The sequence below is a fragment of the Winogradskyella sp. ABM4_392 genome, assembly GCF_056160445.1.
In genome coordinates this window covers 403,700-461,370 of the sequence record NZ_JBSWXE010000001.1, presented here as the reverse complement: position 1 = coordinate 461,370, position 57,671 = coordinate 403,700, and the positions used below count along the sequence as shown (strand labels likewise).

Here is a 57,671-nt window from a genome sequence, read left to right as displayed (position 1 = left end):
CCAGCACCTGCACCTTTAGAAACCACCTTTTTTACAGGACAGCCAAAATTGATATCTATTATATCTGGATTAGATTTCTCAACAATATCTATTGTCTGTAGCATGCTTTCCATGTTAGCGCCAAAAATTTGGATACCAACAGGACGCTCCTTCTCATAGATGTCTAATTTCATGACACTTTTAGCCGCATTACGAATAAGACCTTCACTTGATACAAACTCTGTATATACTACGTCTGCACCTTGTTCTTTACACAATGCTCTAAATGGAGGGTCGCTCACATCTTCCATTGGTGCTAATAGCAATGGAAACTCACCTAGCTCTATGTCACCTATTTTTACCAAGTATAAAATTTTGAGGCAAAATTACACCTTTTTATAATATTTGCTATTCAACACCCAAAGTCCATAAAAACCTAAAAGTAACTCTCCAAAAGTTCCTGTAACATAAATAATTGAGGGTATACCATCTAATAGGAGGCTTATTATTCTTCCTGAGCCAAGACCTATCATAAATAACACATTTGACAATAATGCATAACTTAGAAACCTTCTTTTAAATATACCTAGAACCCATAATGTTGAAAACGCCAAATAAATGCCCATAATTGCTTTTGAGAAATTGCGTTCATCTACTGTTTCGTGAGAAATGTCTAAAAAGAACTGAGGAACAAAGCCATAAATGAATGCCGCAGGAATTACAACCAAAGCAGAAATAATTAAGTGGATTTTAGTTACTATATGCTTTTGTTTCATAATTTATATCTAAAATCCACTTATGTATAAACAAGAAGTTTTAAACTTCTTTCTATTTAAGTTTAGTACATCACGTCTGCTTGGCCTTGGGTGAGGCTTAAGTCAGCACCAGCAGCACTTTCTACTATACCGTAAAATGTTGCTTGTAAAACATTATCAGAACTAGCGGTTGTGTTTGAAGTAAAATCATCAAAACCCTGTGTAGACGGAAAATACTCTGTACCATTTATAGTTAATACAAAATTTTGAAAAACATCTGTGCCTGTATCACCTTCAGTAACTTGAAAATAAATTTGATAGTTACCACCTTCGCTAACACCTTCAACAGTAATTATTCCTTCATTTATTGAAACTGTTTGCTGTGTGAAATCTATTGGTAAGGTTCCTGTTGTTACCTTTAACACACCAGAGCTGGCAGCGCCAGAGGAACAATCGCCTAAATCATCTATTATATCTTGCAAACTACCGTCAGGATCACCACATTCTGCTATTTGATTTTCTAAAGCTTCTTTGTACGCTATACATAAATCTTCGTTGGTGTTATCGTCATTGTATGCTGTAGCAGCTTCATTGGTTGCTTCTTCTGCTGTACAATCAGGAGATGAGTTAGCACCTCTTGTCCATACAGAACTAGACACTTGGGTGCTTGTAGAAGTAACTCCTGTTGCTGCATCGGTTTCTGTTGTTGTTTCGTTTTGGCTAAATATTAATGTTTGCCCATTATCAGATATTTCAAATGTTGCTGTTTGTTCACCACTAAGCTCAGCAAAATCCATTCCTTCAAAAGAAAACTCAAAGAAAGATCCGTCTACTGTCATTTCATTTCCATTAACAGAGTAGCTTCCACTGCCAGAAACATTTTCTAGTGTGTAAGGTTCTCCTTCTATATTCATACCATTAGCGATAATATCGGCTACGTAGCTATAACTACCGTTTGTAGTAAAATTGCTTTCGGTAAAATTTAAGGTATAATCTACAGTTGTGCTATAAACTTCTACGTCCGAAGAAATCTCTTGTCCTTGAAAATTAGTAGAAGTGCTTACTTCAACATCAAATTCTACAAGATTCCATTCGCCTAATAAGTCAGAATCCGTTCCGCCTGTTTCGGCATCAAAATCCAAAGGTTCGTTTTCACAAGTAAAGGCAAAGAAAAGTGTAAATAAACAAAGAAGTGATAATAATTTTTTCATTGTAATTGATCTAGATTTGGCTTAAATGTACAATTAAATATTGTTTTTAAGTGAAAAGTCTTGTTGACTGGTTTAAAAATTCACTTTAGTTTCAATTGTTTCGCTTCCTCTTTTAATAGTAATGGCTGCTTCATCACCTTTTTCAAAGACAGATAAAGCTCGCATATAACTCATCATATCTGTAACAGTACTATCCCCAAGTTTTACAACAACATCTCCTTTTTGTAAGCCAGCATTAAAAGCTGGTGTTTCTTCTCGTGTACCGTCTATTCGCATACCTTTTCCATCAAATAAATAGTCTGGCACAACACCCAAACCTACTTTAAAACGAGGAGTTTCTTCACTTTCATTTTTGGTTTTTCTAAAGGCTAATTCGCCGTTATCATCGAGATCTGATATGATATCGAAAATATAATCTGAAATTAGATTCATCCCTTCATAATTCAACTTGTCTGAATCGTCTGCTGGCTTATGATAATCTTCGTGTTGGCCTGTGAAAAAATGTAATACAGGTACATCTATTAAGTAAAAAGAAGTATGATCGCTAGGTCCTACTCCACTTTCATTTTGAACCAATTTAAATCTATCATTATGCGCTTTTATCGTTTGCTTAAAAATCGGTGAAGTACCTACTCCATATACGGCCAAAGTACTATCAGCTTTTAAACGACCAACCATATCCATATTTATCATATAGTTAATAGAATTGGCATCTATTGTTGGATTTTTAGAAAAATAGTTTGAGCCTAGTAAGCCCATTTCCTCGCCAGAAAAGGACATAAATAAATAATTATTTTCATCCTTTATTTCTGCATTGTCATTCTTAACCTTAAGTCTTTCAGCTAAGTTTAACATTATGGCTACACCACTCGCATTATCATCTGCGCCATTGTGCACGGCTTTCTCTTCTCCTCTGTAAAGCGAGCCTTCACCACCATAGCCTAAATGGTCGTAGTGCGCACCAATAATAATTGTCTTCTCTGCATTATTGTTTATAAAACCTATTACATTATTCCCTGTAATTGTGCTGTCTGCATTAGTAGTAAACTCAACTTCTTTGTGAGGGTCTGTTTTTGGTTTAAATGAAAAAGGTTGTAAAAAACCTTCTGTCCCTTTTGCTTCTAGCCCAATTTCATTAAAACGCTTAATTAGGTACTCAGAAGCTTTTTTCTCACCTTCAGTACCTGTTTGACGCCCCTCTAGCTTATCATCAGCTAAAAAATAAACATCTTCTTTTATTTTGTTCTCTGCAACTTTAGGCTCTTTCTTGCAAGCGAACACACTTACTAAAAGAAACAAAAACACTATATTTTTCATCACTAAATCTTATTTTTGCAAAATTAAGTATTAAAGCCCACATATAATAATTATAAACCATGAACAGACTTACTGTTATTCTACTTATTTGTATTTCATTTCTATCTTGTAAAAACGAAGCTAAATCATCTGATACAGATGGATACTCTGGTGCAACAAAGATGAACGAATCTTTAATTTATCCTGAAGAAACCAACTTTAAATCACTTAGGCAAGTTACTTATGGTGGAGATAATGCAGAAGCTTACTGGAGCTTTGATGATAAACAATTGGTGTTTCAGTCTAACAATGTAAAATGGGGAGTTAATTGCGACCAAATGTTTTTGATGAACGCAGACGAAACTTTTACAGATAGTATTGCTCCGCCAATGGTGAGCACAGGAAAAGGACGCACCACTTGCTCTTACTTTTTACCAGATAACAAACATATTATTTACGCTTCTACACACTTGGGTGGTGATGAGTGCCCAGAAGTTCCTAAAAAAGAAAACGGTAAATACATTTGGCCAATCTATGATACTTACGACATTTTTGTTGCCGATTTAGAGGGTAACATTGTAAAGCAATTAACCTTTGAAGATGGTTATGATGCCGAGCCAACGGTTTCTCCAAAAGGTGATAAAATTGTATTTACGTCTACTAGAAGTGGTGACCTAGAGCTGTATACCATGAACATAGACGGTACAGACGTAAAACAAATTACCGACGAGCTTGGTTACGATGGTGGTGCATTCTTTTCTCCAGATGGAAGTAAGCTTATCTTTAGAGCGTCGCGTCCTAAAACGGAAAAAGAACAAAAAGAATATAAAGATTTATTAGCTAAAGGATTGGTAGAGCCTAGCGATATGGAGCTTTTTATCTGTAATGCAGATGGCAGCGATATGAGACAATTAACGGAATTGGGTAATGCCAATTGGAGTCCATTTTTTCATCCTAGTGGTGAGAAAGTTTTATTTTCTTCTAATTTTGAAAGTGAAATAGGTTTTCCTTTTAACCTTTACATGATTGACATCGACGGAAAAAACTTAAGGCGTGTTACCCATGGTAATACTTTTGAAGCTTTCCCTGTATTTTCTAATGATGGTAAGTATTTAATTTTCTCGTCTAACCGAAATAATGGTGGCACCAGAGATACTAATTTATTTATTGCAGAGTGGCAAGATTAGTTTAAATCTTTTAATCTTTCGCGTCCTTCTTCTGAGGTTGTGCGTTCGTTAGTATTGAGCTCGGTGTTTCCAAATTTATAACTGAATCCGACCTTTATAAATCTATTGTCAATATCATCAAGTCTTAGACTTGATTGATTAAGATAGTTGATTGTTGTTTCATAATCTTGCATGTTAAACGGATCATCTATACTCAGAGACAATACTGCTTTGTTTTTTAAAAGTGATTTTGAAACGCTAATTGTAGAAATTAATCTATCCTCAACCGTTTGCAAGCTCTGAAGGTTCTTTCCAACCCACCAAAATGAAGCATTGATATTTAGACTGTTATCTTTAAGAAGGGTGAGGCCAGGTGATATTATAAATAATTGAGACCATTGATTTAATTCAACAAAGCCTTCCCCAAAATTCACTTCTTCATTAATATTATATGTTGAGGATGCTGCATAAATATTAAACCTGTTTGATGGATAATAATTAAACTCTAAATCAAAACCATAGTCTACTCTTTTGTCTATGTTAGTAGGTGTGAAAGCAATTATATTGGTCTCATTGTCTTGTCTTGGCAATTCTTCTATAGGACCTTCATAATTTGTATAATAAAATGAAAAGGTAAAATTCTTCAAAAAGTCTAGGCTAATCTTATAGTCATCTGTGTAAGTTGGCAGTAGATTAGGATTTCCTAAAACTACAGTATTCTCATTAAGAAAAAATGTAAATGGATTTAGATCTGTATAGCTTGGTCTAGAAATACTTCGTTTATAGTTGCCCGAAACACTAACGTCATCTGAAATATTGTGAGTTATACTAGCATTAGGAAACCAATTAAAGTAATCTTGGGTGTTTGTTTCGTTTAGTGTTATGGATTTTCCTTCGATATTGGTTTGCTCTACTCTCAATCCGATATTAAGATCCCATTTATCCCAAGACTTGCTATAATTGGTATAAGCACCAAAAACATTTTCATCGTAATCAAATGCATTTGAATTTTCGGTATTTAATACTTCTTCACCATTTATAATATCAAGACGTGTAATATCACTTTCTGTATTTACGTTAGAAATCTTTAAGCCAGCACTTAAGCTAGATGTGTTTTTAAGCGGTAATGTATAATCTATCCTGCCTGTTAAAATTTGAGTGTCCTGATTTGCAATAGTATGAAATTGTGAATCATTAATTTCTAAGGGCTCATCTTGAAATACATTCTGGTTGCGCGCATAATCATAAATCGTGTAATGCGCATTAAAAGATAAACTAGATTTATCTTTAAAATCGTGCTTATAGATTAAATCTGTCCCTACATTATACTTGTCGTCTCTAGATAAATTATCAGCAGTAAAGCTTGATAAGAAATTATTATCGGCATCAAAAATATTGGTGTTGTTATGAATTTTGTATTTAAAGTAAGGTGTGTATAGTCCTGTACTGGTAAAACTTAAAGTATTACGCTCATCTATAAAATAATCGAAATTGAGATTAAGATTATGTGATTCAGACCATGTGTTTCTATTCACATTAGATTTCCATATCTCATCAATATCACCTGAGTTATCGAGATAATTTATTGTATCATCCTGATCTCTATTTATTTTTTGATTAGTATAACTGTAGTTTAGGTTGATGTTAATGTCATCATTTTTAAAATAGTGGCTTGTACCAGCATTATACCTGGGAAATACGCCTTGTGTGTAATTTGTAAAAACAGTACCTCTATATCCGGTTACAAGATTTTTACTCATTATAATATTTATAACCGAACCGCTATCGGCATCATAACTTGCTGGTGGATTGGTTATAACTTCAACAGACTTTATGCTGTTTGCTGGCGCACTCTCTAAAAGCTGCATTAGTTCATCTGAAGTTAACTGAACTCTTCTTCCATTAATATAAATTGCTGCTGAGGCACTTTTAATATTTATACTTCCCTCACTAACAATAACACCAGGAGTGTTCTTAAGAACACCAAGAGTAGATCCCTCAACTAGCGCAGTGTTTTCAACATTAAAAATTAAGCGATCTGGTTTTCGGGTAATGGTTGGTTTTTTGGCAACAACCGTTACCTCGTCTAAACTCTCAGAAATTTCTTTAAGCATTATCGTTTTTAAATCTAAATCGCCTGTGAGTACAATTTTCTGCTCAAATTCTTCTAAGCCAATAAAACTTATTTTCAAGTAGTATGTGTTTGGACTTAAGTTGACCAAATTAAAATAGCCATTGTCATCTGTAGATGTGCCTATTAGAAATTCTTTTTCTTCGCCCTGTAAAAGGATCACATTTGCCAATTCAATAGGTGAGTTCTCTGCATCAATGACCTTGCCTAAAATGGAAAAATTCTGAGCAAAAGTGTTAAAAGAAAGCACAAAAAGGAATGCGCTTAAATAAGAGCGTAGGTAAACAATCATTAGTTAGGTTTGTAACTGCAATATAAACATTGTTTTTTACTTTATATTATGGTTTTTACACAGTTTATCGACGCTTAATTGTTATTTTTTGTTGTTATAAAGCATCAGAAATCAATTATATTTGCAGACTTAATGTCGCTTTAGAAAAAGAGAAATGAAGAATATTCGCAATTTTTGCATCATTGCACATATAGACCACGGTAAAAGTACACTTGCTGACCGTTTATTAGATTTTACAGGTTCTGTAACTGATAGAGAAAAGCAAGATCAGCTACTAGACAACATGGATTTAGAACGTGAACGTGGTATTACCATAAAATCTCATGCCATCCAAATGGAATACACTTATAAAGGTGAGCAATATATTCTTAACCTTATTGACACACCTGGTCACGTAGATTTTTCATACGAAGTTTCTCGTTCTATTGCGGCATGCGAAGGTGCTTTACTTATTGTTGATGCTGCGCAAAGTATACAGGCACAGACCATTTCTAATTTATATTTAGCTTTAGAAAATGACTTGGAAATCATTCCTATATTGAATAAAATAGATTTACCAAGTGCAAATCCAGAAGAGGTAACAGACGATATTGTAGATTTATTAGGCTGCGATCCCTCTGAGGTTATTCCTGCAAGTGGAAAAACAGGACTTGGTGTAGAAAATATTTTAGAAGCAATTATTGAGCGAATTCCTGCGCCACAAGGTAATCCAGACGAACCTTTACAAGCTCTTATTTTTGATTCAGTTTATAATCCTTTTAGAGGTGTAGAAACATATTTTAGGGTTATTAATGGTTCCATTAAAAAAGGACAAAATATTAAGTTCATAAACACTGGTAAAAACTATTTTGCTGATGAGGTGGGAACTTTAAAGCTAACCCAAGTAAAAAAGCAAGAAATAAAAGCTGGTGATGTTGGTTATTTGATAACGGGAATTAAAGATGCTCGTGAAGTAAAGGTAGGTGATACCATTACTGATGCTAAGGAGCCCACTAAAAATGCAATTTCTGGTTTTGAGGACGTAAAACCTATGGTTTTTGCCGGTATTTATCCTGTAGATACAGAAGATTATGAAGAGCTACGTGCCTCTATGGAAAAACTTCAGCTTAACGATGCTTCTTTGGTGTTTGCGCCAGAGAGTTCTGCTGCTTTAGGTTTTGGATTCCGTTGTGGTTTCCTTGGTATGCTTCATTTAGAAATTATCCAAGAGCGTCTAGAGCGTGAGTTTGACATGACAGTAATTACTACGGTGCCAAACGTAAGTTACCATGCTTTTACTAATAAAAATCCTGATGAAATTGTTATTGTAAACAATCCTTCAGATTTACCAGAACCTTCAACTTTAAATCGTGTGGAGGAGCCATATATCAAAGCTACAATAATTACTAAAGCTGACTTTGTTGGTCCTGTAATGAGTCTTTGTATAGAAAAACGCGGTCAAATTACTAATCAAACGTATTTAACTACTGAACGTGTTGAGTTGAGTTTTGATATGCCTTTAGCTGAAATTGTATTCGATTTTTACGACCGTTTAAAAACTGTGTCTAAAGGTTATGCTTCTTTTGATTATTCGCCAATTGGTATGCGCGCTTCAAAACTTGTAAGAGTAGATATCTTATTAAACGCACAAACCGTTGATGCACTTTCTGCTTTAGTACATGCCGACAATGCCTATACTATTGGTAAAAAAATGACTGAAAAACTAAAAGAGCTTATACCAAGACAACAGTTTGATATTCCTGTTCAGGCTGCGATTGGCGCTAAAATTATTGCGCGTGAAACAATCAAAGCACTTCGTAAAGATGTTACGGCAAAATGTTATGGTGGTGATATTTCGCGTAAACGTAAACTTTTGGAGAAGCAGAAAAAAGGTAAAAAACGTATGCGCCAAGTGGGTAATGTAGAAATACCTCAACAGGCTTTTATGGCTGTTTTAAAATTGAATGATTAACTTAATTCCTTTGAAAAAAGGAATCTCTTTTAAGCTCTATCTCTCAACATAGGCTAAGATTCCTGCCTTCGCAGGAATGAAACAGCAAGCGTTCATGGCTATTTTAAAGCTAAATGACTAATCTGTAATTCCCTTACCAAGATACACCAATAGACTTTTAGCGTCAATCTCTTTTTCTACATCATCATCGATAGAAGGGATAATGTGTATTTCTCCTTTGTTAGTTTTAAGAAATAAAGGAATTTGATCTTTATCAGATTTAATTGTCTCTAAAATAGTGTGGTATGAATCTAAATCTTTTACTGCAACTTCGTGTATTTCTGGATACTCTTCTGTAACCTCCATAAGATTATTGAAGTCATCTGACAATGTAAATACACCATCTTCTGGTGAAATGGAGCTATTCTCTAATTCAGCCTTAGACGCCAATCTAAATGAGCCGTTCTCACCAAACTGAGCACCAAATTTTTCTACTGCATAACGGTTAATGTCTGCATTTCCTGTTAATGCCAATAAATAGCCGATATCATTGAACTCCACATTGTCTTGTAATGTTTCTGAATAAATGTTTTCCGTATGTGCTTCAATACCCATTGCCTGGGCTTCATTTACATTATTTTGGTTACTGTCTACCAAAACAACATGTCTTCCATTATCTATCAAATACTGAGCAACAATACGAGATACTCTAGATGCTCCTATGATTAAAATACCTTCAGATTTAGATAAAAATACTCCTGAAACTCTTGCAAACAAACGCGCCGTAGTTGCATTTAGTAATACTGTTCCCAATACAATCATAAATACCAAAGGAGTGATGTATTCTGCTCCAACAACATCTTCTGCCCTAAGTTTACTTCCAAAAAGAGAGGCAATACCAGCAGCAACAATACCTCTTGGGCCAACCCAACTAATAAACATTTTTTCATTAGTTCTTAGTGTTGATCCTTGAGCGCTTATGAAAACTGCCAGCGGTCTTATTACTAAAACCACAGCTAAGAAAAGAGCTAAAGTTTCCCACCTGTATAATAACATTAAGTCTTGATAATTGATATTTGCAGCTAGGAGTATAAATAAGATAGAAATCAACAATACGCTCAAAGATTCCTTAAAGTACAGTAACTCTTTAATATTGTCTAGTTTACTGTTTCCTATTACCATTCCCATAACCACAACAGCTAATAAACCAGACTCGTGTGCAAATATTTCAGATTCTATAAATACCAAAAGCACAACCGACAGGGAAACCACATTAAGAAGGTAATGCGGAATGAATTTTTTGTTAATAGCAAACACTAAAGCATGGGCAAAAGTAAACCCAAATGTTGTTCCGAATAGAATAATTTTACCAAACTCTACCAATGCGGTTTTTGTAAAACCAACTTCACCTCCAACAAAAATAAACTCAAACACCAATACAGCAACTAATGCGCCTATAGGATCTATAAGTATCCCTTCCCACTTTAAAACTGTAGAGACATCGCGTTTTAAAGGAATATTTCTTAGAATTGGTGTAATTACAGTTGGTCCAGTAACAATGATTAATCCAGAAAACAAGAAGCATAAATCCCAACTGAGGCCAAATAAATAGTGAGCCAAGACCGCAGCACCAAAGAACGTAACTGCAGCACCTACCGTAATCAACTTGGTTATAACAGGCCCAACATTTCTTATTTCGCTTCGTTTTAGTGTTAAACCACCTTCAAAAAGAATAATACTAATGGCCAATGACACAAAATAGAATAATCCTTCGCCAGGAAATAAGCCCTTCTTCTGTTCCTCATTCCAAATAGGTTCAATCCATTTTGTTCCATCTTCGTTTATAAATTCAGCAGCAATAGGTCCAACTAAAAGACCAATAAGTATTAATGGTAAAATAGCTGGAATTTTAAACTTCCAAGCAACCCATTGTGCTAAAATTCCAAGAATAATAATACCAGCTAACTCAACCATAGTGTTGTTTTTAAAATCATTTCGAAAATAGCCTTTTTTTTATAACCGTAAAAATCCTAATAAATTCAAAAGGTTATTCTCTTTTACAAGCTAATTTGGTAAATTGCGAGACTATGAAATTATATCCTATAAACGCTGGTAATTTTAAACTAGATGGAGGTGCTATGTTTGGTGTAGTGCCAAAATCGCTTTGGCAACGCACCAATCCTGCTGACAACAACAATATGATTGATATTGCGGCACGCTGTTTGTTAATTGAAGATGGTAATCGGTTGATATTGATAGACACAGGAATGGGAAATAAACAAAGTGATAAGTTTTATGGTTACTATTATCTTTGGGGAGATGACACTCTAGATAAATCATTAGCTAAACATGGTTTTCATAGAGACGATATTACAGATGTGTTTATGACACACCTACATTTTGACCATTGTGGAGGCAGTATTCAATGGAATAAAGAGCGGACAGGTTATGAGCCTGCTTTCAAAAATGCATATTTTTGGAGCAATGCTGATCATTGGAAATGGGCAACAGAACCCAACAGAAGAGAAAAGGCTTCGTTTTTAAAAGAAAATATTTTACCAATGGAAGACTGTGGGCAATTAAAGTTTACGGCATTGTCAAAAGATGAAATTTTGAAAAACTCTGCTTTGGGTTTCGACATTTTCTTTGCAGATGGTCACACAGATAAGCAAATGATTCCTATGATAAATTACAAAGGAAAAACCATTTGTTTTATGGCAGATTTATTACCTACTGCTGGGCATTTGCCATTGCCTTTTGTAATGGGTTATGACACAAGACCATTGCTAACCTTAGATGAAAAAGAGCTGTTTTTAAATATGGCAGCAGATGAAAACTATTACCTTTTTTTAGAGCACGATGCACATAACGAAATTATTACCGTAAAGCATACGGAAAAAGGTGTAAGACTTAACGAAAATTATACTTGTAAAGAAATATTTAATTAAAACTAAACATCAACAAATGAAATTTAACATTAGACCATTAGCGTACCTATTTGTTTCTTCAGCACTATTTATGGGTTGTGGTGGTACAGCAGATATTTTATCTACACCTGTAGAAAATATTGATACTTCTCCACTGAAAGTTACTGAGTTAACTGAAGCTGAAAAGAAAAATTGGGGACATCTAGATTTAGAAAGGGATACCATTCCTGGCATGGCCGTAGATAGAGCCTATGACGAAATAATTAAAGGCAAAAAGGGTAAGAAAGTAATCGTTGCCGTAATTGATTCTGGTATAGATATAGATCATGAAGACTTAGATGATGTTATCTGGACCAACAAAGGTGAAGTACCAAACAATGGAAAAGATGACGATAAAAATGGTTACATTGATGATGTTCATGGTTGGAATTTCCTAGGTGATGCCTACGACGAGCAATTGGAATATGTACGTATGATTGCTGCCAAAGACACTTCAAACCCAAGATATGATGAGGCTGTAGCACTACAAGCATCAGAATACGAATTATGGACTGGTCGTAAAACACAATACGATCAAATTTACCAAAGAGTAGTTTCTGCTGATGAAACATTAGCTAAGGCTACAGGCAAAAAAGATTACACAAAAGAAGATGTTAACGCAATAGACTCTCAAGATGAAGCTGTACAACAAGCAAAAGGCATGGCTCAGTACATGTACAGCAACGGTTTAGAGTCTATGGCAGATGCTAAAAAAGAAATTAAAAACGCTTTAGAATCTATTAATGAGCGTTTAAACTATAATTTAAACATCAATTTCTCCGGTAGGACAACTAAAGATGATATCAATGATTTATCAGACGTTGGTTATGGAAATGGAAACGTAAAGCATGTAAAAAAATCGGAATCTCATGGTACACACGTTGCAGGTATCATTGCGGCTGAGCGTAACAATGGTTTAGGTGCAAATGGAGTGGCTAATAATGTTGAGATAATGGCATTACGCGTAGTGCCTAATGGAGATGAGTACGACAAAGATGTTGCTTTATCTATTCGCTATGCAGTAGACAATGGTGCAAAGGTTATTAATGGAAGTTTTGGTAAGTCATTTTCCCCTCATAGTAAGTGGGTAAGAGACGCTATTAAGTATGCAGCAGATAATGATGTGGTTTTTGTACACGCAGCTGGTAATGACAGTAATAATATCGATGTAGAACCTAATTTCCCAGATGATAATGTAAATTTTGTGGAAGTAGCAGATAACTACATTAGAGTAGGTTCTTTAACGCAAAACTACGGTTCTAAAATGGTTTCTGGTTTTTCTAACTATGGAAAGAAAAATGTAGATGTATTTGCACCTGGTTCTTCTGTTTATTCTACTACACCAGAAAACGAATATGACTTTAAAGGAGGTACATCTATGGCAGCACCAGGTGTTGCTGGTATTGCCGCTTTAATTCGTTCGCAATATCCTAAACTAACAGCTTCTCAAGTAAAGCAAGTTATTTTAGATTCTGGTTTACCTTTAACAACTAAAGTTGTTGTAGGTGGAGATGCTAACAACGTAAAACCTTTTGCAGATTTATCTAAATCAGGAAAAATTGCTAATGCATACAATGCATTAATCATGGCTTCAAAAATAAAATAAACCCCTTGGAAACTTTTAATGGGTAACTATTCTGGTTTGAAAATTAGAATAGTTACCTTTTAATTTTTAAAATCATTTTGTAATGAAAAAATTGCTTCTAAACCTAACTGTTTTTGCTCTGTTCCTTTCTTGTGGTGCAACCGAAAATCCTATTAAAAACACTTCTAAAACTAGTGAAAGCACCTCATCTCATGGATACTGGCAACAACACGTAGACTATGCAATGGACATTAATATGGACGTTGAGACCTTTCAATATAAGGGCAAGCAAAAGCTAGTTTACACAAACAACTCACCAGATGTACTCAATCGTGTATATTACCATTTGTACTTTAACGCGTTTCAGCCAGGAAGTGAAATGGATGTTAGGTCTAGAACCATAGCTGATCCAGATCCTAGAGTTGGTGATAGAATAAGTAAACTTCAACCTAACGAAATAGGTTATATAAAAGTAAACTCTCTTAAACAAAATGGTAAAGACATCGCTCACGAAACTGTAGGTACAGTGCTTGAGGTGAAACTTAGTCAACCGATTCAACCAGGCGAAAGTGTAACGTTTGATATGGATTTTGACGGCCAGGTACCCTTACAAATTCGTCGTTCTGGTAGAAATAATAAAGAAGGGGTTGCACTGTCTATGACGCAGTGGTATCCTAAATTAGCAGAATATGATGATGAAGGTTGGCACGCAGATCCTTACATAGGTAGAGAGTTTCATGGTGTTTGGGGAGATTTTGATGTAAAATTAACCATAGACAAAGATTACGTCGTTGGTGGTACGGGTTACATTCAAAGTGAAACGAAAGCTAAAAAAGGCAAGAAAACTGTTCATTTTAAAGCGCCAAAAGTTCATGATTTTACTTGGGCAGCAGACCCAGATTTTATTCACGATACGTTTGAAATGGAAAATGGGCCAACGCTACATTTTTACTACAAAAAGGATTTAGAGCCTAAGTACATAGAAAACTGGAAAAAACTTCAACCAGATACTGCAAAATTAATGACTTATTTTAGTGAAAATATAGGTCAGTACCCTTACGATCAGTATTCTGTAATACAAGGAGGAGATGGTGGTATGGAGTATGCTATGTGTACATTAATTACTGGTAGAAGATCTTACGGAAGTTTACTTGGTGTAACTGCGCATGAGCTTGCACATACATGGTTTCAGTTTTTACTGGCAACCAACGAAGCTAAGCACGAGTGGATGGACGAAGGTTTTACCAGCTATATTTCTACTTTAGCAGAAAATGAATTCGGATCTAGTAAAAGTGATAATCCCTTAAGCGGATCTTACAGAGGTTATATTGGACTTGCTAACTCTGGTTATGAGCAACCGATGACAACTCACGCTGACCGTTACGCCTATAATCAAGTATATGGAAGAGTGGCATATAGTAAAGGAGCTGTGTTTATTGCACAATTGGGTTATGTTATTGGAGAAGAAAACCTAAAGAAGACTATAAAAAAGTACTTCGAAGATTTTTCATTTAAGCACCCTAAGCCAATGGACTTTGTACGTACTGCAGAACGTGTTACAGATTTTGAGTTAGACTGGTATCTTATCGATTTTGCTCAAACTACAAATACGGTAGACTACGGAGTTAAATCTGTTGAAGGCAATACAATTACGTTAGAGCGCATTGGTTTAATGCCAATGCCAATAGACCTTTCTGTTACATACACAGATGGTTCTACTGAAGAATTTTACATTCCGCTACAAATGATGCGTGGCGAAAAACCAACCTCAGCAACTATAATAAGTGACTGGGCTTGGGCGATGCCTACTTGTTCATTTAATACAAAGAAAACCGTTAAATCTGTTGAAATTGATGCTTCACAAATGATGGCAGATGTTAATCGTGAAAACAACACTTACTCAGCTGAATAACATATGATTGTATTTTTTGGTTTAAGGTCTGCGCGCATTGAGTCTCGCAAAGTAAATGCTAATACAACTTGCGAACATTGTAATAGTGAAAACTCATTTGTTGCAAGTGTATATGGAAACTATTTTCACATATTTTGGATACCTGTTTTTTCTACTGGGAAGGCTATTGTGGTAGAGTGCAATCACTGTAAAAAAACATATCATTTACAAGATTTATCTCCAGATAATCAAAAAGCAATTCAAAATTCTTTTGTTGAAAACCCTCCAAAAAAAGCCAGATGGCTTAATTTGGGTTGTTTCGTTATTCTGGCTTTTGTGATTTTTATTATTTGCATGGTAATTTATGCAAAAATCTATTCGAGTTTTAATGACGATTATGATGAAGAATACGATACTGATTATCCTGCTTATGAAGAGACAAAAACCGAAGATGCAACAGATGATTATGAATATGTTATAGAGGCACCAGATCCTACTTGGATAAAAGCCTTAAAAAAAGACCTTCTAGAATCAGAACTTTATCCTACAAAAGAAACTGAACCTATAAGTTACGCGCTACAGCAATGCTTAGATACTGAGGCTCTAAAATTAGGTAAAGAGGATGTTGGCTATTACTACAGAATTGAAGATGATGAAATTCTAATACTTCTTCAGCCTTGGAACTTAAGTAAACTAACTGCCCAAGAAAAAAATGCTTTTTATAAAAAAGTTGATAATTGTTTAGACGACGTATTGAAAAACGAAAACTATAAACGCTATATAGGTGTTTACGATCAATATGAATTAAAAATGCAAAAGACACCAAAAGGTATGGTAAAAGATAGTACTGCGAAAAGCTCAGAATTACTTAAAGAGTTTTATGATAAAAATTAACCATTATAACTGCTTTTAGTACCATTTTTCGTTCTTATACATGGCCTTTTTAGCTACGCGCTCTCTGTTATATAATAAGAGGTGATTTTCATCTATTTGCTTGTTTCTGTATCCAAACAGATGAAATATAGATTTTGCTAAAAATCGTGTGACTTTTAGATTGGCTTTTAGGATTCCCTTTTGCTTATCATGCCAGGTAATACCAGGTAAAAAAGTTAATACATGATCTGCTTTTACTATTCTTAGAAGTTCTGATAATTTTAAAAAGAATTTTGGTATTGTTTTAATAATAAAGAATCCATCCTTTCCAGACTTTTGATATAGTGGCATAAAGAGTTTTGCTGAATAATTTGAGTAAATATCTTGACCATCGGAACTAGCTAAAATGGTTCCTTTTTTTATAGATTGAAAGCTTTCAAATCCTTGATGCATCATAAAGTTTTCCTCTGGCTCAATATGGTATTTATAAACAACTTCAAAAATAGAGTCTATAGATTTTGAAGCGCATTCTAATTCATTTTTATACACATTTATCTTATCGCTTTCAGGATTAAGTAAGTTGTTGGTGTGATTCAAAACTAAATAAACAAACGCCTCACAGCTCTTTACAGCTTGTGGATCTGTATGTTGTCCAGATTCAAAACCAAGAGACACATAGCCAAGCGTGTTTAAATAACTTAAAAGTGGTCCCTCTAAATATTCTTCAATACCAAGTACTACAGGTATATTAAAACAGGATGAAAATTTACGATTGATTAGAGCGTCATTAATGGTTATAAACGGCAAGGTTTTGCTAGATGTGGTGTGTAGGTCAATAAAATAAATTGGATTATCTGTGGAAGCTAAAACACCTTTTATAAACTTGAATAAATCTATTTGCTCTTGGAGCTCGTTTTCAGGATTCTTTTCTGCTTCTAGGCGCTCAAGTTGTTTAGTTGTCCACAATCTGTTTAGGTCTAAGTCTATGAATCGCTTGTTGGCTTTAAGCGCTCTTATATTGCCGTAAACACCAAATATTTCTCCTCTGATAAAATTTTTATTCAGATTTGGAATAACAGCATTTAGTGCGCTAACTCCGGCAAATTCATTACCATGAATACCAGCAAAAAATACAACTGTTGCTCCTGGCTGTTTTCCTTTTATATGATGAAAAATGCGGTTTGAAGCTTCCAATGTTTTGATATGTTCTTGTAGGTTAACGTTCATGCTTCAAAAATCACTAGATGTTATAATACCAAGTAGCTCCTTATTTCTAATTACAGGCAAACAATTAATTTTATGTTTTTGCATTAAATCTTTTGCTTTATTTAATGGCGCTTCTTGAGTTATGGTTATTAAGTCAGTAGTCATCACATCCTTAACCCTTAAGTCTAAATCTTTGTCGCCAAGTTTTATTAAATCCGTCCAGGTTAATAATCCTGTGAGCTCTTTTTTCTTGTTTATTACTGGTATATGGTGAATATTTTTCCATTGCATTATGCTACTTACCAACTCTAAACTATCATTTTGGTCTACAAGTAGCATTTTGGTATTCATGTTGTGTTTTACGATTCTGCTGACATCAATTTTTAAATTATCGTCAGGATTAAAGATATCCCATTTATCAACTGTTTTCTCATCAAACTGATGTTTATACATATATGCTGTTATATTCTGAAGCGCTTCAAAATTAGTTTTCGTTTTTTGAAGATTTCTGTAGTTATCTACCATCCATTGTGCACCTGTATGTGATTTTGCTCTAGCTTCAATTACAGATAAATATTTTGAAATATCGTCGGAAGAAATATTTGCTTTCTCTAAGCCTTTTATGGCCATTGGTAAAAGCTCGTTTAAAATAAGTTCTTGGGAAGAAATGAGTTTGTTATTCCACTTAAATTGTGTTTCCATGCCATTGCGAGCCGCTTTAAAGAAGTTGTTTTTAACGTCTTTAAAATCCATCTTTTCGTGAATTTTATTATACGCTTCTGATTGACCTAGCATTAAGCCAACCCAAAACACCATATTGGCAATCTCATCCGTTAGTGTTGGTCCTGCCGGAATATAGCGACACTCTATCCTAAGATGTGGTTTTCCACCACCTACTCCATAACAAACTCGATTCCATTTATATACGGTCCCGTTATGCAACTGTAGCGCTCTAAGTTTTGGTATCTCTCCTTGTTCTAATTTTTCTAAACTATCATCGTGCTCATCTGAGGTTAGCAAACTTCTAAACCGCGAAATATGATCTCTAAAAATATCTGTTACAGTGCCTCTTTCCCAATCGGCACCAAAACTAACGCGCGACTCTTTCTCGTGATGTATAAATGAATTTCTCCTAGTATCAATACTTTGTGTAAACAAGGCAATGCGTGTTTCAGCCCATAACTCTCTACCAAAAAGAATAGGCGAATTTGTACATATACTGAGTACTGGTCCCGCTATAGCTTGTGCCCAATTATACTTATCTACAAACTCATCTGGGTGAATTTGTAAATGGGTTTGAAAACTTGTATTACAAGCCTCTAACATTACACAATCATGAATTAAATTAAGCTCATCAACACCTTTTATGTGAATATTAAAATGTTCGCGTCTAGAAGATTTTAACGAATTATTTAATACGTGATATCTAGGTCTATCCGTCATGTAGTTTTCACCGATATGCTTCAATCTTAAGGTTGGTAAAATACCTGTTAATACAACTTTAGAGTTACTTGCTTTAGCACCCTTTTTTGCTTTAATGAGTAAATCTTCAAGCTGTTGTTGTAGAAGTGAAAAACAATTTTCTTTTAGCAGTAAAGGGTCTGAGTTAATTTCGAGATTGTATTTTCCTATTTCTGTAGTAAAGTGATTGTCGTTAATAGCTTCTAAAACTTCAATATTATTATTGTTGGGAAAAAATTGGTTATTTGTAATACAAAATTCTTGTTCTGCACCAATTCTAATAGGTTCTTTCTCAATCAAATCTTGTTTTAGCATTATATCTAAAGCCTCTAAATCTCTTATAAGATGCCGAATATATAATGCTTTATCCTTGGGGCTTTTAAGTTGTTTTACGTCTAAACGTCCCATAATTATAAAGCTTCATTTGATTAGTATCTTGTAAGTTACTCTAAATAAAATGCTTAAAACATGACTTTTGTCACTTGAATAGCCTAAACCCAATTCCTATATTATGTGTTGGTTGTTGTATGGCATTAAGATTTAGTCGGTAACTAGCAAACCATTTTCCTTTTCGGTTGTATTGAAGTCCAAGACTAAGATTATCAAATTGAGAAATATTTCCGCCTGCTTCTGAGAATATATATAGACCACTTCTGTACGTCTTGGGATATTCAATGGTTTTGGTTACTGAAATTTCTCTAGGGACTTTAAGTTTGTATGATACTTCACTATTTAAAAGCTTACCTTCCACCAAACTATAGCTAAAAATATCTATATCGTCGTTGCTCAGCGTATCTCTGTAAGCTTTAGCTTCTGCAAAATGGTCTGTAACCATTTGTTTACCCGTTTGGTCCTCAATAATTTTTGAAACATTTGTTGTGTCTACATAAACCGTTTTATAGTTGGTCGTTTGAATCTTAAATGTATCTGTTTTGGTTTGCCAAATCGTATCTTTTACCACTGTTACTTTGGGTGATTGTTCTTGGGTTGGCGAACTGCACTTCCGATTAAAAAAGTTTATCAAAACGATTGCTAAAATGATATATAATATAGTTTTCTCTGCTTTCATGATTATTTATTTTTTCTTTTGCTAGTTCTCAATACATTCCGACAATTGTTGGAACACTCGAACTGACGATTAGCTTTAAAAGAAAGCCTCACTCTCTAACTTATTTTGCTTACTAAAATTCAGTTAGAGAGGTTCTTAGGCTTTTAATACTTGTCTGAATTACTATTGTTTATCCTTATCTTTTGAATCTTCTTTGGTTAAAGACTCAATAGTGTCTTTTAAGGGTGTTAACTTTATAAGATTGGCTAATGCTTTAAATGGGTTAATCCCATAAATAGCGTTGTAATTCTCTAGAATAGATTTTATCTCTGCTATAGCTATAAAGCCTGCAATTATCTTTAGAAAAGGCACTTCGTTAACGATGTGTTTTTCTAAAAAGAATGCTGCTAAAATCACCAAATTGTAGATAAAGAATTTAGATATGGTATGTCCAATTCTAGAACTTCTAATAGGCACGCTATTTTTTAATGAGGCGTACGATCCTGTAATAAAGTCTACAACAATTAAAAACACCATGGTGACCATAACACCATTGACTGGTGATAACAACGTAAGTAACCAGAATAAAAATTTTATGGCTTTTTCCATGGTTTTATTAGTTTTTTATAATCCAACACTCTATTTTTTGGGTATGCCTTTATGCATACCATGTTACGTTGGTTTCCTCCTAAGACGTATACATAGCCCTTGGTTTGCTTAATAAAAAAGCCTACGTGACCTTTCCAGCTCTCTGGAGATTCTCTCCAAAAAACCACAATATCACCGATTTCTGGGTTGATGATAGATTCGCCTACAGATAGCCAGCTGCGTGCTGTGAGTTTGCCTGAGTATTCATAACCACAGGTTTTTGCAACCCAATTAACAAAAGCACTACACCAGGCTGTTTCATCTTTTAGTTTTTTACCATCAAAACCTAAATCTGTAAAATATCTTATAATTCTTTGGTTGTCTTTGGAGCCAACAATTTCCTTAACGCCATATTCTGATAGCGCTTTATTAATAATGTTCATCTTACTGTTTGTTTAAAAGATTACTGATTTTGGAATAGAATTATTCCTTAGTTATTAAACATATGTTTAAATTAAAGGTTTAAGCAGACCAAACCTGTACCAAAGGTTACATTAGTTGTTATTATCTTAACCAGAATAGGGTTTAACCTAGGTTTATTAGTTTCTACTTAACACGAAATTTATTGTACAAACGGATAACCGTTGTTAGAAAAGCGAACACAAATATAAACATATTACACATGATAAATAAACATTTTACAAATAAAATATGTTAAATTTTGTAATTTGTTTTATTGATTTTTAGTGTGTTGGTCTGGTGTTTTTAAAATCGTTGGTATGCGATAAGATCCATGTAGTAATTTGATTTTTTTTAAAACTTTTTCCTTAGATATACCGATACAAGATATAAAGAGCAGATTTTTACTTTGGCCTCTATAGAAAGGTGTCGCCACTTGCTCAGTATTATGAAACGCCTTTTTAGCTATGCCAATCACTGGGATCTTCTCTCCCAAGGCTTGCCATAAGTGACCACCCAAACCAAATGATTTGTCATTATCTATATACACATGGCCATCCACTATAATTGCCTCGAGCGCGTTAATATCTACCAGTTTTAGTAATTGAAGAATACAAGGTAACTCGCGTTTATAAAATTGACCTGGTTCATAATCTGCAACAGTATTGATAATATCTGTGATAATACGTTGCGGAACCTCATCTTCCCAATGAAACAATACACCAACAGCTTTGGCATAGGTAGATTTATAATTGACGTCTATAGCAAGTAGCATTCTTATGGAAATAATTGGGTTAAAATAATAAAAGCTACGGATACCCACTTAACTTTTATTTTTACTTGTCTTCTTAACATTCATCGCACACGAGCGTTGGTGAGAGAATGTTTAAGGCTAAATACATATATGCAATAAAATAGCCACAGTGTTTCTGTGGCTATTCCTATTTGTTTTTTATTCGATTTTCTTTTTTGCCTCCTTCATCTGCTTTTTTATCTCTTCGGGAAACCATGGTAATATGGGGTTTTCTTTGAAAGACTGATATATCTCATCTGGGCCAAGAAACTCCTCTGTTAACTCAAGCTTCATGAGTTCTGCCTTAAATGTATCCTTAGTATCAAAATAAGTAAGCGTATGTTTCTCTGTATTGATTAGAAACCATTTTTGGGGCACATCAAATTCAGAGCCACTATTACCCTTTTTATAAGGCTTGTAGCCATAAATATAGATGTTCTGAACTCCGAAATACTGGGTAGGATCAATAATTCCCCCAAGTTCGTTTTCTAAACTTTCAGTGTCTAAACTCCAAACCCCATCTACAATTCTCATTAAACAATACGGTTTAATTAAAGGTAAAACAGAGATGTCTTGTGTGTTTTTATTGAGATAATAAAAACCGTCAACTCCTAAATTCTGATATGTTCTTATGTCTTCCATTTCTTCTTGCGACTTATCCCATTTTTTGCAACACATTAAATTGAACAAAAAAAACAATATAATTATTGGTTTTAAATATTTCATACTTCCTATTTTTTTTTTGTGCAGTTGAAATATACGTTTAAACTTTAATTCTATTTCCTCTTTTGTGTATTCGTCACTCCAATCTTTCTAATCCATTGTGGGCTTCGCTATTTTTATTATCTCTTCAGCTGTGTGTCATAAAACACAAAAAAGCCATAGGTTTCTTATGGCTTTTAATTTGGTCTAAAAATATTCCCTTTCTTTGGATTAACTCTATTTATTAACAAAACCGCTTAGAGTTTTACAGATTGTTTCATGAGAAAACTTTTGGGCTCTAAATCCAAAATTTGCAATTCTCTGGTTCTTTTTAAAAGTTTCAATAGTTGAATGTGATACTATAGTTTTTGAGCCCTAGCTGGCGCTAATCTCAGGCGAGTGCTAGCAAGGGGCAAAAACCATGGCTTATGCTATGGCTTAAAAATGGTACTTGTAGAATATGTATTGTAGAACTTTCTTTTTTTTATGGTTTTGTAGCACCAAAAAACAACTATTTAATCTTGAGGTTTGTTATTGCTTTTTCCTTTATTCCTCAACATAAAATAGCCCATCAACAAAACTAAACCGATAACCAAGAATATCAATGTTGAGTTTAGTACTTTCCGCCTTGTGATTTCTCCTCCCTGAACGGGCAAAAGCTTCCCATTATCCAGTGTTAAGTAATCTAACACAAATAAGTAGATAAACAAATTGTAGGCGAATATCAACAATGATACTATTCCTATGGCCAAAAGAACTGTTTTTACTTTTTTCATATGTTGCAAAAGCCACAGTCGGCTGTGGCTTTTGTGTTTTTAATGCTTTTGGTTTTCTTACCGCTATAAAAAACTAATCATAAAGTCCTTACAGTTCTCATGCTTTTCGCCTTCTGTACTAGCTAGCTTTTCTATAGAATAAAACCTTGCCGACGCTTCTTTTATAATGCTGTCCTTTACTTTTGCCCTATCGTAGAGGTACCGAAGCTCCTTGCACGAAAATCCATTCTTGTATTTTCTCGGTGCCTTTTTGTCTATGATGGGGTCTTCATGGAAGAACTTGATTGCTGTGCCCGTAAATACAGCGTTCTCTTCATTTTCCATATCTAATGACCTCAAAAAACTATAGCAAGTGAACTCTCTAACAGATGATTTTGGGTCTTGGTAGACATAAAAAATATTTAAATTGGGGCTAAACCCTGAAAACAAGTCTTCTTTTTGGGTTGTTGATTCTGATAAGGTGTCCGAAGAGGCTTTAAAAACCTTGCCTAATTCCTCAGGTGTTAATGAAATTTGTATAGACCCTTTTTTCTTTTCAAAAGCAATAATATCTGCCTTGTTATTACAATCTTCACATATCTTAAACTCATAATCGAAGTTGGTCTGTTCTAAACCTGTACAGCCTAAAATAAAGAAACCTAAGAGGATATGGGCTAATGATCTGGTTTTCATACTTTTTAAAAAAATTTATTGTATCAAATATACTATTAATTACTAATTATGTCACAAACTTTATTTTTGGCTTCTTCTATTCTTAAAACTTTAATTTGTGATTTATCCATAAATTCGTCTGCTATACTTAATAGTTCTTTTTTTAGTTTTAAGTTTCTTAAGCCGTATAGGTTTTTCTTTATTACATTTGACCTAAACTGATCATTGTCGTAATGCGCAAAGTCTAAAATATCCATCCCTTCGGTATTTAACTCTATAGTATAACTATTCTCAATGGCGTTCCGGATTCTTCCTTTTGAGCCTGAAGACATAAAGGTTTTGAACAAGTCCCCTAAGTAGCTAGTTAATTGATTGATTGAAACATTTTCTAGCGCAGGAAATTCTTCATTAAAAGCTCTTGGTAATGGTATATCATTAGCAATATCGTCTCCAAGTAAGAACCCTATGGTTTTTTGGTTAAAATCTACATCACTATTATAAGTAGTTCCACTGAGTTTATAATTAACTTTTTGGTCTTTAAACTCTACTCTTTTTTGTTTTAAATCATTAAACGCGTGAATAGGAAAGTTGTTGAGCATGCCGCCATCACCAAATAAGCCTTTGTAGTACAGGTTATAATTATCATCCCTGCCCCTATCAACTTTATAGTCTACATAAATAGGCTTAAACACTATTGGGATATTCATGGATATAGCCACGGCTTCAATAATCGGAAAATCAGGCGTGTGGTATGTTGAAAAGTACAAAGACCTTTGCTGAGAGATATTAACACCTGTAACCACTAAATCTACACCTGTGTATTTAAAAAAATCGTAAAAGGTTAAATTATCAGGCTTTGGTAAATTGATATTCCTTTGTTTTTTAACTTTTTGAATCAAATACTTGTCTATCATCTTTTTAAAAAACTTTCTAACTAATAATCCGGGAAATAGTCCTCGGTGATATAGTAAGCTATTTAAGTATGCTCCTCCAATATTATCATTGTTATTTAATAACCTGCCTCTAGGGTCAGCAAAAAATAATTTCTGTAACACCTGGTTATTTAGCACACCGCTTTTAGGGATAGTGAAATTTTGAATCGCTTCAGCTATATAATTTTCTTTATTAAAATAGTTCCTTAACGTTTCATAATTAAAAACCCGTTTTGTTTTAGTAACGAACCGATTCGACATGTTTGCGTCATCGAGAAATGTTTCTGCACCATTTAACCCAGACAGGCTTAATAGTCCAAAATCTTCAATTACCAAATTATAGGTTTTATGTAATTGTGTCGGGTTGCCCACTTCCAGCTTCTTAATCTCCTCTTCTATTTCTTCAGAACTCATACCCATAGCTAACATAAATGCAGTGATGGCTCCCGCAGAAGCGCCGCTGATTCCCTTTATTTTTCTGTCTTCTAAGTCTTCTTCAATATTTATTATTGAACGTCCTATTTGACCTCTTAGCTTTTCTTCTAATGCTTGAATAGCCCCTAGGTATACCAATCCCTTTCCGCCACCGCCTTCAAAAGACAAGTATTCTATTGTATTTATATCTATTTTCTTATTAGTACTCATTGTGTTTGTTTTTAATCATAAAAGCACACCCTCCCTCAACGAGAGGGTATGCTTAAAAAAATTTACTTAATTGTTTTATAGGTGTTAATTATGTAGCCACTACTACTCCAGAAGCTTCGTGGTCTTCGCAATAACAAGGGAGTCCGTTACCTTCTATAGCTCCGTTTTGTGCTTGTAAAACAGTTAATGCTGTTGGTACTCTTGTTTCCCAAGGATCGCCTTCTACAACGCCTTGTTGCTCTTGTAACTCCTCATCAATAGATAAGTAAAGTTCATCGTCTAAGACAGGGAGCTCTCCTCCGTCCCAGATTTCACCAGTCTCAAAGAAATTCATAATAGCTTTTTCAAATCCCGGTCTTACTGGTACAACAACGCGTGCCATTCCAGATTTTAAGAATGCCTGGAACACATTGTCATTGTCCTCTAAGCCGAAAAGGTCTGACCATTTGTTTTTGTCTGCCCAGAAGTATGGATAGAAGAGGTAGGTCATCAATTTCCAGTCGAACGCTTGCTCCATAAAACTTGTGAGCGCTGCATAGTTACCAAACGCCTCGTTATTTTGTGGAACCATTTCATCATTTGTTAGCTCGTTTACAAAATCTTTACCTATGGAAAGATGGTCCTTCATAAGGTAAATACAGTTCTTTTTAAGCTCTGTTTGCTCAATCTGTCTGTAATACAATGGATTAGAACCGTTAATGGAGAATAGGCTGTTACTGCTCTGTCCAAGTTCTTTAAGAGCAGAATCGTATTGTGCCTTTTTAGCTTCATAAGCAGTTACGATTTTATTAAAGGTCTCTAGCTGCCATTGTTCAAAAGCCTCTTCTTTTAAGTTACATTCTAATATAATATTGAATGCATAGGCACCAGCATCATACTCAACAATAGACACGCTTAGTTCATTTTCAAACTTATTATCTAAATAGAAGTTTCTATGCATGCCATCGTTAATAGTGGTTGTTGAGAAGCTAAATTTATCCTCACCTATTTGAAATTTGAATTTTAACAAGTTGTTGCCTCCTTCGTGAGACGTTACAAGTCTTATCTTCCCTTTGTTGCAGTAATAGTTCTCTGGAATCTGGATGTTCTGGTGAATAAAAGACTTCCAGCTCTGTGACTGTGGCTCTTCTTTAAAGCTCTTGGTTACGGCCATTTCTCCCATTGGAGGAGGTGTGATGGAGACGTTATACTTACCGGCCCAAAATGCATAATTAGAATCGTCGATATCTAAGTGGGTAGCTACGCGATTTAAATTTGGTGTTTCGTCTGGTAGTAACTGTGCTCTTGGATCTACAGGAACTTCTAGACTAGAATCATCAATATTATTTTCGTTAGCTTTTTGCTTTATATAATATGCAGCAGGCTCTGGTATATTGAATTCGTACATAAGGCGTTTGCCATAATTTACAACTCGGTTTTTGTAAACTTTATCTACCCATCTGTAAAGTCCGGCTAAATGATCACTTCCAGAAACATTATCTAGTGAGTGGGTATTTTCTTCTTGAAACTCTTCAATGATTTTTGTAATACGCTCTTCTCTGACCCTATCTACTATACGTTCCAATGCTCTCTCTGTAACTTCTTTTGCATAGCTAACAGCTTGAAAATCTGATTGTTCTGAAGAATTGATAGTCGCGTAATTAGAGTTAACACCCAGGCTTGTATTAGGCCCAGAAGTGGTTAAGGTTACTCCAAGATCAAAGGCAGAATCTTCTAATATAATCTGGGAAGTTTCTTGTTCTATTTCATGACGATCCGTTGAAGTCGTATCCCTTAATTGTTCGGTAGTTCTCTCATTTTCGGTAGTGAACGTGTTTTCGCTTCGCTTTAATATTTTATTTTTTCGCTCTTTAAACTCACCTTTCATTACATTCTCAATGTGAGACACTTCACCAGGTACATAACAACAGACTTCTTGTTCTACTCTTCTAAAATCACCTATCCCTAATCTAGTGACGCCCTGTATTTCTGAAGTTGTGCTTGAATCACCTGTACTGTTAAAATTACCTAAGTTATACCTCGTCTTTGTATCTACAACCTGTACAAACGTCAACTCTTCACCAGAAACGAGGGTAATACTACCCGTTAAAGTATATGTATCGGTATTTACCGGAAAACTAACTCCCATTGGAAACAATTTCATAGTCGTTAGACTTGTCCCAACAGTTACAAAGCCTTGTTGGGTAAAAGAGTCTCCGTTATTAAAATCTATTGTACATTCTACATTTGAAATTTGGGAAGTCTGCAAACCATTTAATAATAGCATAAGAGGTCTCGCCAAACCGCTTGGCATAAGCTCCATAATATTTGGGATATTGTAATCGTATGGAGATGGCGGTTGCTCGGTTCTTAAAACAGACCCTCCAATCTTTATAGCCTTTGGTAATTTGGATGTTTTGGCAAAAATTACTTCACTTTCTTTTTTTGTTTTTTCATTGATAGCTTTTATGACTTCTGAAAACTCATCGTAAGCATCTAATTCTTCGGACTTAAATAACTCTAGGGAGCTCTCTTCTAATTTGCCAGTCATATATGCCTCAGTAATTGCTTCTTCCCTAACAAAGGAGAAATCCGGTATGACCAAATCTGGATAGGTCTTAGCACTAAAGGTTTTCCCTGTCTTAGGATCTGTCTCTTCTACAATTACAGGTGTAGCTTCATCATACAATTTTTGAACATCTGAATTGTATTTATCCAACGCTTCTTTATAGGTCTTTTTGTTGGCTTTAGTGTAAGCTTCCTCAATAGGTCGCAACTCTTTCTTTAATTGCTTGTAAGCATCAATCCTTGCTTTTGCTAAGTCTACTTCGAGCGTATCACTAATGGTGCTTAGCTGGTTTTTTGAGAGCTGCTTTGAGTTACTTGATTTGATAGAAGAACTTGTAAGAATAAGGTTTTGAGGCATTACAACACTTGCATTAGCACGTCTTGTAAATTCTTGTGCCTGGTCTTCAGTAAATGTTATTTCTTCAGAAATCCCTTCAGAGAATTTTAAAAAGGCATTTAGGAATTTATTGGCAATTAACATCTGAATTAAAGCCTCTCTTACATATACAGAGCTCTTATTAATTGTTTGATAAACGAGGTTATCCCACAACACAATTTCCTCTTCTGGTTTTAAAACGCTAAGGTTTTCAGTGTTTTTACTTATATCTGTATATGATAACACATTTTTGTTCCGCGTTAACCAATGTGAAAATTGGTAAAAGCCAGTGTTTAGAGATTTGACCTCTACCCTGTTTTTTAATGGACTGAAGCTTTCAGCAACATTTTTTATGGCTGCAACACGTTCTTCTTCTTTACTTACTTCCTTAATCGCATCTAAAAATTTACTTAGTGGCGTTGGGGAATCTAGCTCTGGATGGAAAACAAAGCCCTTATAGTCTTCATTTTCTTTTTTTTCAATTAATTGTGGATTTCGCAAAGTCACAAACCTGAATAGGTTTTGTTTAATTTCTGTACTCATTTTTTAATTTTAAAGTTTATACATTCATTTAAGTTCTTTACACAGAACTGTTTAATTTTCGCTTCTCCAACAGGTTATGTGTGTACAATCGCCTTAATACAAGGCATAAACTTTAAATATTCCATAATTCAGCTATTACTGATTAATGGAATTTCTACTAAGATTTTAAAGACGTCTTTGGAATAAAATCTAGAAAAAACATTTATATTATTACAAATGTTTGAATTTACTACTAATTTAATTATATTAGCAACAAAATAGAGTACAAATATACATCATTTTACAAATTAAAACAAACATATTTTAAATTATTTTGTAAAAAGTTTTATTTATTTTTCTTATGGAAGCAATAGACGATAAAATAAAAGCAATCATTAATCACTTTAATCTCAATAATTTTGCTTTTTCTAAACGCATAGGTGTTACAGGTACCACTATAGACAGCATTGTTAATGGTCGTCCTCAATCTGACGGATCTCGAAAGAAAACCAAACCTGGTTATGATGTATTGTCATCTATAATTGAAGAGTTTGATATTAATCCTGATTATCTCTTTGGAAAAAGTGATGTGATGCTAAAATCTGAGGTTGCTATAAATCCAACATATTCTGGAATGCCCCAAGTAATTGCAGTAAATCAAACCGGAAATGAAAATGTAATTTATGTACCTGTTAAGGCTAGAGCTGGATATCTAAATGGTTATGGAGATCCAGAATATATTGAAACCTTACCGTCTTTCAATATGCCACATCTTACAAATGGTACATATCGATGTTTTGAGGTTAAAGGTAACTCCATGGTAAGAACATTTTTTGATGGTGATTTGGTCTTTGGTAAATATGTGGAAGATTTAAGAGATATTAAGGATGGTCGTGTCTATGTTATTGTTAGTAAAAATGATGGTATTGTCTTAAAGCGTGTTATTAATAGAATTGCTGAACGTGATAAACTCATTTTAAAAAGTGACAATAAAGATGGTAACTATCCAACTTATACTATAAATACAGAAGAGGTTGTTGAGGTTTGGTATGTTACCATGTATGCTTCTAAACAAATGCCAGAACCAGTAGATATCTATGATCGTTTACATGAATTAGAAAGTAAAGTTGTTGATCTAGAAGGTGTTATTCAACGAAAAAGTCTTAATTAGTTATCTTCATCATTTACCAATGCAATTTAAATACGGAAAAAAAGACAAACTAAAAAGTAAAAAAAGCATTGAGCGATTGTTTAATGAAGGTAAGTCCGTAACAGTTTATCCTTTAAAACTTATTTTTCTACAAACAGAATTTGAAGACAACAGTATTTTAAAAACTGGTGTATCTGTAAGCAAGCGACTTCATAAAACAGCTGTAGCAAGAAATAAAATAAAACGATTACTTAGAGAGGCCTATAGACTTAATAAGCCTTTATATTTTAACAATAGTTCAACATCTTATGCGTTTATGATATTGTATTTTAGTAAGGATGGAACAAATTTTGATGAAATAGATAACAAAATGAAATTGTTATTTGAGAAATTCTTAAATAAAACAAGAAAAGATGAAGAATCTACTACATAAAAAAATAGTAATACCAGCAGTTGCTGTGGTTATCTTTTTAAGCACTACAGCTTTTAAAAATGACTTCTTTGAAATTGCTAAGCAGATTGAAATTTTCACAACAATGTTTAAAGAGTTAAACATGAATTATGTTGATGAAACCAATCCTGGAGATCTTATGGATACTGCTATAAAGAGTATGCTAGATGATTTAGATCCATATACACAGTTTTATAACGAACAAGATGTAGAAGCTTCTAGAATAAATAATGCTGGTGATTATACAGGTATTGGTGCTAAAGTTTTAACGCTAAAAGATAAATTGGTTATTGTAGAACCCTATAAAAACTATGCGGCCGATAAAGCTGGCTTAAAAGCTGGAGACGAGATAATTAAAGTAGATAATGTGGTGGTTTCAGATTTTAAAGATGATGCTGCAAATTTATTGCAAGGTGCTGCTGGTACAGAAGTTAACATTACTTATAAAAGACAAGGCAAAACCAATACGGTTAAAATTATTAGAGAATCATTAGAGATTAAAGCCGTACCACACTACTCAATGATAGATGATAAAACTGGCTACATCGTATTAAGAAAATTTAATGACAAAGCATCTTCAGAAACCTTAGGAGCGCTTAGAGCCTTAAAAAACCAAGGTGCTAAACAACTTATTTTAGATTTAAGAGGAAATCCAGGTGGTTTATTGCACGAGGCTGTAAATGTCACTAATATTTTTGTACCAAAAAATCAATTAGTTGTAACTACAAAATCTAAGGTAAAAAAGTACAATAAAACGTATTACACAAAGCGCGATGCTATTGATACAGAAATACCATTAGTAGTTTTAATAGATGGTCGAAGCGCATCGGCAAGCGAGATTGTTTCTGGTGCTTTACAAGATATGGATAGAGCTGTTGTTGTTGGCACACGTAGCTTTGGTAAAGGTTTAGTACAGCGTCCTAAACCATTAACTTATGGTACACAAATGAAGATTACTATTTCACGTTATTACACACCTTCTGGTCGTTGTATACAAGCTTTAGACTATTGGAATAGAGATGAAAACGGAAAAGCCACTCGTGTTAAAAAGGAAAATTACAATGAATTTAAGACTAAAAACGGAAGACCTGTATATGATGGTGGTGGAGTACAACCAGATATAGAAGTGGAATTTGCTAAACAAACACCAATAACAAAAGCTATTTTAAGCGAAAACTCAGTTTTTAACTTCGCAACAGATTATTACTATCAAAATTCAGTTGAAAATTTAAAAGAGTTTCAACTATCTGATAGCGAATTTAAATCCTTTAAAAGTTACCTAAAAACTACTGGTTTTAATTTTGAAACTAAAACAGAAAAAGCCATTAGTGATGCAATGGAAATTGCTAAAGAAGAGGAATTAGAAGGAGTTATAAATTCAGAATATCATAATTTATCAGCAGCGTTACAAGCTTATAAATCCAATGCTATAGATGCTAATAAAACCCAATTAAAATCTTTATTAACGGACGAAATTATTAAACGTTACTTTTATAGCGAAGGCTTATATACCTATTACACAGCTAATAATACAGAGATTAAAAAAGCTTTAAGTATACTCAATAATCCAAGTCAGTATGCTAATATTTTGAGGTAATATATATACGCTTGCATAGTTACAAAAACACGTATTGCAAAAAATTATTTATATTTAATGTTATATAAATTTTCAAAATACTAGAAAATTTAATTAAAAATGAAGTCCCTAATTATAATCATATGCCTAAGTTTTCAGTTTGCTTTTGCTCAAAAAGAGATAAAGCATCAGGTATATTTTTTGACTGATGAATACGAAATTCCTGAAACTGAAGAAAGCCGACTTCTATTATTCTTATCCGAAATAGAAAATATGGATATTCAAAAGATATCTATCTATGGATTTTGTGACGATAGAGGTAGTGATTCTTATAACATGGTATTATCTCAACAACGCGCAGATGCTATAAAAGAAGTATTTTCTAATAATGAATTTGATGAATCTGTAATTACCAATGTAGATGGTAAAGGTGAAATTTTACTCAATGTTGTTAATGATAATGATCTCTATAAAATTCGTGGTTTAAACCGTAAAGTTGAAATTATCGTACAACCTTATGATCCACCAAGAGAAAAAATTGTTGAAGCACCTAAAAAAGAAACTACTGAAGATTTATTACGAGGAGAATTAAAAGAAGGTGATAAAATTCAATTAGAGAATATCTTATTCCGCACAGGTTATAGTTACCTCACCAAACAATCTAAAGCTAAATTAGATAAGATTGCAGAAATATTAGTAGAACGTACAGATATTTACTTTAATATAGAAGGCCATGTGTGTTGTACCCAAGGCTCACGAGATGCTATAGATAGAAAAACTAAAAAGCGTAATCTCTCATTAGCTAGAGCGAAAACAGTTTACGATTATTTAGCTGATAAAGGTGTTAAACGTTATAGAATGAAGTTTGTAGGTCAAAGACGTAAATTTCCACTTGGAGGCGAACCAGAGTTAGATAGACGTGTGGAAATTGTTGTAACACGAATTATAAAGAAGTCAACAGATTAATTTTTAATCATGTTAACATGCGGAATACCATCTTCTAGGTACTCCTCTCCTACTTCTTTAAACCCTAGATTATTATAAAATCTCTTTAAATAGGTCTGAGCAGAAATTCTTATTTCTGAAGTTTTATAGTTCTTTTTAATAGCTTCTATTGAAGCATTCATAATATCATAGCCAAAACCATATTGTCGCTCTTTTTCTTTTACCACTACTCTACCAATACTAGCTTCATCAAAATAATCACCTGGTTGAAATATACGTGTATAAGCCACTAATTTACTACCTCTGTAACCTAAAACATGTAAAGCTTTTTGGTCCTTTTCGTCAATGTCTTGGTAAACACAATCTTGCTCAACTACAAAAACCTCACTTCTTAGTTGAAGCAAGTCATAAAGCTCTCTTGTATTCAATTGATTGAATGTCTTGGTTTGTATATCTAACATTAGTCTTGTACAATTACTTCTTTTGGATCTTCTTTATTGTATTCTGGTTGAATGGTAACATGATTGATATCAAACTCTTCATGAAGGAGTGCTTCAATCTGTAATAATAGATCATTAAATTCTGTAGTACTAATATCTTCTGTAAGATCTAAATGAGCTTCGAGATGCAACTCATGATCACTAAGATTCCATATATGTACATGGTGTAGTTTATTAACTTTTGGTAATTTATTCACAGTCCGTACAACATCTTTAATATTAATATGTTCTGGTGTAAAAAGCATCAACATCTTGGTTGATGTTTTTAATAAATCATAGCCTACATAAATTAGATATAATGCAATTAACAATGTTAACAAGCTATCAACCCAAAATAATTCGTAATATTTCATTAATAAACCACCTACTAATACAGCTACACTTGCTAACATATCTGTTAATAAGTGTAAATAAGCGGAACGAAGGTTAATATTATTAGAAGATTCTTTTCTTAATAATAATACACTAAAGCCATTAGCAAAAATTGCAATTAACGATAACCATATAACTAAATTAGAATCTATTGACTGTGGATTTTGAAAACGCTCAATAGCTTCCTTTATTAAAATTATAGCGACAATAATCAAAGTAGATGCGTTAATAAAAGCAGCTAGTATCTCTGCACGTTTATAACCAAAAGTTCGGTTAATTGAGGCTTTTTTTTGCGTTAATTTTGCAGCTACATAACTTACTATAAGCGATAGTACATCACTGAAATTATGTAAAGCATCACTAATAAGAGATAAACTACCAGATACTAAACCACCAATTACCTGAGCTACAGTTATAACAATGTTTAAAACTATTGTTATTAATAGCTTTCTACCTTTTAAATCAGAGTGATTATGTGTATGTGAATGACTCATGCCATACCAAAATACGGATTGGTATTAACAAGATAAAGGAATTTTATCAATACGTCTTTTATGACGTCCACCTTCAAACTCGGTATTTAGAAATATATCTACCATTTTTATAGCTTGTGGAATAGATGTATAGCGTGCTGGTATACAAATAATATTTGCATCATTATGTTGACGCGCTAATTCTGTAATTTCAGCTATCCAACAAACACCAGCTCTAACATTTTGATATTTGTTAGCAGTCATAGCAACACCATTTGCAGTACCACAAATTAAAATGCCTCTATCTACATTTCCATTATTAACATCTTTAGCAACAGGATGTACAAAATCTGGATAATCAGCACTATCTGCAGTATCTGTACCATAGTTAGTAATGGTATATCCTTTATTTTCAAGATGTTGTATTATAGCTTGTTTATACTCTGGTCCTGCGTGATCGTTACCGATGGAAATTGTCATGTTAATAAGTGTTTGTTTTGCTCTGCAAAATTACAAATAATAAAATCTGGTTAATACAATTTCTCATTACTTGTTAATAAGTGTTCACAAGTTTTAAAAATAAAAATTAGGATTGTTGCAGAATTTTTTCAAACAAGAATTGAATTCTAAAATCAAAATTTAATATTCATTTTTTTCGAGGAAGTTATTCATACTCCTAACAGACGAAATTAACAGTGTTTTTAAAATAAAATATGAGTCATTTCTATTAACATGAGTTATTAACACTTGTTTACAATAATTTTACTTTTCTTAAAAATCAAGTGGTTACATGTAAATTTAATGTTAACTAAACCGTAATAAAGTGTAAACTTCAACTTATCAAAATAATTCTTCAAAAAGTTATACTAGTAATTAACACCCTATAATAACCATTATTTATTTTTTTAAATTTTAAAAGAAAAATGATAATAGTATATATAAATGTGAATAAGTGAATTTTCATTTATTTAACCTTATCTAAACACTTTTAAATTTTAATAGTGTAGCTTTGTAATAAACTTAATAACTTCACTTCCACCTTTATTAAGTTTTAAATGAAGAATTCCTAACACTTTTAGGAAACGAATATGATTACATAATTAAATGACAAGAAAAAGAAAAAAGAAATCCGGTAAAAACAAGATTTCTAACCTTACAAATACAATTCTAAGTATCCTAAAAAAAGAACGAAACAAATCGTTTAACTATAAACAAATAGCGGCTATTATCGGTGTTAACGATGCTAGTAGCCGTAACCAGATTATTAAAACTTTAGCAAAACTTGCTGCCAAACAAGAAATAGAACAAGTAGATCGTGGTAAGTTTAAAGCAGTTGTAACAGCTGAGTATTATACAGGTATTTTAGATTTAGCTTCTAAAGGAAATGGTTACGTTATTTCAGAAGATTTTGAAGAAGATGTCTTTATAGCATCTAATAATATTAACAAAGCCTTAGATGGTGATGAAGTAGAATTCTATGCTTATAAACGCAGAAAACGAGGTAAAATTGAAGGTGAAATAACCAATATTATTAAGCGTGCTAAAACTGAATATGTAGGTACCATTCAAATTCAACAAAACAGAAATTACGCCTTTGTAGTTGCAGATAGCAGTAAAATGTACAAAGACATTTTTGTACCAATTAATAAAACTAAAAAGGCTGAAGATGGTGATAAAGTGTTGGTAACACTTACAGATTGGCCAGAAAAAGCCGATTCACCTTATGGTAAAGTATTAGAAGTTTTAGGAAAACCTGGTGAACATAATACAGAAATACATGCCATTTTAGCGGAGTATGGTTTACCACATGAGTTTCCTTATGAAGTAGAAAAGTTTGCCAATGATCTAGATATTTCTATCATAGAAGAAGAAATTGCTAAGCGTAGAGATATGCGAAAGGATTTAACCTTTACGATAGATCCTAAGGACGCAAAAGATTTTGATGATGCATTATCCTTTAAAGTTTTAGAAAACGGCTTATATGAGATAGGAATTCATATTGCAGACGTATCACACTATGTGCAACCAGGAACAGTTTTAGATGATGAAGCTTACGAACGTGCTACATCTATTTATTTAGTAGATCGTGTAGTGCCAATGCTGCCAGAACGTTTATCTAATGGAGCATGTTCGTTACGACCACATGAAGAAAAATATACCTTTTCTGCAGTGTTTCAGATGAATGATAAGTGCGAAATTAAAAACCAATGGTTTGGTAGAACCGTAACGTATTCTGATGCACGTTTTGCTTACGAAGAAGCACAAGCTATTATAGAAAATAATCCTAATGTCACGCTGAGCGCAGTCGAAGCGTCTAATTTAGACACTACAATTCCTAAGGAAGTTTCGCTAACAGGTGACCAGTATAACACTAAACCAGAAATTGCAGAAGCTGTTATAGTTTTAGATCGTTTAGCTAAAAAGATGCGTTCAAAACGTATGCGAACTGGTGCTATTTCTTTTGATAAGGTTGAGGTGAAATTCAATTTAGATGAAGAAGCTAATCCAGTAGGAGTATTCTTTAAAACCAGTAAAGATGCCAATAAACTAATTGAAGAATTTATGTTGTTAGCTAACCGTAAAGTATCAGAATTTATAGGTAAGCAAAACCCGAAAAAGACTTTTGTGTATCGTGTACACGACGAGCCAGACGAAGCTAAGCTTGCACAGTTACAAACTGTAGTTGGTCGTTTTGGTCATCAATTAAATTTTAAAGATAGAAACAGTGTTGCTGCATCTTTAAATAAACTTCTAACAGACGTAGTAGGGAAAAAAGAACAGAATTTAGTAGACACATTAGCAATACGTACCATGTCTAAGGCAGAATATACAACGCATAATATTGGTCATTATGGTTTAGCTTTTGACTATTACAGTCATTTTACCTCTCCAATTCGTCGTTATCCAGATGTTATGGCACACAGATTATTACAGCACTATTTAGATGGTGGTAAATCTGCTAACGAAGAAGTTTACGAAGAAAAATGTAAACACAGTAGTAACATGGAATATCTGGCAACCAAAGCAGAGCGCGATTCTATAAAGTACATGCAGATTCGTTTTATGCAAGATCATCAAGACGAAGAATTTTTAGGTGTTATTTCTGGAGTTACAGATTGGGGAATTTACGTAGAAATAGAGTCTAATAAATGCGAAGGCATGGTAAGTGTTAGAGACATGAAAGACGATACTTACGATTTTGATCAGTCGCATTATGCTATGATTGGTCGTAACACACATAATATGTATCAACTTGGAGATGAGGTTATTGTCAAAGTAAAAGATACTGATTTAGTGAAGAAACATTTAGATTTTTACTTAGTTGGAAAACCTGAATAAAGCCGTTAGTATAGTTAAAATTTGTCATGCTGAATTTATTTCAGCATCTTGTAAATAAATAATAATTATGATTCTTACCACAACCAATTCAATAGAAAACTTCAAAATAGTAGATTATCTTGGTATAGTTACAGGTGTAGCACTAGCAGAAGAGAAAATAGTGATGGGTTTTAGCATGTCTAAATACCTGGTATCTATAAGAAATAGTGTTGATGCTACAAAAGAAAAAGCATTTCAGCAATTACAAGAAAATGCAAAAAAATTGAATGCTAATGCTGTTGTTGGTATTAAGGTTGAGATAGAACTCATGACAAGTAATTATGCTATGGTTTCCGTAACAGGAACAGCTGTAAAAGTAGCTGCTTAGCACAACAAAAATTAAATAAATTATGAAGAAATATGCTTTATTATTAGCGTTAGTAATAGGTTTAACTTTAAATGCTCAAGATACTATTGAGAAAACTATTGGTGAATTTTCTACAGTAAAAGTCTATGATTTAATTAATCTCAAAATGATAAAATCTGACGAAAATAAAGTGATTATAGCAGGTGATAATAAAGAGGATGTCCAGGTTATAAATAAAAACGGTAAGCTAAAAATAAGAATGAAGCTCGAAGAAAGTTACGATGGTAATGACACTGTTGTAAAGTTGTATTACACTTCGGTTGATGTTATTGATGCTAATGAAGGAGCAAATGTTGTAGTTAATGATCCTATTGAACAGTTTGAGATTGATTTAAAAACTCAAGAAGGTGGCGAAATTACTGCAGAACTTAAAACTTCTTATGCTAATTTTAGAGCTGTTACAGGTGGAATAATTAATGTTTCAGGAAGTTCAAAAAATCAAGATATTTCTATTTACACAGGTGGTATTTTTAATGGTGAACAATTTAGCACAGAACAAACAGAAGTAAGCGTTAATGCTGGAGGAGAAGCTTATGTTAATGCTTCAGAACTTGTGGATGTTAGGATTAAAGCAGGTGGTAATGTCTATATCTACGGTGAGCCTAAAACAATTAATGAAAGCAAAGTTTTAGGAGGTAAAGTTAAGCGCATGTAATGCTATACTTTATAATAATTTCAATAAGACTTACAACTAAAAAATCTCAATAGGTTTCGTTTAACATTTCTTAATTAGTTTACTACTTTTGTGTAAACCGCAAGTTTACATGTTAGACGATATCTTAAGAGCCATTCCTTTTGGAATTATTTTAGCCTTCACTATTGGTCCAGTATTCTTTGTATTATTAGAAACTAGTGCAACCAAAGGGTTTACTAGTGCTCTGATTTTTGATTTAGGTGTAATCCTCGCAGATGTTGTTTTTATTCTACTCATTTTTATGAGTACAGATACACTTTTGGATAAGATTAAGGACGATCCTAAATTATTAGTTTTTGGAGGTGTTCTACTCGTGGTGTATGGTTTAATATCTTTTATAAAGATTTCTAAATCTTTTAGATCTATAGTTAGAGAACATCATCGTATAGAATTACCAAAGAAGAATTATGGAAAGCTTTTTGCAAAAGGCTTCCTGCTTAATTTTATAAATATTGGTGTCCTTTTAGGTTGGTTAGGTTTTATAGTTATAGGGACTACAATAACAACTTCAAAGAATGGTATAACGGTTTTTATAGTCACCATGTTAGTGGCCTATTTTGTATGTGATTTATTTAAAATTGCAGCTGCTAAACGTTTAAAAAATAAGTTGACTCCAAGACGTATTTTTAAAACTAAGAAAATAGTAGCCTTAGTTATTCTTGGCTTTGGTATTTTACTATTGTCACAAGGATTATTTCCAGAACTTTACGAGAAAGGGAAGGAACAAATAGATAAGGTTAATCCTATAAACTAAAAAAAGCCTTTAACATTAGTTAAAGGCTTTTTTTGAGGTGTCGAGCGGATTCGAACCGCTGTAGATGGTGTTGCAGACCACTGCCTAGCCACTCGGCCACGACACCTTATTGCGAGGGCAAATATATAAATTATTACTGTTTTACCCTATACAGACTTACTTTTTTCGTTTTTCAGAAAGTTTAATTCTTACCATTTCTACATCACCACCAATTGGTGGATTAATTTTACTCACAGAAACAGAAACTTTAGAAACTAGTTTATCTTCATTAAGAATTCTATCTATGATGCGTTGCGCAACAGTTTCGAGTAGTTTTGAAGGTTTTGCCATTTCTTCACGTACTACCTTATTTAAAAACACATAATCTACAGTATCACTTAAATTATCGGTTTGAGAAGATTTAGATAAATCTGCATTAACTACAACATCTACTCGATAGTCGCTACCAATAGCAGTTTCTTCTTTTAAACAACCATGATTAGCAAATACGCGGATATTTTCAACTTTTATTATTCCCATACTGCAAAGATAAACCTTCTATTATTCCTGCGAAGGCAGGAATCTTTAATTAGTAAAAAAGTCAAAAATATTACTAATAGCACTCGTTTTAGCTTTAAAAAACTCAGTATAAGTACACTTTTTACATGTTACTGAAGTGAACTTTTTATTCTGTACATCAAAAATTTTAGATAGTGTACCACCAGTGGCTCTCATTTCACCAAGTTCATAAGTGGTGTTATCGCATTTTGGACATTTGTAATTCATATTTTTTTGATTTTGGTTATTTACATTCTATCAGTAACATATGGTGCATTAATGTTACATTTTACTTAATTTTGCGAGATAATTTAGAGATTTAATTTTTAGGAAAACTTAAGCCTATTAACTAATCCCTAATACCCTTTTAAAAAATGTCAGAAGAAACAAAATCACTCAATTTTATTGAGCACATTATAGAAGAAGATTTAGCAAACGGTTTATCGAAAGATAAACTGCGTTTTCGTTTTCCACCAGAACCAAATGGCTATTTACACATTGGCCATACCAAAGCTATAGGCATTAGTTTTGGTTTGGGCGAAAAATATAATGCACCTGTAAATTTAAGGTTCGATGATACCAATCCAGCAAAAGAAGAACAAGAATATGTAGATGCTATAAAACGTGATATTGCTTGGCTGGGTTACCAATGGGAGAATGAACTTTATTCTTCAGACTATTTTGATAAACTTTACGATTGGGCTGTACAATTAATTAAAGATGGAAAAGCTTATGTAGATAGCCAATCTTCTGAAGCTATGGCGGAGCAAAAAGGTACTCCAACACAACCAGGTACTAATAGTCCTTACAGAGACCGAAGTATTGAGGAAAACCTAGATTTATTCCAACGTATGAAAGCTGGTGAATTTCCGGCAGGCACACACGTATTGCGTGCAAAAATAGATATGGAAGACCCTAACATGCTAATGCGAGATCCTATTATGTACCGTATTATGTATGCACACCATCATAGAACAGGAGATGAATGGTGTATTTATCCAATGTACGATTGGACTCATGGTGAAAGCGATTACATAGAGCAAATTTCACATTCCTTATGTTCATTAGAGTTTAAACCTCATAGAAAGCTTTATAATTGGTTTAGAGACCATGTATATGATTATGCTAAGGACAAATTACCTTTACCACCAAAACAGCGCGAATTTGCACGTTTAAACTTGTCTTACACCATTATGAGTAAACGTAAATTGCTTAAATTGGTAGAAGAGAAGGTGGTTTCTGGTTGGGACGATCCACGTATGCCAACCATTTCTGGTTTACGTCGTAGAGGTTATACACCAAATTCAATTAGAGAATTTATTAAAAAAGTGGGTGTTGCTAAACGCGAAAACGTCATTGATGTTTCACTCTTAGAATTTTGTATTCGAGAAGATTTAAACAAGACCGCAAATCGTGTCATGGCAGTTTTAGATCCTGTAAAGGTTGTTATTACCAATTATCCTGAAGATAAAGAAGAATGGTTAGAAGCTGAGAATAATCAGGAAGATGATTCAGCAGGATATAGAAAAGTACCTTTTTCAAGAGAGCTTTATATCGAAAAAGAAGACTTTAAAGAAGAAGCTGGTAACAAATTTTTCAGATTGAAACTTGGTGGTGAAGTAAGATTAAAAAACGCTTATATCATTAAGGCTAATGATGTAATTAAGGATGAAAACGGTGAAGTAAACGAAATACATTGTACATACGATACAGATACATCTAAAAAAGTAAAAGGAACACTGCATTGGGTTTCTATAAAGCATGCTATAACTGCTGAGGTCAGAGAATACGATCGTTTATTTATGCACGAAGCACCAGATAGCGATAAGGAAAAAGATTTTATGGAATTTTTAAATCCTAATTCCTTAAATGTTAGAACAGGATACTTAGAACCAAGTTTGTCTGAAGCTAAAGTGGGTGAGCGCTTCCAATTTCAACGATTGGGTTATTTTGTAGTTGATGAAGATTCCACTTCAGAAAAGCTAGTGTTTAATAAAACGGTTGGATTAAGAGATAGTTGGGCTAAGCAAAAGCCGAAACCACAAGCTACTGCGCAAGCAAAAGCCAAGCCACAACAACAAAAGCGTTCAGCAATTAGCATCATTCAGCAATTAGGTAAAAAATACACTAATTATCCTGAAGCTAAGCAAGCAAAAGCAAAAGCAGAAATCATGGATTTAGCTAAAGATGTCTCATATGAAGATTTAGAGCCTTTATTTGGTACTGCTGTAAAAAAAGCAGGTACTCGTATCGCTGTAATGATTGCATTAAAAGAGTTGCTTAAAAGTGGCTTAGATCGTAATGACGCTATTAATGAATTTATAGCTAAAGCTCTAGAAGATAAGAATGAAATTTTAGTTGGCGAAGCCAATGACATATAAGAAGTTATGCTTAGAACTATTTTATCATATCTGATTTTAATAACTTGTTTTTTTGGGTGTTATAATAGTTCTAAAAACGGATTAGAAATAGGTTTACAGGGTGATGAAACCAGAGGGAAGATCCAAAAGAATTTAATTAATTCTAATGCAAATATTTTTAACAATAACTGGCTAGTACAATTTATGATTGATGCTGATTCTTTTGAACCAACTATTAATGCTTTGAATTCAATTTCTGAGTGTAAATTTATTAGTGATTTTTCGAATTATGAAGTATCGCCAGCAAATGTTCATAGCTGGAGTGCTAAAATGGTACTTTTCAAAGACACAATAAATGTATCTAAAATGACTTATTCAGAATGGAAACTTCCAATATTTTCTTTTAATTGGCAAGAATCATTCGATGATGTCAAGGTTGATTCAAAAATTAAAAAAATTGAAAATGCTCTTAAGGAAAATAGAATAAAATATACTTTAATCGACTATTTAAAGGAATAATATACACCAAAGAATAAAAGTAAAAAATAACAACAGAACCTCTATGTCTTAGACTTAGAGGTTTTTTTGTACTTTTAAAATACTAACTAAAACAATAAGATTATGGAATTAAATTTTTTAGCTATTGTGGTTGCAGCCATTGTTCCACTTTTAATTGGTGCTATATGGTACAACCCAAGCGTATTAGGAACTGCTTGGATGAAAGCTTCAGGTATGACTGAAGAGAAAATGAAAAGCGGTAATATTGCTGTGATTTTTGGTCTAACATTGGTACTATCATTCATGTTAGCCTTTACTGTAAATGGTATGGTAATTCATCAAGTAGCAGCGCAACAATTAGCCTTTACAAACCCTGATGCAGAATCATTTCAAGCATTTATGGCAGAGTTTGGAAACATGCATCGTAACTATGGTCATGGATCTTTACATGGCGCGATAGGAGCTTTATTTTTTGTACTACCAGTTTTAGGAATTAATGCGCTTTTTGAAAGAAAAGGATGGAAGTACATCTTAATAAATGTAGGCTATTGGGTAGTTACCTTAGCTATTATGGGAGCCATACTTTGTGGTTGGAAATAATAAATTAAAGCATAAAAAAACCGAAGTGCAAACTTCGGTTTTTTTGTTAATCTTCTAAAGATTCAAAAGAAATTTCATCGTCAGGTATTTCTAAATTAGTTTTAAAATTTGGCAAAATTTCTTGAGTAATCTCATCACTCAAAATATCTTTTGCTTCAATAAACCACCAATATTTACCTTCTTTATTATAAATTCCTAAAAGATAACTTTTAGATTTTACACGTTGATTTTCTATTACTATTTCAGTATATTTTTCAACAATGCACCTGTATTGATTTTGTTCTTCGACAATTTCAGAAACACCTAATATATCTACTTTTTCTAACACAAAACCTTGTTTTTTCATGCCTTCAAATGTAGATTCTATAAAATAAAGAGCGACATCTTTACCTCCCATCATTTCAATGACTGAAGGAAGAGTGTGTTTTAAAACCGTTTCATACTCTCCATCTAACGTTGCTTTAGATGTTATCTTAGCGTCTTTTAGAGCATCTTCTTTTGTTTGAGAAAACAAACAAAAACTTAAGAATGAAAATAGTATAACAAGTACATTTTTCATTTTATTCGTCGTCGTTTTTCTTTTTGGCATTTTTCATGGCTTCACCAATTTGGTTACTTGCTGTAAAAGAAGCTACCATGTTATTCAACATATCGCTACCAGCTTGTGGAGAATTTGGTAATAAGATTAAGTTACTATTTGTTTCTTCACCAATAGATTGAAGCGTATCGTAATGCTGCGTTACAACAATAAGCGCAGAAGCTTCTTGTGAGTTAATTCCAACTCTGTTTAATACTTCAACAGACTCTTCTAGACCACGCGCAATCTCACGTCTTTGGTCTGCAATACCCTGTCCTTGTAATCGCTTACTTTCTGCTTCGGCCTTAGCTTTTTCAACAATTAAAATACGTTGTGCATCACCTTCATACTGAGCGGCAATTTTTTCACGTTCAGAAGCATTAATACGGTTCATTGCAGCTTTTACTTGTGCATCAGGATCTATATCTGTAACTAAGGTTTTTATGATGTCGTAACCGTAATCCATCATAGCATCATTCAATTCAGATTTTACAGCAATCGCAATATCATCTTTACGAACAAAAACGTCATCTAATTTCATTTTTGGTACTTCTGCACGTACCACATCAAATACATAACTTGTAATTTGCTCATGAGGATAGTCTAATTTATAGAATGCCTCATATACCTTTTCTTTAATAACCATGTATTGTACAGACACTTTTAAGCGTACAAATACATCATCTAAAGTTTTGGTTTCAACAATAACGTCTAACTGCTGAATTTTTAAACTTAATTTACCAGCAATTCTGTCTACTAATGGAATTTTTATTTGTAAACCAGAATGTCTAATACTTTGATAACGACCAAAACGCTCTATAACTGCTGCAGTTTGTTGCTTTACGATAAAGAAAGATGAAATTAAAATAACAAGTCCAAAAAATATAATTGGAACTAAGAAAATCGGAAAATCCATAAATAATTATTTTTTTAAATAATGGTTAGAAATAAATGTTCGTACTAATTTAAACTATATTTACTGGCAATTCATCAGTAAATCATGAAAAAACTTAAATACATCCTATTAGTAGTCATTAGTATGGCTTTTGTTACACTTACTTACGCCCAACATAAGCGTTATGCCATAAAAAATGGTGTTGGTATACAAGGAGGAGTAACTCAGTTTGATATTATCACGAACAATTTTGTGACTAAAAAGAATTATGGGTTTATAGGAGGTTTATCTGCTTCAGTAGATATTCCTCACAAATGGTATAACGTAAGTTACAACATTCTTCTATCTGAAAATAACATTGATATTGCTGCTTTTTCATTAGCTAATCCTATGGAAGAATTTGTAGAATACAAGTTACTTACGGCACAATTATCATTTTTATTTCATGCTAAGTTGATAGGAAGTAATTTAACCTTAGATTTAGGTCCAATGCTTCAGTATAATGGAGATTTAGAACTTAAAGATAGTTCTAAAGAAGGTTACATAATATCGGATTACGATACACTTTTAACTGAAGATATTTCTAAAATTTCAAACTTTAATGTGAATGGAGCAGTAGGTTTATCAGCTGGTTTTGGTGCGTTTAGATTGCGAGCGCAATATATTTATGGATTTACCAATATCTTGAATAAACTCAATGATGAAGACCTTAACCTTGGTACAAATGATAACAAATTTAAAGGCAACCAGTCTATGATTGCCTTTACTGCTATTATTACATTTTAGTAATTTATGAATTGTCATCCTGAACTTGTTTCAGGATCTTAATTTAAATCGTCTTCACCAAAGCCTCTACACGCTTAACAGTTTCGGCTTTACCAACCATATACATAATATTAAACACATCTGGTCCTTGTAAAGCACCTACAAGCGCTAAACGTAATGGCATCATCACTTTTCCGAAGCCAATTTCGTTGCTAGTAATCCAACCTTTTATATTGGTTTGAAGATTTTCAACCGTATAATCTTCGGTTGAATTGACTAATTCGATTACTTTATTTAAAATCTCATCAGTTCCCTCTTTTAAGGCTTTTTTAGATGCTTTTTCGTCATAATCAGTAGGTGACACAAAGAAGAAGTGACTTAGTTCCCAAAAATCGCTTACAAACGTTGCACGTTCTTTAATTAAGCCAACAACTAAAGCAATGTAATTCACATCAATATCTTTCAACAAAATGTTTTTTGATTGAAATTCTGTTGCTAATTCCAAATCTAACTGCTGTTGCATATAATGATGGTTAAACCATTTGGTTTTATCAGGATCAAAACGTGCACCAGCTTTGTTAACTCTTGCTAAATCAAAATCATTTACCAATTGCTCTAAATTGAAAATCTCTTGCTCAGTACCAGGATTCCAACCTAAAAAGGCTAAGAAATTCACTACAGCTTCAGCAAAATAGCCATCCTCTTTATAACCTCTGGAAACTTCGTTGGTTTTTGGGTCTGTCCAAGCTAATGGAAACACAGGGAAACCTAATTTATCACCATCACGCTTGCTTAATTTTCCTTTTCCTGTTGGTTTTAGGATTAAGGGTAAATGTGCGAATTCTGGTGCTTCCCAACCAAAAGCATCATATAATAATTTGTGTAAAGCCAATGATGGTAACCATTCTTCGCCACGAATAACGTGTGTAATTTCCATTAAATGGTCGTCTACAATATTAGCAAGATGATAGGTTGGCATTCCATCACTTTTAAACAAAATCTTGTCATCAAGTATGTTGGTATCTATAGAAATATCGCCTCTAATAATATCTTTTAGTTGCAAAGTTTCATCTTGTGGCGATTTAAAACGCACTACATAATCGTCACCAGCCTCTAGTTTTGCTTGAGTTTCTTCTTCAGAAAGCACTAAAGAATTTACCAAACGGCCTTTTTCGCGATTGTGCCAGTTGTAGATAAAGGTTTTGCCTTCTGCTTCGTGTTGTTTTCTGTGTGCATTTAGTTCTTCCGAAGTATCAAAAGCATAATAGGCTTTACCTTCAGCAATCAATTGATCAGCATATTGCTTGTACAAATGCTTACGCTCACTTTGTCTGTAAGGACCAAATTTTTCGTTTTTACCTGGACCTTCATCAAACGGAATACCACACCAGTTTAAAGATTTTACAATGTAATCTTCTGCACCTTCAACATAACGATTTTGATCGGTATCTTCTATACGCAACACAAAATCGCCATTGTGCTTTTTGGCAAATAAATAATTGAATAAAGCAGTTCTTACACCGCCAATATGTAAAGGTCCTGTTGGACTAGGTGCAAAGCGCACACGTACTTTTTTTGACATAATATAATTTCAAAAATTAAGTCTGATTGTCACACTGAGCGCAGTCGAAGTGTCTTCAAAAGCAAGTGCTAACCAGAACAGTGGCAAAGATAAATTTTTGAAGTTCAAAGTTCAAAGTTTAAAGTTCAAAGTTTTGGGAACTGAAGACTGAGACTGAAAACTAATTTAATATCATACTTTTCGGCACACGCTTATTCATAATCTTAAACCAAAGTGGTGGTACCATTGCCAATACCATTGAGGTTGGATAGCCAAAAGGCATTTGCGGACTATCATCGTGGCAATCTAAGATTTGATATTTTTTTGAAGACTTAAAATGATGATCGCTATGTCGTGTTAATTCATATAACACAATACGACCGATAACGTGATTAGAGTTCCACGAATGTATTTCTTTTACACGCTCGTAACGACCAGATTTGGTTTTTAAACGCAGTAAACCATAATGTTCAATATAGTTGACGGTTTCAAGTAAAATAAACCCAACCACACCTGCGCAAAAGGCAAATAGTAAAGCTGTAGTCCCTAAAAGCAGTGTAACTGAAGCCAAATACAACAGTTGAAAAACAGTGTACCAAAGCATATCATTCTTGAAAGAAAAGAACGTTTGTTTATTGTTCTTCAATAGTTTTTTTTGAATGTTCCACGCATTAAAATACTGTCTAATAGTTGAGGTTAACCAAAACGAATACACACTTTGATTGTATTTTGCAGTTGCAGGATCTTCTGGTGTGGCCGCGTGAAGATGATGCCCAAAATTATGTTCAATATAAAAATGCATATAAAAAGAGGGTAGAAGCAAAGCTTTACCCAAAAAGCGTTCGTTGGTTTGTTGTCTGTGACCAAGCTCGTGACCAACATTAATGCCGTTAACGCCTAAAACAATACCAACGGAAAAAATGAGTCCGACAAACTCATAAGTTTCCAAAGGTTGATGAGCAACTAAAATCAGAGCATAGATTACAATACCATAAACAATGGGTAAGTTGAGGTAAAGCAGCCAATCAAAAATCTTACGTTTTAATCGATTATCGACATCTTCAGATTGAAGATTAGTAGTATCTACTGGAAAAATAAGTTCTAAAACAGGAATACAAACAAAGGCAAAAACAGGTGTAGCCCAAACCCAATAGCTCTGAAAACTAAGCCCTAAAACAGCCATTATTGGGATTGAAAATGCTGCTAAATATTTAAGGTCTTTCATAATCTTATTTGTCATTCTGCCTTTCGACTACGCTCAAGATAAACTACGGCAGGAATCTATTTCTATATTAGAACCACTGTAATTTAACACAGTAGCCCTCTAAATTAACACAATCTTACCAAATTTAGGAAATCATCAATTAAAATAAAATTGTAGTTTAGTAAGTTAGAATGTTACATCTCTGTCACATCGAGCGCAGTCGAGATGTTTTTATTGTGAAATAATGAGATTCTCGACTGCGCTCGAACCGACAGAAAGTAATAACAGCCAAGAATGAGCAATTTCGAAACTATAAAAAACAAACTACAGCAATTCATTAAAAAATATTACACTAATGAATTGCTAAAAGGCGCAATTTTATTTTTCGCCATTGGCTTGTTATATCTCATTATAACGCTATTTGTAGAATATGTGTTTTGGCTCAACCCAACAGCAAGAACCATTTTATTTTGGGTGTTTGTGGCCGTTGAGATCGCGTTATTTGTTAAGTTTATTGTCATTCCGTTAGCACATTTATTCAATCTTAGGCAAGGTATTGATTACGAAACTGCTTCAAAATTAATTGGTAATCATTTCCCTGAAGTCAATGATAAACTTTTGAATGTACTTCAGCTGAACCAAAGTCCACAACAATCTGATTTATTATTGGCAAGCATAGAGCAGAAGTCTCAAGAGTTGCAACCCATTCCGTTTAAATCGGCAATCAATTTTAAGACCAACACCAAGTATTTAAAATACGCAGCTATTCCCGTAGTCATCATTTTGTTGTCTTACATCACAGGAAAAATCGATTGGTTTAGTGATAGTTACGAGCGTGTTGTAAATTACAAAACCGCATACGAACCACCAGCACCTTTTCAGTTTTTTGTATTGAATGAAAACTTACAAGCTATTGAAGGTAAAGACTTTAAGTTAAAAGTGAAAACAGCAGGTGATGTTATTCCAGAGAATGCTCAGATTCAATTTAATGGTCAATCGTATTATTTGCAACAAGTTGCTCCAGGCGAATTTCAATACACATTTAATCTACCAAAAAACAATATAGAATTCAGTTTATCAGCTAACGACGTCAATTCAAAATCGTACGAATTACAAGTGGTAAACACACCCAACTTGGTCAATTTTGAAATGCTGTTAGACTATCCATCTTACACACTAAAACAAGATGAGGTATTAAAAAGTACTGGTTCTGCGGTTGTTCCAGAAGGGACAAAAGTCACTTGGAAAGCAATGACCAAAGCCACAAATGCTGTTCATATTTATGCTGAAGATACCTTAGCGTTTTCAAAAAAAGACAATAACAATTTTGAAGCGACCAAGCGATTATTCAGAAACTATAATTATAGCATTTCAACCAGTAACGAGAATTTAAAGGATTACGAAAATCTGGCTTATAATATTTCTGTGGTTAAGGATTTGCACCCAGAGCTCAATATCAAAATGCAAATCGATTCCTTAGACCATCAGAGTATGTATTTCTATGGTCAGGCGAGTGACGATTTTGGCTTGTCAAAATTGAATTTGGTGTACTACCCAACAGAAGATGAAACTCAGAAAGTAATCGAGCCGATTAGCATTTCAAAATCTAATTTCAGTGAGTTTGTGAGTGCGTTTCCAAACCAATTTAATTTGGAAGAAGGCGTCAGCTACCAATTGTATTTTGAGGTTTATGATAACGACGCTATTCACAATTATAAGCGCACAAAAAGTAGTGTGTTTAGTTATCGAAAATTAACTAAGGACGAAGAAGAGCAGAAGCAGTTACAAGAGCAGAATGAAACGATAAAGGATATTGGCAAAACGTTTGAAAAATTAGAAGAGCAAGACAAAAAGCTTGAAGAATTTTCTAAAACCCAAAAGGAAAAGCAAGAGCTTAATTTCAACGATAAAAAGAAGTTTGAAGACTTCCTGAAACGTCAAAAGCAGCAAGAGCAGATGATGAAAAATTTCAACAAAAAGCTGCAGGATAATTTAGAAGAATTTCAAGAAGAAAAGAAAGAAGACCAATTTAAAGAAGACTTAAAAGAACGTCTAAAAGAGAATGAAGAAAAGTTAAAGCAAGATGAAAAGTTGCTTGAAGAATTAGAAAAGTTGAAGGATAAAATCAATAAAGAAGAGTTTACCCAAAAGCTTGAAGAATTAGCCAAACAAAACAAAAACAAAAAGCGCAGTATGAAGCAACTCTTAGAGTTGACCAAGCGTTTTTATGTGATGAAAAAGGCTGAAAAAATAGCCAATCAGTTAGACGATTTAGCGAAGAAGCAGGAAGAACTTTCTAACAAAGACAATGAGAACACCAAAGAAAAGCAAGACGAATTAAACAAAGAATTCGAAAAGCTTCAAAAAGATATCGAAGATTTAAAACAAGAAGACAGACGTTTACAAAAACCGATGAACGTTCCTGTAGATGAGTTTTTAGAGGATGGTGTAAGGTTTGACCAAAAGGAAGCTAAAGAAGCGCTTGAGAAGAAGGAAGAAAAAGAAAGTGAGGGTAAACCTAGTGAAGCTCAAGAACAGCAACAAAACGCTCAGGAAAAGCAGAAAAAAGCTGCTAAAAAGATGAAGCAGATGAGCGAGCAGATGATGCAAATGATGTCTGGTGGAGGCGGAGGTGGAGGCGACCAAGCCTCTGAAGATGCTGATGCTTTACGTCAAATTCTTGAGAATCTTCTATTGTTTTCTTTCGACCAAGAAGCGTTGATGAATACTTTTGAGAGTATTGACATCAACAATAATAAATACGGTAAATACATCATTAACCAAAGTAATTTAAGAGAGCACTTTGAGCACATTGATGATAGTTTATTTGCCTTGTCTTTACGTCAACCTAAGATTTCTGAGAAGGTAAACGAGCAAATCACAGAAGTGTATTTCAATATAGATAAAGCGCTTGATCAATTAACTGAAAATCGTTTATATCAAGGTGTGTCTTCTCAGCAATATGTCATTACAGCGAGTAATGAATTGGCGAGTTTTCTCAGTGATGTTTTAGATAATATGGAGATGCAAATGAATTCCGCTTCGGGTTCTGGAGGTGGAGGAGGTCAGCAACTTCCAGACATTATTATGAGCCAAGAAGAGCTTAATAAGCAAATGGAAGAAGGAGTAAAAAAGAACGAGCAAGGAAAGCAAGGAGAAGAAGGGCAACAAGGCGAAGGCGAAAAGCCAGGGCAAGAAGGTAGCGAAGGCAAAGAAGGAGAGGGAAAACAACCTGGAGAACAAGGCCAACAAGGTGAGCAAGGACAGAGTGGTAATCAAGGTCAAAGTGGACAAAGTGGTGAGAATGGACAGTCTGGAGAACAACAAGGTAAAGGTGGACAGAACGGAAAGAATGGCCAACAGAATGGAGAAGGTAATCAAGAAGGTGGTGAGGGCCAAAATGGAAAAGACGGCAAAGGTGAAAATGGAAAAGGAGGGAAAAATGGTAAGAACGGAAATGGTTCTAATGGAGATGGTAACGGAGAAGAACAAAATGATGGTTATGGTGAAGGTGGAAGAGAAGAACAGAATGAAGAATTATTCAAAATTTACCAGCAGCAACAACAATTAAGACAGGCACTAGAAGACCGTTTATCTAAGGAAGGAAAGATTGAATCTGCTGGCGAATTGATAAAGCAAATGGAAGATATAGAGTTGGATTTATTGAACTACGGTTTCACAAATCAAACGCTTCAAAAGATGATGGATGTACAGCATCAATTATTAAAATTAGAAAATGCCACCTTTATACAAGGTCAGGATACGAAGCGTGAATCTGAAACAAATAAGAAGGATTTTGACACTAACAATCCTAGTCAAATTCCAACGGCAAAACAATACTTTAATACTACTGAAATATTAAATAGACAAGCACTACCTTTGCAGAGTCATTTTAAGAAAAAGATTCAAGAATATTTCAAAAACAATGATTAGTTTTAATTACGAAACCGATTTTAAATTAGAGAATGAAACCAAGATTTCCGAGTGGATTTCTAAAGCCATCAATTCAGAAAATTGTAAAGAAGGAGAATTGAATTACATCTTCTGTTCCGATGATTATTTACATAAAATCAATGTCGATTTTTTAAATCACGATACGTTAACAGACATCATCAGTTTTGATTATTCAGTAGGAAAAGAACTACACGGAGATATTTACATTTCAGTAGAACGTGTAGAAGATAATGCCAAAGATTTTGATGTGTCTTTTGAAGATGAATTGGCACGTGTAATGATTCACGGTGTTCTACATTACTGTGGATATAAAGACAAGAGTGAAGAAGATGCTAAGCTGATGCGTTCTAAGGAAGACTACTATTTAGGTGTGCGTTAATTAATTCCCGCACAAGCAGGAATCTCATAATCGTTAAGCAAATACATTGCGGTTTTATGTCAATCGATTTGAGCGTATATTTGCAAATATTTTAGATTCTTAAATGTGTCTAAATTATTAATAAAAAAAGTCTAACAAAAAGATTCCTGTCTACACGGGAAGAATTGTTCCACGTGGAACATTAAAAATATTCAACAATGTTTAATGAAGTTTACGATGTAATTGTAGTTGGTGCAGGTCACGCAGGAAGTGAAGCTGCTGCTGCTGCTGCCAATATGGGAAGTAAGACGTTGTTAATTACAATGAACCTTCAAAATATTGCACAGATGTCTTGTAATCCTGCTATGGGTGGAATTGCAAAAGGACAAATTGTGCGAGAAATTGATGCGCTTGGTGGTTATAGCGGAATTGTATCCGACACCTCTGCAATTCAATTCAAGATGCTTAACAAATCCAAAGGACCTGCAATGTGGAGTCCTAGAGTCCAATCAGACAGAATGCGTTTTGCTGAAGACTGGAGATTGTTGTTAGAGCAAACACCGAATCTCGATTTTTATCAAGAAATGGTGTCTGGTTTAATTATAGAAAACCATAAAATAGTTGGTGTAAAAACCTCTCTAGGAATAGAAGTAAAAGCTAAAACTGTTGTACTTACAAATGGTACTTTCTTAAATGGTTTAATTCATATCGGTGACAAAAACTTTGGTGGAGGTAGAGCAGGAGAAAGAGCTGCTACAGGAATCACAGAAGACCTTATTAAACTTGGTTTCGATTCTGGGAGAATGAAAACAGGAACACCACCAAGAGTGGATGGCAGGTCATTAGATTATTCTAAGATGATTGAACAACCTGGTGATGAAAATCCAGAGAAGTTTTCATATTTAGATGTTACAAAACCTTTGACTGAACAACGTTCTTGTCATATGACTTACACCAGTCCAGAGGTTCACGATTTACTTCGAGAAGGTTTTGATAGGTCGCCAATGTTTAATGGTAGAATTAAAAGTGTTGGACCTCGTTATTGTCCATCAATAGAAGATAAGATTAATCGTTTTGCGGATAAGGACAGACATCAATTATTTGTTGAGCCTGAAGGGTGGAATACGGTTGAAGTTTATGTCAATGGCTTCTCAACATCGTTGCCAGAAGATGTTCAGTTTAATGCTTTACGTTCTGTAGCTGGTTTTGAAAATGTGAAGTTTTTTAGACCTGGTTACGCTATAGAATACGATTATTTTCCGCCTACGCAATTAAAGCACACTTTGGAAACAAAGTTGGTTGAGGGTCTATATTTTGCTGGACAGATTAACGGAACAACAGGTTATGAAGAAGCAGCATCACAAGGATTAATGGCTGGTATAAATGCGAGCTTAAAAGTTCAGGAGCGTGATCCGTTTACACTAAAAAGAGATGAAGCATATATTGGTGTTTTAATAGATGATTTAATTACAAAAGGTACAGAAGAGCCTTATCGTATGTTTACATCTCGTGCAGAATATAGAACGCTTTTAAGGCAAGATAATGCAGATTTTAGATTAACACCTAAAGGTTACGAACTTGGTTTAGCTTCTCAAAAACGATTAAAACGAATGGAAGAGAAGCAATCAAAAGCTTCAAATTTTGTTCAGTTTTTTAAAGATACCAGTGTAACGCCAGATGAAATAAATCCGATTTTAGAGTCAAAAGATTCTGCTAAAGTGAAGCAGCAAGACAAGATGTTTAAGTTGTATGCACGACCAAATATCACGATTGAAGATATGCAAAAAGTGGCTTCTGTTGATGCTTATATTTCTGAGAATAATTTAGATTCTGAGATTATAGAGCAAACCGAAATTCAGGTTAAATATGCTGGTTATATTGAAAAGGAAAAGAACAATGCAGATAAGTTAAATCGTCTTGAAAATGTGAAAATTCCATCAAACTTTGATTATTCAAAATTGAAATCTATGAGTATGGAAGCAAGACAAAAGTTAACAGAAATTCAACCAGTAACCATTTCGCAAGCATCAAGAATTAGTGGAGTATCGCCTAATGATATTTCTGTTTTGTTGGTATACTTAGGTAGATAGTATGAAAGAAGTAGTATTAAAGCAAACTGTACATCCCAACGTAAAATGGATTTTAGGGTATCCTTTTCTGCTTGCTTTTGCCATTCTTACATATGTAGAACCAGAGAAGTTTTTTCTTTTAATATTTCCTGTATTAGCACTTTCTTATAGTTTTGATTTTGTGTTTAAATCTGACAAGTCTGGTTATATTCAAATACGATTATTTGGAATTTCAATCCTTAGACTTAAGAAACAGTTTATTCAACCAACATACATTTCGTTGTTCAAACAAGCATTTACTAGAGAGAACGCTTTTGGTTTCTCTCCACAAATTATAGGAGATGATCATTACAATCTATACACTATAAAACTGTTTAATGAACACAAAAATGAAATCGTATTCGAGTCTGAGGATAAGGTTAAAACATTGAAATTAGGACTTGAACTTTCTGAATTATTACAAGTAGAATTATACAACACCTTAGAATAGTTCCACGTGGAACAACCTAATAAAAACAAAATATTATTGTCATTCTGAACTTGTTTCAGAATCTAAATATGAATAACAAACCAACATATCTAACCGTAAAAGACCATTCCGTTTCAGGAGAAGAGTTTCAATTATTGCATAATGAGGTATTGGATCTGTTGGAAACATTTCCGCAACCTCAAGGCGAAAAACTTTCAGAATATTATAAAAGTGAAGACTACATTTCGCACACAGATGCCAAGCGAAACCTGTTTGAAAAAGTATATCATTTAGTTAGAACGATTTCTTTAAAACGAAAATTGAAACTCATTAATTCATTTCAATCTGAAGAAAAAACACTTTTAGATATTGGATGTGGTACAGGCGATTTTTTAGAAATCGCAAAAAATAATAATTGGAATGTTGTTGGAGTAGAGCCAAACGGACAAGCAAGAACAATTGCAAATTCTAAAACCAACAATTCGGTTTTCGATATTCAACATTTAGAAACTTTAAAAGAAAACAGTTTCGACGTTATTACACTTTGGCACGTTTTAGAACATTTACCAGATTTAAAAATGCACGTTAAGCTTTTTAAGCATTTATTAAAGCCAAACGGAATTTTGATAATTGCAGTGCCAAACTTTAAAAGTTACGATGCGCAACATTATAAAAACTTTTGGGCTGCTTATGATGTGCCGCGACACCTTTGGCATTTTTCAAAAACATCGATTGAAAAATTGTTTCACGAGGAACAATTAAAATTGGTAAAAATCTTACCTATGAAATTTGACGCTTATTATGTGAGTCTACTTTCAGAAAAATACAAATCTGGTTTTATGAATCCTATTAAAGCATTTTGGATAGGATGGCGCTCAAATCTCAAAGGAAACCGCACTAAGGAGTATTCTTCCCACATTTATGTCTTAAAATCTAAGAATATTTAATATTACAGCTAATAAAAGCTTATTCTGTTTTTAAACACATAATCGCATTACTAAAAACCAAAAGCGGCTTAAAACGTCTTATTTTAGCCTATGTTTAATTGATGCTGATTATTTAAAATAAAAGAAACCATAGATTTTGGCTATGGTGTAAAAAATTTCCAAAACACAAGTCAACTTTTATACATTTGCAAAAATTTAATTCAAACTACAATATGAAAAGAGCAATTGCCTTATTAATTATTTTAATTTCATTTTCGTCTTGCCAGGAGCAACAAAAAATTGGATTTATAGACAGAACAAAAGCCATTAACGAATATCAAGCTAAAAAAGATATTGAAGATAAATACAAGCCCAAAAATGACGCTTATATAAAAAGACGTGACAGTTTGGTAAAACAATTTGAATTTGATTATCAAAACGCAGCCGTGAAAGCTCAAAGGATGAGTCCTAAAAAACAACAAGAATTAGCTCAGGAGTTTCAACAAAGAGATGCGTTATTAAGACAACAAATTCAGTTTGAAAAAGAAGAATTAGAAAAAGAGTTTACAACTGAAATTGATTCAGCAATGTCAAAGTTTAAAACCTTTGTTAAGAATTATGGCAAAACAAATGGTTACACTTTTATTTTAGGTACTAGTGACTTAACAAATTCTGTAATGTATGGATCTGAGACTACTGATATTACAGATGCTGTAATTAAGGCATTAAATGAAGATTATAAAAAGTAATTAATACTTACTAAATAAAGCAAAATTAGCCGAGCTTATGCTTGGCTTTTTTTATGAAGCAAACGTGTAAGCTTTATGGATAAATCTGTAAGAATTATCTTTGAGCTACCGTTACGTTCAATATGATATATGGCATCTTGTATTTCGTTTGAGATATCCATAATATTGGCATCGTGTACAAAAGGAGCAAACTTTTCTAGTTGAAAATTTTCAGAACGCGGTTCTAGGTATACGAGGTCATTTGCACTATAATTAAGAAGCAATGCTTGTCTAAAATAATTAAGGCAAAACGCCAAAAATTTCTTCTGAGTTTCACGACCAGTTTTAGCAATTTCTTCAGACCAAGAAATTAAATCGTGAATGGCTTTTTTATTACCCTTAGCCTTAAACGCAGATCGTACCCAAAAAACAAACCATTTTTCAAACTGAATATCTTCACTATCTTGGTAAATAAGGTCGCAAGCCTTATTGTAGTTGCCATTTGCCTGGTGTGCAATTCTACTGGCAACTGATTTTTCTATGTGGTAATTTTCAACTAAAGCATCAGAAATAACGTCCTCTGCTAGAGGCGGAAAATGTAAAATTTGACAGCGAGATCTAATTGTATTTATAATCTGTTCTTCGTCTTCTGCAATGAGTATAAAAATGGTTTTCTCTGGTGGTTCTTCAATTAATTTTAGCAACTTATTAGCGGCAGCAGTATTAATT

50 protein-coding genes and 1 tRNA gene (2 of these 51 running past the window's edge) are annotated in these 57,671 nt (G+C 33.6%); 24 read left to right on the top strand and 27 right to left on the bottom strand.

Annotated features, from left to right (window positions below; translation table 11 throughout):
* The 4 genes from dusB to ACXAFS_RS01915 form a co-directional block, all read right to left on the bottom strand.
* A protein-coding gene (dusB, locus tag ACXAFS_RS01930; protein WP_475304943.1) for a tRNA dihydrouridine synthase DusB crosses the window boundary here: on the bottom strand, positions 1 to 344 show its 5' portion. The gene continues 649 nt to the left of window position 1, outside the view; only the first 344 of its 993 coding nucleotides appear in the window; it begins with the start codon at positions 342 to 344; its stop codon lies beyond the left edge, outside the window.
* A gap of 21 nt (positions 345 to 365) precedes the next feature.
* Complete coding sequence (locus ACXAFS_RS01925) at positions 366 to 755, bottom strand: DUF4345 domain-containing protein (protein WP_475304942.1); 390 nt, start codon at positions 753 to 755, stop codon at positions 366 to 368.
* Positions 756 to 817: 62 nt separating this feature from the next.
* Positions 818 to 1,945: a hypothetical protein gene (locus ACXAFS_RS01920; RefSeq protein ID WP_475304941.1), complete on the bottom strand. Its 1,128-nt coding sequence runs from the start codon at positions 1,943 to 1,945 to the stop codon at positions 818 to 820.
* 72 nt (positions 1,946 to 2,017) lie between these two features.
* On the bottom strand, positions 2,018 to 3,262 hold the full coding sequence (locus ACXAFS_RS01915; protein WP_475305907.1) for a M28 family peptidase: 1,245 nt from the start codon (positions 3,260 to 3,262) through the stop codon (positions 2,018 to 2,020).
* Between the two features lie 59 nt (positions 3,263 to 3,321).
* Between ACXAFS_RS01915 and ACXAFS_RS01910 the strand changes: the two genes are divergently transcribed.
* The gene (locus ACXAFS_RS01910; RefSeq protein WP_475304939.1) at positions 3,322 to 4,428 is read left to right on the top strand and encodes a TolB family protein; all 1,107 of its coding nucleotides are present in this window, start codon (positions 3,322 to 3,324) and stop codon (positions 4,426 to 4,428) included.
* Here the strand turns inward: ACXAFS_RS01910 and ACXAFS_RS01905 are convergent.
* Complete coding sequence (locus tag ACXAFS_RS01905; protein WP_475304938.1) at positions 4,425 to 6,830, bottom strand: TonB-dependent receptor; 2,406 nt, start codon at positions 6,828 to 6,830, stop codon at positions 4,425 to 4,427. The two genes, ACXAFS_RS01910 and ACXAFS_RS01905, sit on opposite strands and share 4 nt — an antisense overlap.
* Positions 6,831 to 6,984: 154 nt before the next feature.
* On the opposite strand from ACXAFS_RS01905, the gene lepA reads away from it, so the two are divergent.
* A complete protein-coding gene (gene lepA, locus ACXAFS_RS01900; protein WP_475304935.1) occupies positions 6,985 to 8,781 on the top strand; it encodes a translation elongation factor 4 in 1,797 nt (598 codons plus the stop codon).
* Between the two features lie 117 nt (positions 8,782 to 8,898).
* Here lepA and ACXAFS_RS01895 read toward each other — a convergent pair whose 3' ends face one another.
* Complete coding sequence (locus ACXAFS_RS01895) at positions 8,899 to 10,734, bottom strand: cation:proton antiporter (protein WP_475304933.1); 1,836 nt, start codon at positions 10,732 to 10,734, stop codon at positions 8,899 to 8,901.
* A 113-nt stretch (positions 10,735 to 10,847) separates the two neighbouring features.
* On the opposite strand from ACXAFS_RS01895, the gene ACXAFS_RS01890 reads away from it, so the two are divergent.
* The 4 genes from ACXAFS_RS01890 (at position 10,848) to ACXAFS_RS01875 (ending at position 16,096) form a co-directional block, all read left to right on the top strand.
* The gene (locus ACXAFS_RS01890) at positions 10,848 to 11,708 is read left to right on the top strand and encodes an MBL fold metallo-hydrolase (protein WP_475304931.1); all 861 of its coding nucleotides are present in this window, start codon (positions 10,848 to 10,850) and stop codon (positions 11,706 to 11,708) included.
* 16 nt (positions 11,709 to 11,724) lie between these two features.
* A complete protein-coding gene (locus ACXAFS_RS01885; RefSeq protein ID WP_475304930.1) occupies positions 11,725 to 13,332 on the top strand; it encodes a S8 family peptidase in 1,608 nt (535 codons plus the stop codon).
* A gap of 82 nt (positions 13,333 to 13,414) precedes the next feature.
* Entirely contained in the window at positions 13,415 to 15,223 is a 1,809-nt protein-coding gene (locus tag ACXAFS_RS01880; protein ID WP_475304928.1) for a M1 family metallopeptidase, read from the top strand.
* A 3-nt stretch (positions 15,224 to 15,226) separates the two neighbouring features.
* Entirely contained in the window at positions 15,227 to 16,096 is an 870-nt protein-coding gene (locus tag ACXAFS_RS01875) for a zinc-ribbon domain-containing protein (protein ID WP_475304927.1), read from the top strand.
* A 15-nt stretch (positions 16,097 to 16,111) separates the two neighbouring features.
* Here ACXAFS_RS01875 and ACXAFS_RS01870 read toward each other — a convergent pair whose 3' ends face one another.
* The 10 genes from ACXAFS_RS01870 to ACXAFS_RS01825 all read right to left on the bottom strand — a co-directional run bounded on the left by ACXAFS_RS01870 (position 16,112) and on the right by ACXAFS_RS01825 (position 28,802).
* A complete protein-coding gene (locus ACXAFS_RS01870) occupies positions 16,112 to 17,302 on the bottom strand; it encodes a succinylglutamate desuccinylase/aspartoacylase family protein (RefSeq protein WP_475304926.1) in 1,191 nt (396 codons plus the stop codon).
* 3 nt (positions 17,303 to 17,305) lie between these two features.
* Positions 17,306 to 19,150, bottom strand: coding sequence for a glutamate-cysteine ligase family protein (locus tag ACXAFS_RS01865; protein ID WP_475304924.1), 1,845 nt, complete (start codon positions 19,148 to 19,150; stop codon positions 17,306 to 17,308).
* A gap of 70 nt (positions 19,151 to 19,220) precedes the next feature.
* Positions 19,221 to 19,811, bottom strand: coding sequence for a hypothetical protein (locus ACXAFS_RS01860; RefSeq protein ID WP_475304923.1), 591 nt, complete (start codon positions 19,809 to 19,811; stop codon positions 19,221 to 19,223).
* 162 nt (positions 19,812 to 19,973) lie between these two features.
* Entirely contained in the window at positions 19,974 to 20,399 is a 426-nt protein-coding gene (locus ACXAFS_RS01855) for a phage holin family protein (RefSeq protein ID WP_475304921.1), read from the bottom strand.
* Positions 20,384 to 20,821, bottom strand: coding sequence for a TIGR02594 family protein (locus tag ACXAFS_RS01850; RefSeq protein WP_475304920.1), 438 nt, complete (start codon positions 20,819 to 20,821; stop codon positions 20,384 to 20,386). Before ACXAFS_RS01850 ends, ACXAFS_RS01855 begins: the two co-directional genes overlap by 16 nt.
* Positions 20,822 to 21,111: 290 nt before the next feature.
* Complete coding sequence (locus ACXAFS_RS01845; RefSeq protein ID WP_475304919.1) at positions 21,112 to 21,612, bottom strand: endonuclease V; 501 nt, start codon at positions 21,610 to 21,612, stop codon at positions 21,112 to 21,114.
* Between the two features lie 177 nt (positions 21,613 to 21,789).
* On the bottom strand, positions 21,790 to 22,356 hold the full coding sequence (locus ACXAFS_RS01840) for a hypothetical protein (protein WP_475304917.1): 567 nt from the start codon (positions 22,354 to 22,356) through the stop codon (positions 21,790 to 21,792).
* Positions 22,357 to 23,171: 815 nt separating this feature from the next.
* Positions 23,172 to 23,780: a hypothetical protein gene (locus ACXAFS_RS01835; protein ID WP_475304916.1), complete on the bottom strand. Its 609-nt coding sequence runs from the start codon at positions 23,778 to 23,780 to the stop codon at positions 23,172 to 23,174.
* A 35-nt stretch (positions 23,781 to 23,815) separates the two neighbouring features.
* Positions 23,816 to 25,336 carry a patatin-like phospholipase family protein gene (locus ACXAFS_RS01830; RefSeq protein WP_475304915.1) on the bottom strand — a complete coding sequence of 507 codons (1,521 nt, stop codon included), beginning with the start codon at positions 25,334 to 25,336 and terminating at the stop codon, positions 23,816 to 23,818.
* Positions 25,337 to 25,424: 88 nt separating this feature from the next.
* On the bottom strand, positions 25,425 to 28,802 hold the full coding sequence (locus ACXAFS_RS01825) for a hypothetical protein (protein ID WP_475304913.1): 3,378 nt from the start codon (positions 28,800 to 28,802) through the stop codon (positions 25,425 to 25,427).
* Between the two features lie 340 nt (positions 28,803 to 29,142).
* Here ACXAFS_RS01825 and ACXAFS_RS01820 point away from each other — a divergent pair, with 340 nt between their 5' ends.
* The 4 genes from ACXAFS_RS01820 (at position 29,143) to ACXAFS_RS01805 (ending at position 32,924) form a co-directional block, all read left to right on the top strand.
* The gene (locus ACXAFS_RS01820) at positions 29,143 to 29,952 is read left to right on the top strand and encodes a S24 family peptidase (RefSeq protein ID WP_475304912.1); all 810 of its coding nucleotides are present in this window, start codon (positions 29,143 to 29,145) and stop codon (positions 29,950 to 29,952) included.
* A 19-nt stretch (positions 29,953 to 29,971) separates the two neighbouring features.
* On the top strand, positions 29,972 to 30,364 hold the full coding sequence (gene rnpA / locus ACXAFS_RS01815; protein ID WP_475304911.1) for a ribonuclease P protein component: 393 nt from the start codon (positions 29,972 to 29,974) through the stop codon (positions 30,362 to 30,364).
* Complete coding sequence (locus ACXAFS_RS01810; protein ID WP_475304910.1) at positions 30,345 to 31,979, top strand: S41 family peptidase; 1,635 nt, start codon at positions 30,345 to 30,347, stop codon at positions 31,977 to 31,979. Before rnpA ends, ACXAFS_RS01810 begins: the two co-directional genes overlap by 20 nt.
* Positions 31,980 to 32,078: 99 nt before the next feature.
* A complete protein-coding gene (locus ACXAFS_RS01805; protein ID WP_475304908.1) occupies positions 32,079 to 32,924 on the top strand; it encodes an OmpA family protein in 846 nt (281 codons plus the stop codon).
* Here ACXAFS_RS01805 and ACXAFS_RS01800 read toward each other — a convergent pair.
* The 3 genes from ACXAFS_RS01800 to rpiB are packed head-to-tail and all read right to left on the bottom strand — an operon-like array spanning position 32,921 to position 34,728.
* Positions 32,921 to 33,364 (bottom strand): GNAT family N-acetyltransferase, encoded by a 444-nt coding sequence (locus ACXAFS_RS01800; protein WP_475304907.1) that lies wholly within the window; start codon positions 33,362 to 33,364, stop codon positions 32,921 to 32,923. The two genes, ACXAFS_RS01805 and ACXAFS_RS01800, sit on opposite strands and share 4 nt — an antisense overlap.
* On the bottom strand, positions 33,364 to 34,269 hold the full coding sequence (locus ACXAFS_RS01795) for a cation diffusion facilitator family transporter (RefSeq protein ID WP_475304906.1): 906 nt from the start codon (positions 34,267 to 34,269) through the stop codon (positions 33,364 to 33,366). The genes ACXAFS_RS01800 and ACXAFS_RS01795 overlap by 1 nt, the downstream gene beginning before the upstream one ends.
* Positions 34,270 to 34,293: 24 nt before the next feature.
* The gene (gene rpiB, locus ACXAFS_RS01790; RefSeq protein WP_475304905.1) at positions 34,294 to 34,728 is read right to left on the bottom strand and encodes a ribose 5-phosphate isomerase B; all 435 of its coding nucleotides are present in this window, start codon (positions 34,726 to 34,728) and stop codon (positions 34,294 to 34,296) included.
* A gap of 624 nt (positions 34,729 to 35,352) precedes the next feature.
* Here rpiB and ACXAFS_RS01785 point away from each other — a divergent pair.
* From ACXAFS_RS01785 to ACXAFS_RS01770, 4 genes are all read left to right on the top strand, one after another.
* Positions 35,353 to 37,587: a ribonuclease R family protein gene (locus ACXAFS_RS01785; protein WP_475304903.1), complete on the top strand. Its 2,235-nt coding sequence runs from the start codon at positions 35,353 to 35,355 to the stop codon at positions 37,585 to 37,587.
* Positions 37,588 to 37,654: 67 nt separating this feature from the next.
* On the top strand, positions 37,655 to 37,954 hold the full coding sequence (locus ACXAFS_RS01780) for a YbjQ family protein (RefSeq protein WP_475304902.1): 300 nt from the start codon (positions 37,655 to 37,657) through the stop codon (positions 37,952 to 37,954).
* A 22-nt stretch (positions 37,955 to 37,976) separates the two neighbouring features.
* Complete coding sequence (locus ACXAFS_RS01775) at positions 37,977 to 38,648, top strand: head GIN domain-containing protein (protein WP_475304901.1); 672 nt, start codon at positions 37,977 to 37,979, stop codon at positions 38,646 to 38,648.
* Between the two features lie 109 nt (positions 38,649 to 38,757).
* Complete coding sequence (locus tag ACXAFS_RS01770) at positions 38,758 to 39,441, top strand: LysE family translocator (protein ID WP_475304900.1); 684 nt, start codon at positions 38,758 to 38,760, stop codon at positions 39,439 to 39,441.
* Positions 39,442 to 39,476: 35 nt separating this feature from the next.
* On the opposite strand, the gene ACXAFS_RS01765 is transcribed toward ACXAFS_RS01770, so the two are convergent.
* From ACXAFS_RS01765 to ACXAFS_RS01755, 3 genes are all read right to left on the bottom strand, one after another.
* Positions 39,477 to 39,547: transfer RNA gene (locus ACXAFS_RS01765), tRNA-Cys, on the bottom strand.
* Positions 39,548 to 39,597: 50 nt separating this feature from the next.
* Entirely contained in the window at positions 39,598 to 39,960 is a 363-nt protein-coding gene (gene folB / locus ACXAFS_RS01760; protein WP_475304899.1) for a dihydroneopterin aldolase, read from the bottom strand.
* Between the two features lie 45 nt (positions 39,961 to 40,005).
* The gene (locus ACXAFS_RS01755; protein WP_320554884.1) at positions 40,006 to 40,206 is read right to left on the bottom strand and encodes a zinc ribbon domain-containing protein; all 201 of its coding nucleotides are present in this window, start codon (positions 40,204 to 40,206) and stop codon (positions 40,006 to 40,008) included.
* 146 nt (positions 40,207 to 40,352) lie between these two features.
* Here ACXAFS_RS01755 and ACXAFS_RS01750 point away from each other — a divergent pair, with 146 nt between their 5' ends.
* From ACXAFS_RS01750 to ACXAFS_RS01740, 3 genes are all read left to right on the top strand, one after another.
* A complete protein-coding gene (locus ACXAFS_RS01750; protein WP_475304897.1) occupies positions 40,353 to 42,359 on the top strand; it encodes a glutamine--tRNA ligase/YqeY domain fusion protein in 2,007 nt (668 codons plus the stop codon).
* Between the two features lie 6 nt (positions 42,360 to 42,365).
* Positions 42,366 to 42,857: a hypothetical protein gene (locus tag ACXAFS_RS01745; RefSeq protein ID WP_475304896.1), complete on the top strand. Its 492-nt coding sequence runs from the start codon at positions 42,366 to 42,368 to the stop codon at positions 42,855 to 42,857.
* A gap of 102 nt (positions 42,858 to 42,959) precedes the next feature.
* Positions 42,960 to 43,436 (top strand): DUF1761 domain-containing protein, encoded by a 477-nt coding sequence (locus ACXAFS_RS01740; protein ID WP_475304895.1) that lies wholly within the window; start codon positions 42,960 to 42,962, stop codon positions 43,434 to 43,436.
* Between the two features lie 46 nt (positions 43,437 to 43,482).
* Here ACXAFS_RS01740 and ACXAFS_RS01735 read toward each other — a convergent pair whose 3' ends face one another.
* Both ACXAFS_RS01735 and ACXAFS_RS01730 read right to left on the bottom strand, forming a co-directional pair.
* Positions 43,483 to 43,995 carry a hypothetical protein gene (locus ACXAFS_RS01735; RefSeq protein ID WP_475304893.1) on the bottom strand — a complete coding sequence of 171 codons (513 nt, stop codon included), beginning with the start codon at positions 43,993 to 43,995 and terminating at the stop codon, positions 43,483 to 43,485.
* 1 nt (position 43,996) lies between these two features.
* Complete coding sequence (locus ACXAFS_RS01730) at positions 43,997 to 44,929, bottom strand: SPFH domain-containing protein (protein ID WP_475304892.1); 933 nt, start codon at positions 44,927 to 44,929, stop codon at positions 43,997 to 43,999.
* A gap of 84 nt (positions 44,930 to 45,013) precedes the next feature.
* Here ACXAFS_RS01730 and ACXAFS_RS01725 point away from each other — a divergent pair, with 84 nt between their 5' ends.
* Positions 45,014 to 45,694, top strand: a complete 681-nt coding sequence (locus ACXAFS_RS01725; protein WP_475304891.1) for a hypothetical protein — start codon at positions 45,014 to 45,016, stop codon at positions 45,692 to 45,694.
* 43 nt (positions 45,695 to 45,737) lie between these two features.
* On the opposite strand, the gene gltX is transcribed toward ACXAFS_RS01725, so the two are convergent.
* Positions 45,738 to 47,255: a glutamate--tRNA ligase gene (gene gltX / locus ACXAFS_RS01720; RefSeq protein WP_475304889.1), complete on the bottom strand. Its 1,518-nt coding sequence runs from the start codon at positions 47,253 to 47,255 to the stop codon at positions 45,738 to 45,740.
* A 160-nt stretch (positions 47,256 to 47,415) separates the two neighbouring features.
* Positions 47,416 to 48,459 (bottom strand): alkane 1-monooxygenase, encoded by a 1,044-nt coding sequence (locus ACXAFS_RS01715; protein ID WP_475305906.1) that lies wholly within the window; start codon positions 48,457 to 48,459, stop codon positions 47,416 to 47,418.
* A gap of 273 nt (positions 48,460 to 48,732) precedes the next feature.
* Here ACXAFS_RS01715 and ACXAFS_RS01710 point away from each other — a divergent pair, with 273 nt between their 5' ends.
* The 6 genes from ACXAFS_RS01710 (at position 48,733) to ACXAFS_RS01685 (ending at position 56,963) form a co-directional block, all read left to right on the top strand.
* Complete coding sequence (locus tag ACXAFS_RS01710) at positions 48,733 to 52,371, top strand: hypothetical protein (protein WP_475304888.1); 3,639 nt, start codon at positions 48,733 to 48,735, stop codon at positions 52,369 to 52,371.
* On the top strand, positions 52,364 to 52,771 hold the full coding sequence (gene ybeY, locus ACXAFS_RS01705; protein WP_475304887.1) for an rRNA maturation RNase YbeY: 408 nt from the start codon (positions 52,364 to 52,366) through the stop codon (positions 52,769 to 52,771). Before ACXAFS_RS01710 ends, ybeY begins: the two co-directional genes overlap by 8 nt.
* Before the next feature lie 197 nt (positions 52,772 to 52,968).
* Positions 52,969 to 54,840: a tRNA uridine-5-carboxymethylaminomethyl(34) synthesis enzyme MnmG gene (gene mnmG, locus ACXAFS_RS01700; protein ID WP_475304885.1), complete on the top strand. Its 1,872-nt coding sequence runs from the start codon at positions 52,969 to 52,971 to the stop codon at positions 54,838 to 54,840.
* 1 nt (position 54,841) lies between these two features.
* Positions 54,842 to 55,309 (top strand): hypothetical protein, encoded by a 468-nt coding sequence (locus tag ACXAFS_RS01695; RefSeq protein ID WP_475304884.1) that lies wholly within the window; start codon positions 54,842 to 54,844, stop codon positions 55,307 to 55,309.
* Between the two features lie 68 nt (positions 55,310 to 55,377).
* Positions 55,378 to 56,235, top strand: a complete 858-nt coding sequence (locus tag ACXAFS_RS01690) for a class I SAM-dependent methyltransferase (protein WP_475304883.1) — start codon at positions 55,378 to 55,380, stop codon at positions 56,233 to 56,235.
* Positions 56,236 to 56,447: 212 nt separating this feature from the next.
* On the top strand, positions 56,448 to 56,963 hold the full coding sequence (locus ACXAFS_RS01685; protein ID WP_138432532.1) for an OmpH/Skp family outer membrane protein: 516 nt from the start codon (positions 56,448 to 56,450) through the stop codon (positions 56,961 to 56,963).
* A gap of 35 nt (positions 56,964 to 56,998) precedes the next feature.
* Here ACXAFS_RS01685 and ACXAFS_RS01680 read toward each other — a convergent pair whose 3' ends face one another.
* Positions 56,999 to 57,671, bottom strand: partial view of a DNA polymerase III subunit gene (locus tag ACXAFS_RS01680; protein WP_475304881.1) — the 3' portion only. 485 nt of this gene lie beyond the right edge of the window; the window shows 673 of its 1,158 coding nt (coding positions 486–1,158); its start codon lies off the right edge, out of view — the gene reads right to left on this strand; its stop codon occupies positions 56,999 to 57,001.

Bases quoted from the DNA above. Each gene is read 5' to 3' on its own strand.
- gltX (WP_475304889.1), bottom strand. From the start codon at position 47,255: ATGTCAAAAAAAGTACGTGTGCGCTTTGCACCTAGTCCAACAGGACCT.
- ACXAFS_RS01735 (WP_475304893.1), bottom strand. From the start codon at position 43,995: ATGAAAAATGTACTTGTTATACTATTTTCATTCTTAAGTTTTTGTTTG.
- rpiB (WP_475304905.1), bottom strand. From the start codon at position 34,728: ATGACAATTTCCATCGGTAACGATCACGCAGGACCAGAGTATAAACAA.
- ACXAFS_RS01725 (WP_475304891.1), top strand. From the start codon at position 45,014: ATGAAAAAACTTAAATACATCCTATTAGTAGTCATTAGTATGGCTTTT.
- ACXAFS_RS01810 (WP_475304910.1), top strand. From the start codon at position 30,345: ATGAAGAATCTACTACATAAAAAAATAGTAATACCAGCAGTTGCTGTG.
- ACXAFS_RS01775 (WP_475304901.1), top strand. From the start codon at position 37,977: ATGAAGAAATATGCTTTATTATTAGCGTTAGTAATAGGTTTAACTTTA.
- ACXAFS_RS01780 (WP_475304902.1), top strand. From the start codon at position 37,655: ATGATTCTTACCACAACCAATTCAATAGAAAACTTCAAAATAGTAGAT.
- ACXAFS_RS01920 (WP_475304941.1), bottom strand. From the start codon at position 1,945: ATGAAAAAATTATTATCACTTCTTTGTTTATTTACACTTTTCTTTGCC.
- ACXAFS_RS01925 (WP_475304942.1), bottom strand. From the start codon at position 755: ATGAAACAAAAGCATATAGTAACTAAAATCCACTTAATTATTTCTGCT.
- ACXAFS_RS01875 (WP_475304927.1), top strand. From the start codon at position 15,227: ATGATTGTATTTTTTGGTTTAAGGTCTGCGCGCATTGAGTCTCGCAAA.
- ACXAFS_RS01885 (WP_475304930.1), top strand. From the start codon at position 11,725: ATGAAATTTAACATTAGACCATTAGCGTACCTATTTGTTTCTTCAGCA.
- rnpA (WP_475304911.1), top strand. From the start codon at position 29,972: ATGCAATTTAAATACGGAAAAAAAGACAAACTAAAAAGTAAAAAAAGC.
- ACXAFS_RS01845 (WP_475304919.1), bottom strand. From the start codon at position 21,612: ATGCTACTTGCTATAGACGTCAATTATAAATCTACCTATGCCAAAGCT.
- ACXAFS_RS01685 (WP_138432532.1), top strand. From the start codon at position 56,448: ATGAAAAGAGCAATTGCCTTATTAATTATTTTAATTTCATTTTCGTCT.
- ACXAFS_RS01830 (WP_475304915.1), bottom strand. From the start codon at position 25,336: ATGAGTACTAATAAGAAAATAGATATAAATACAATAGAATACTTGTCT.
- ACXAFS_RS01905 (WP_475304938.1), bottom strand. From the start codon at position 6,830: ATGATTGTTTACCTACGCTCTTATTTAAGCGCATTCCTTTTTGTGCTT.
- ACXAFS_RS01890 (WP_475304931.1), top strand. From the start codon at position 10,848: ATGAAATTATATCCTATAAACGCTGGTAATTTTAAACTAGATGGAGGT.
- ACXAFS_RS01880 (WP_475304928.1), top strand. From the start codon at position 13,415: ATGAAAAAATTGCTTCTAAACCTAACTGTTTTTGCTCTGTTCCTTTCT.
- ACXAFS_RS01710 (WP_475304888.1), top strand. From the start codon at position 48,733: ATGAGCAATTTCGAAACTATAAAAAACAAACTACAGCAATTCATTAAA.
- ACXAFS_RS01865 (WP_475304924.1), bottom strand. From the start codon at position 19,150: ATGGGACGTTTAGACGTAAAACAACTTAAAAGCCCCAAGGATAAAGCA.
- ACXAFS_RS01755 (WP_320554884.1), bottom strand. From the start codon at position 40,206: ATGAATTACAAATGTCCAAAATGCGATAACACCACTTATGAACTTGGT.
- ybeY (WP_475304887.1), top strand. From the start codon at position 52,364: ATGATTAGTTTTAATTACGAAACCGATTTTAAATTAGAGAATGAAACC.
- ACXAFS_RS01860 (WP_475304923.1), bottom strand. From the start codon at position 19,811: ATGAAAGCAGAGAAAACTATATTATATATCATTTTAGCAATCGTTTTG.
- ACXAFS_RS01695 (WP_475304884.1), top strand. From the start codon at position 54,842: ATGAAAGAAGTAGTATTAAAGCAAACTGTACATCCCAACGTAAAATGG.
- ACXAFS_RS01840 (WP_475304917.1), bottom strand. From the start codon at position 22,356: ATGAAATATTTAAAACCAATAATTATATTGTTTTTTTTGTTCAATTTA.
- ACXAFS_RS01820 (WP_475304912.1), top strand. From the start codon at position 29,143: ATGGAAGCAATAGACGATAAAATAAAAGCAATCATTAATCACTTTAAT.
- ACXAFS_RS01800 (WP_475304907.1), bottom strand. From the start codon at position 33,364: ATGTTAGATATACAAACCAAGACATTCAATCAATTGAATACAAGAGAG.
- ACXAFS_RS01850 (WP_475304920.1), bottom strand. From the start codon at position 20,821: ATGAACATTATTAATAAAGCGCTATCAGAATATGGCGTTAAGGAAATT.
- ACXAFS_RS01750 (WP_475304897.1), top strand. From the start codon at position 40,353: ATGTCAGAAGAAACAAAATCACTCAATTTTATTGAGCACATTATAGAA.
- ACXAFS_RS01870 (WP_475304926.1), bottom strand. From the start codon at position 17,302: ATGAACGTTAACCTACAAGAACATATCAAAACATTGGAAGCTTCAAAC.
- folB (WP_475304899.1), bottom strand. From the start codon at position 39,960: ATGGGAATAATAAAAGTTGAAAATATCCGCGTATTTGCTAATCATGGT.
- ACXAFS_RS01730 (WP_475304892.1), bottom strand. From the start codon at position 44,929: ATGGATTTTCCGATTTTCTTAGTTCCAATTATATTTTTTGGACTTGTT.
- ACXAFS_RS01835 (WP_475304916.1), bottom strand. From the start codon at position 23,780: ATGAAAACCAGATCATTAGCCCATATCCTCTTAGGTTTCTTTATTTTA.
- ACXAFS_RS01795 (WP_475304906.1), bottom strand. From the start codon at position 34,269: ATGAGTCATTCACATACACATAATCACTCTGATTTAAAAGGTAGAAAG.
- ACXAFS_RS01785 (WP_475304903.1), top strand. From the start codon at position 35,353: ATGACAAGAAAAAGAAAAAAGAAATCCGGTAAAAACAAGATTTCTAAC.
- ACXAFS_RS01770 (WP_475304900.1), top strand. From the start codon at position 38,758: ATGTTAGACGATATCTTAAGAGCCATTCCTTTTGGAATTATTTTAGCC.
- ACXAFS_RS01715 (WP_475305906.1), bottom strand. From the start codon at position 48,459: ATGAAAGACCTTAAATATTTAGCAGCATTTTCAATCCCAATAATGGCT.
- lepA (WP_475304935.1), top strand. From the start codon at position 6,985: ATGAAGAATATTCGCAATTTTTGCATCATTGCACATATAGACCACGGT.
- ACXAFS_RS01910 (WP_475304939.1), top strand. From the start codon at position 3,322: ATGAACAGACTTACTGTTATTCTACTTATTTGTATTTCATTTCTATCT.
- ACXAFS_RS01805 (WP_475304908.1), top strand. From the start codon at position 32,079: ATGAAGTCCCTAATTATAATCATATGCCTAAGTTTTCAGTTTGCTTTT.
- ACXAFS_RS01825 (WP_475304913.1), bottom strand. From the start codon at position 28,802: ATGAGTACAGAAATTAAACAAAACCTATTCAGGTTTGTGACTTTGCGA.
- ACXAFS_RS01895 (WP_475304933.1), bottom strand. From the start codon at position 10,734: ATGGTTGAGTTAGCTGGTATTATTATTCTTGGAATTTTAGCACAATGG.
- ACXAFS_RS01740 (WP_475304895.1), top strand. From the start codon at position 42,960: ATGGAATTAAATTTTTTAGCTATTGTGGTTGCAGCCATTGTTCCACTT.
- ACXAFS_RS01690 (WP_475304883.1), top strand. From the start codon at position 55,378: ATGAATAACAAACCAACATATCTAACCGTAAAAGACCATTCCGTTTCA.
- ACXAFS_RS01915 (WP_475305907.1), bottom strand. From the start codon at position 3,262: ATGAAAAATATAGTGTTTTTGTTTCTTTTAGTAAGTGTGTTCGCTTGC.
- ACXAFS_RS01745 (WP_475304896.1), top strand. From the start codon at position 42,366: ATGCTTAGAACTATTTTATCATATCTGATTTTAATAACTTGTTTTTTT.
- mnmG (WP_475304885.1), top strand. From the start codon at position 52,969: ATGTTTAATGAAGTTTACGATGTAATTGTAGTTGGTGCAGGTCACGCA.
- ACXAFS_RS01855 (WP_475304921.1), bottom strand. From the start codon at position 20,399: ATGGAAAAAGCCATAAAATTTTTATTCTGGTTACTTACGTTGTTATCA.